This is a genomic window from Aerococcus sp. HMSC10H05 (assembly GCF_001806975.1).
Taxonomy (GTDB): domain Bacteria; phylum Bacillota; class Bacilli; order Lactobacillales; family Aerococcaceae; genus Aerococcus; species Aerococcus viridans_B.
The window spans coordinates 1-57,671 of the sequence record NZ_KV786964.1; the positions used below are offsets into that span (position 1 = coordinate 1).

General features: G+C 38.4%; 50 protein-coding genes and 2 riboswitches (1 of these 52 running past the window's edge). Of the genes, 38 read left to right on the plus strand and 12 right to left on the minus strand.

Annotated elements, in window-relative coordinates:
• Positions 1-48: 48 nt before the first annotated feature.
• The gene (locus HMPREF3116_RS02565; RefSeq protein WP_246819028.1) at positions 49-981 is read right to left on the minus strand and encodes a helix-turn-helix domain-containing protein; all 933 of its coding nucleotides are present in this window, start codon (positions 979-981) and stop codon (positions 49-51) included.
• Between the two features lie 396 nt (positions 982-1,377).
• On the opposite strand from HMPREF3116_RS02565, the gene HMPREF3116_RS02570 reads away from it, so the two are divergent.
• On the plus strand, positions 1,378-2,463 hold the full coding sequence (locus tag HMPREF3116_RS02570; RefSeq protein ID WP_246819029.1) for a tetratricopeptide repeat protein: 1,086 nt from the start codon (positions 1,378-1,380) through the stop codon (positions 2,461-2,463).
• Positions 2,464-2,605: 142 nt separating this feature from the next.
• On the plus strand, positions 2,606-3,907 hold the full coding sequence (gene purB, locus HMPREF3116_RS02575; protein ID WP_070467585.1) for an adenylosuccinate lyase: 1,302 nt from the start codon (positions 2,606-2,608) through the stop codon (positions 3,905-3,907).
• A 39-nt stretch (positions 3,908-3,946) separates the two neighbouring features.
• On the opposite strand, the gene HMPREF3116_RS02580 is transcribed toward purB, so the two are convergent.
• From HMPREF3116_RS02580 to HMPREF3116_RS02595, 4 genes are all read right to left on the minus strand, one after another.
• Complete coding sequence (locus tag HMPREF3116_RS02580; RefSeq protein ID WP_070467586.1) at positions 3,947-4,816, minus strand: AraC family transcriptional regulator; 870 nt, start codon at positions 4,814-4,816, stop codon at positions 3,947-3,949.
• Between the two features lie 126 nt (positions 4,817-4,942).
• Positions 4,943-5,833: a 4-hydroxy-tetrahydrodipicolinate synthase gene (gene dapA / locus HMPREF3116_RS02585; protein ID WP_070467588.1), complete on the minus strand. Its 891-nt coding sequence runs from the start codon at positions 5,831-5,833 to the stop codon at positions 4,943-4,945.
• A gap of 167 nt (positions 5,834-6,000) precedes the next feature.
• Positions 6,001-6,149, minus strand: a riboswitch (Lysine riboswitch).
• Between the two features lie 90 nt (positions 6,150-6,239).
• The gene (gene alr / locus HMPREF3116_RS02590) at positions 6,240-7,403 is read right to left on the minus strand and encodes an alanine racemase (protein WP_070467589.1); all 1,164 of its coding nucleotides are present in this window, start codon (positions 7,401-7,403) and stop codon (positions 6,240-6,242) included.
• A 118-nt stretch (positions 7,404-7,521) separates the two neighbouring features.
• Positions 7,522-8,067, minus strand: coding sequence for an FUSC family protein (locus tag HMPREF3116_RS02595; RefSeq protein ID WP_070467592.1), 546 nt, complete (start codon positions 8,065-8,067; stop codon positions 7,522-7,524).
• A 120-nt stretch (positions 8,068-8,187) separates the two neighbouring features.
• Between HMPREF3116_RS02595 and HMPREF3116_RS02600 the strand changes: the two genes are divergently transcribed.
• Positions 8,188-8,556, plus strand: a complete 369-nt coding sequence (locus tag HMPREF3116_RS02600) for a hypothetical protein (RefSeq protein WP_070467593.1) — start codon at positions 8,188-8,190, stop codon at positions 8,554-8,556.
• Between the two features lie 237 nt (positions 8,557-8,793).
• Here the strand turns inward: HMPREF3116_RS02600 and HMPREF3116_RS02605 are convergent, their stop codons facing one another.
• Entirely contained in the window at positions 8,794-9,906 is a 1,113-nt protein-coding gene (locus tag HMPREF3116_RS02605) for a M24 family metallopeptidase (RefSeq protein ID WP_070467595.1), read from the minus strand.
• A gap of 17 nt (positions 9,907-9,923) precedes the next feature.
• Complete coding sequence (locus HMPREF3116_RS02610) at positions 9,924-10,715, minus strand: beta/alpha barrel domain-containing protein (protein WP_083272734.1); 792 nt, start codon at positions 10,713-10,715, stop codon at positions 9,924-9,926.
• A gap of 331 nt (positions 10,716-11,046) precedes the next feature.
• Here HMPREF3116_RS02610 and HMPREF3116_RS02615 point away from each other — a divergent pair, with 331 nt between their 5' ends.
• The 14 genes from HMPREF3116_RS02615 to HMPREF3116_RS02680 all read left to right on the plus strand — a co-directional run bounded on the left by HMPREF3116_RS02615 (position 11,047) and on the right by HMPREF3116_RS02680 (position 25,327).
• Complete coding sequence (locus HMPREF3116_RS02615) at positions 11,047-11,775, plus strand: amino acid ABC transporter ATP-binding protein (RefSeq protein ID WP_070467597.1); 729 nt, start codon at positions 11,047-11,049, stop codon at positions 11,773-11,775.
• 35 nt (positions 11,776-11,810) lie between these two features.
• Positions 11,811-12,626 carry a transporter substrate-binding domain-containing protein gene (locus tag HMPREF3116_RS02620; RefSeq protein ID WP_070467599.1) on the plus strand — a complete coding sequence of 272 codons (816 nt, stop codon included), beginning with the start codon at positions 11,811-11,813 and terminating at the stop codon, positions 12,624-12,626.
• A gap of 12 nt (positions 12,627-12,638) precedes the next feature.
• A complete protein-coding gene (locus HMPREF3116_RS02625) occupies positions 12,639-13,292 on the plus strand; it encodes an amino acid ABC transporter permease (protein ID WP_070467601.1) in 654 nt (217 codons plus the stop codon).
• A gap of 16 nt (positions 13,293-13,308) precedes the next feature.
• Positions 13,309-14,001 carry an amino acid ABC transporter permease gene (locus HMPREF3116_RS02630; RefSeq protein ID WP_070467603.1) on the plus strand — a complete coding sequence of 231 codons (693 nt, stop codon included), beginning with the start codon at positions 13,309-13,311 and terminating at the stop codon, positions 13,999-14,001.
• A 416-nt stretch (positions 14,002-14,417) separates the two neighbouring features.
• Positions 14,418-15,134, plus strand: a complete 717-nt coding sequence (locus HMPREF3116_RS02635; protein WP_070467605.1) for a TraX family protein — start codon at positions 14,418-14,420, stop codon at positions 15,132-15,134.
• 44 nt (positions 15,135-15,178) lie between these two features.
• Complete coding sequence (locus HMPREF3116_RS02640; RefSeq protein ID WP_070467607.1) at positions 15,179-16,561, plus strand: Sapep family Mn(2+)-dependent dipeptidase; 1,383 nt, start codon at positions 15,179-15,181, stop codon at positions 16,559-16,561.
• 21 nt (positions 16,562-16,582) lie between these two features.
• Entirely contained in the window at positions 16,583-17,257 is a 675-nt protein-coding gene (gene rpiA / locus HMPREF3116_RS02645) for a ribose-5-phosphate isomerase RpiA (RefSeq protein WP_070467609.1), read from the plus strand.
• Positions 17,258-17,802: 545 nt separating this feature from the next.
• Positions 17,803-18,879, plus strand: coding sequence for a mannonate dehydratase (uxuA, locus tag HMPREF3116_RS02650; protein WP_070467611.1), 1,077 nt, complete (start codon positions 17,803-17,805; stop codon positions 18,877-18,879).
• Positions 18,880-18,941: 62 nt separating this feature from the next.
• Positions 18,942-19,796 (plus strand): SDR family oxidoreductase, encoded by an 855-nt coding sequence (locus HMPREF3116_RS02655; protein ID WP_070467613.1) that lies wholly within the window; start codon positions 18,942-18,944, stop codon positions 19,794-19,796.
• 109 nt (positions 19,797-19,905) lie between these two features.
• Positions 19,906-20,757, plus strand: coding sequence for an HAD family hydrolase (locus HMPREF3116_RS02660; RefSeq protein ID WP_070467615.1), 852 nt, complete (start codon positions 19,906-19,908; stop codon positions 20,755-20,757).
• Positions 20,758-20,800: 43 nt separating this feature from the next.
• Positions 20,801-21,451: a bifunctional 2-keto-4-hydroxyglutarate aldolase/2-keto-3-deoxy-6-phosphogluconate aldolase gene (locus HMPREF3116_RS02665; protein WP_070467617.1), complete on the plus strand. Its 651-nt coding sequence runs from the start codon at positions 20,801-20,803 to the stop codon at positions 21,449-21,451.
• Position 21,452: 1 nt separating this feature from the next.
• Positions 21,453-22,484 carry a sugar kinase gene (locus HMPREF3116_RS02670; RefSeq protein WP_070467618.1) on the plus strand — a complete coding sequence of 344 codons (1,032 nt, stop codon included), beginning with the start codon at positions 21,453-21,455 and terminating at the stop codon, positions 22,482-22,484.
• Positions 22,485-22,520: 36 nt separating this feature from the next.
• The gene (gene uxaC / locus HMPREF3116_RS02675; RefSeq protein WP_070467620.1) at positions 22,521-23,945 is read left to right on the plus strand and encodes a glucuronate isomerase; all 1,425 of its coding nucleotides are present in this window, start codon (positions 22,521-22,523) and stop codon (positions 23,943-23,945) included.
• Between the two features lie 227 nt (positions 23,946-24,172).
• Positions 24,173-25,327 (plus strand): hydroxymethylglutaryl-CoA synthase, encoded by a 1,155-nt coding sequence (locus HMPREF3116_RS02680; RefSeq protein ID WP_070467622.1) that lies wholly within the window; start codon positions 24,173-24,175, stop codon positions 25,325-25,327.
• 54 nt (positions 25,328-25,381) lie between these two features.
• Here the strand turns inward: HMPREF3116_RS02680 and HMPREF3116_RS02685 are convergent, their stop codons facing one another.
• Positions 25,382-26,695 (minus strand): hydroxymethylglutaryl-CoA reductase, degradative, encoded by a 1,314-nt coding sequence (locus tag HMPREF3116_RS02685; RefSeq protein ID WP_070467624.1) that lies wholly within the window; start codon positions 26,693-26,695, stop codon positions 25,382-25,384.
• A gap of 67 nt (positions 26,696-26,762) precedes the next feature.
• The gene (locus HMPREF3116_RS02690) at positions 26,763-27,086 is read right to left on the minus strand and encodes an iron-sulfur cluster biosynthesis family protein (protein ID WP_070467625.1); all 324 of its coding nucleotides are present in this window, start codon (positions 27,084-27,086) and stop codon (positions 26,763-26,765) included.
• A gap of 208 nt (positions 27,087-27,294) precedes the next feature.
• Positions 27,295-27,391, plus strand: a riboswitch (TPP riboswitch).
• A 146-nt stretch (positions 27,392-27,537) separates the two neighbouring features.
• On the opposite strand from HMPREF3116_RS02690, the gene thiT reads away from it, so the two are divergent.
• Positions 27,538-28,101 carry an energy-coupled thiamine transporter ThiT gene (gene thiT, locus HMPREF3116_RS02695; protein WP_070467627.1) on the plus strand — a complete coding sequence of 188 codons (564 nt, stop codon included), beginning with the start codon at positions 27,538-27,540 and terminating at the stop codon, positions 28,099-28,101.
• Positions 28,102-28,275: 174 nt separating this feature from the next.
• Here thiT and HMPREF3116_RS02700 read toward each other — a convergent pair whose 3' ends face one another.
• The gene (locus HMPREF3116_RS02700; protein WP_070467629.1) at positions 28,276-28,911 is read right to left on the minus strand and encodes a 50S ribosomal protein L25; all 636 of its coding nucleotides are present in this window, start codon (positions 28,909-28,911) and stop codon (positions 28,276-28,278) included.
• Between the two features lie 266 nt (positions 28,912-29,177).
• On the opposite strand from HMPREF3116_RS02700, the gene thrC reads away from it, so the two are divergent.
• Complete coding sequence (gene thrC, locus HMPREF3116_RS02705) at positions 29,178-30,662, plus strand: threonine synthase (protein WP_070467631.1); 1,485 nt, start codon at positions 29,178-29,180, stop codon at positions 30,660-30,662.
• A 24-nt stretch (positions 30,663-30,686) separates the two neighbouring features.
• Positions 30,687-31,910, plus strand: a complete 1,224-nt coding sequence (gene coaBC / locus HMPREF3116_RS02710; protein ID WP_070467633.1) for a bifunctional phosphopantothenoylcysteine decarboxylase/phosphopantothenate--cysteine ligase CoaBC — start codon at positions 30,687-30,689, stop codon at positions 31,908-31,910.
• A 43-nt stretch (positions 31,911-31,953) separates the two neighbouring features.
• On the opposite strand, the gene def is transcribed toward coaBC, so the two are convergent.
• Positions 31,954-32,526: a peptide deformylase gene (gene def / locus HMPREF3116_RS02715; protein ID WP_070467635.1), complete on the minus strand. Its 573-nt coding sequence runs from the start codon at positions 32,524-32,526 to the stop codon at positions 31,954-31,956.
• Positions 32,527-32,909: 383 nt separating this feature from the next.
• Between def and pdhA the strand changes: the two genes are divergently transcribed.
• The 9 genes from pdhA (at position 32,910) to HMPREF3116_RS02760 (ending at position 43,552) form a co-directional block, all read left to right on the plus strand.
• Complete coding sequence (gene pdhA, locus HMPREF3116_RS02720) at positions 32,910-34,019, plus strand: pyruvate dehydrogenase (acetyl-transferring) E1 component subunit alpha (protein ID WP_102199208.1); 1,110 nt, start codon at positions 32,910-32,912, stop codon at positions 34,017-34,019.
• A gap of 2 nt (positions 34,020-34,021) precedes the next feature.
• The gene (locus HMPREF3116_RS02725) at positions 34,022-34,999 is read left to right on the plus strand and encodes an alpha-ketoacid dehydrogenase subunit beta (protein WP_070467638.1); all 978 of its coding nucleotides are present in this window, start codon (positions 34,022-34,024) and stop codon (positions 34,997-34,999) included.
• A 107-nt stretch (positions 35,000-35,106) separates the two neighbouring features.
• On the plus strand, positions 35,107-36,735 hold the full coding sequence (locus HMPREF3116_RS02730; RefSeq protein ID WP_070467640.1) for a 2-oxo acid dehydrogenase subunit E2: 1,629 nt from the start codon (positions 35,107-35,109) through the stop codon (positions 36,733-36,735).
• Positions 36,736-36,742: 7 nt separating this feature from the next.
• The gene (lpdA, locus tag HMPREF3116_RS02735) at positions 36,743-38,155 is read left to right on the plus strand and encodes a dihydrolipoyl dehydrogenase (RefSeq protein ID WP_070467641.1); all 1,413 of its coding nucleotides are present in this window, start codon (positions 36,743-36,745) and stop codon (positions 38,153-38,155) included.
• Between the two features lie 288 nt (positions 38,156-38,443).
• A complete protein-coding gene (locus HMPREF3116_RS02740; protein ID WP_070467643.1) occupies positions 38,444-39,304 on the plus strand; it encodes an AraC family transcriptional regulator in 861 nt (286 codons plus the stop codon).
• A gap of 57 nt (positions 39,305-39,361) precedes the next feature.
• A complete protein-coding gene (locus HMPREF3116_RS02745; protein WP_070467645.1) occupies positions 39,362-40,534 on the plus strand; it encodes a Gfo/Idh/MocA family protein in 1,173 nt (390 codons plus the stop codon).
• Positions 40,535-40,554: 20 nt separating this feature from the next.
• Positions 40,555-41,565 (plus strand): Gfo/Idh/MocA family protein, encoded by a 1,011-nt coding sequence (locus HMPREF3116_RS02750; protein WP_070467646.1) that lies wholly within the window; start codon positions 40,555-40,557, stop codon positions 41,563-41,565.
• Positions 41,558-42,412: a sugar phosphate isomerase/epimerase family protein gene (locus tag HMPREF3116_RS02755; protein WP_070467648.1), complete on the plus strand. Its 855-nt coding sequence runs from the start codon at positions 41,558-41,560 to the stop codon at positions 42,410-42,412. Before HMPREF3116_RS02750 ends, HMPREF3116_RS02755 begins: the two co-directional genes overlap by 8 nt.
• 57 nt (positions 42,413-42,469) lie before the next feature.
• The gene (locus HMPREF3116_RS02760; protein WP_210382471.1) at positions 42,470-43,552 is read left to right on the plus strand and encodes a Gfo/Idh/MocA family protein; all 1,083 of its coding nucleotides are present in this window, start codon (positions 42,470-42,472) and stop codon (positions 43,550-43,552) included.
• A 126-nt stretch (positions 43,553-43,678) separates the two neighbouring features.
• Here HMPREF3116_RS02760 and HMPREF3116_RS02765 read toward each other — a convergent pair whose 3' ends face one another.
• The gene (locus HMPREF3116_RS02765) at positions 43,679-44,584 is read right to left on the minus strand and encodes a MetQ/NlpA family ABC transporter substrate-binding protein (protein ID WP_168125765.1); all 906 of its coding nucleotides are present in this window, start codon (positions 44,582-44,584) and stop codon (positions 43,679-43,681) included.
• Positions 44,585-44,884: 300 nt separating this feature from the next.
• Here HMPREF3116_RS02765 and HMPREF3116_RS02770 point away from each other — a divergent pair, with 300 nt between their 5' ends.
• From HMPREF3116_RS02770 to HMPREF3116_RS02810, 9 genes are all read left to right on the plus strand, one after another.
• Positions 44,885-45,160: a UPF0223 family protein gene (locus HMPREF3116_RS02770; protein ID WP_070467650.1), complete on the plus strand. Its 276-nt coding sequence runs from the start codon at positions 44,885-44,887 to the stop codon at positions 45,158-45,160.
• A 48-nt stretch (positions 45,161-45,208) separates the two neighbouring features.
• A complete protein-coding gene (locus HMPREF3116_RS02775) occupies positions 45,209-45,988 on the plus strand; it encodes an inositol monophosphatase family protein (RefSeq protein WP_070467652.1) in 780 nt (259 codons plus the stop codon).
• Positions 45,989-46,222: 234 nt separating this feature from the next.
• The gene (gene typA, locus HMPREF3116_RS02780; RefSeq protein WP_070467654.1) at positions 46,223-48,061 is read left to right on the plus strand and encodes a translational GTPase TypA; all 1,839 of its coding nucleotides are present in this window, start codon (positions 46,223-46,225) and stop codon (positions 48,059-48,061) included.
• A 408-nt stretch (positions 48,062-48,469) separates the two neighbouring features.
• The gene (locus HMPREF3116_RS02785; RefSeq protein ID WP_070467656.1) at positions 48,470-49,840 is read left to right on the plus strand and encodes an FtsW/RodA/SpoVE family cell cycle protein; all 1,371 of its coding nucleotides are present in this window, start codon (positions 48,470-48,472) and stop codon (positions 49,838-49,840) included.
• 248 nt (positions 49,841-50,088) lie between these two features.
• Positions 50,089-50,781 (plus strand): N-acetylmannosamine-6-phosphate 2-epimerase, encoded by a 693-nt coding sequence (locus HMPREF3116_RS02790; protein ID WP_070467658.1) that lies wholly within the window; start codon positions 50,089-50,091, stop codon positions 50,779-50,781.
• Between the two features lie 68 nt (positions 50,782-50,849).
• Positions 50,850-52,361: a PTS transporter subunit EIIC gene (locus HMPREF3116_RS02795; RefSeq protein WP_070467661.1), complete on the plus strand. Its 1,512-nt coding sequence runs from the start codon at positions 50,850-50,852 to the stop codon at positions 52,359-52,361.
• 141 nt (positions 52,362-52,502) lie between these two features.
• Positions 52,503-53,405, plus strand: coding sequence for a DUF7916 family protein (locus HMPREF3116_RS02800; protein WP_070467663.1), 903 nt, complete (start codon positions 52,503-52,505; stop codon positions 53,403-53,405).
• A gap of 30 nt (positions 53,406-53,435) precedes the next feature.
• The gene (nagE, locus tag HMPREF3116_RS02805; RefSeq protein ID WP_070467665.1) at positions 53,436-54,923 is read left to right on the plus strand and encodes an N-acetylglucosamine-specific PTS transporter subunit IIBC; all 1,488 of its coding nucleotides are present in this window, start codon (positions 53,436-53,438) and stop codon (positions 54,921-54,923) included.
• 240 nt (positions 54,924-55,163) lie between these two features.
• Positions 55,164-57,671, plus strand: partial view of a pyruvate carboxylase gene (locus tag HMPREF3116_RS02810; protein ID WP_070467667.1) — the 5' portion only. It continues 921 nt past the right edge of the window; only the first 2,508 of its 3,429 coding nucleotides appear in the window; it begins with the start codon at positions 55,164-55,166; its stop codon lies beyond the right edge, outside the window.

The following is a 57,671-nucleotide window of genomic DNA, read 5'->3' on the forward strand; positions in this document are numbered from 1 at the left end:
CCACCAACACTATTTATCATAGAACCCGTTTTATGAACTTAAATTTATTTAAAGTATGGTCTGTGTACTTTGTTGCGCATATTTTTTAGGAGAAGTATGATAAACTTTCTTGAATGAACGGTAGAAAGTTGAATAATCTCCAAATCCCGATGCAGTGGATACATCTTGTAAGGACATCTTATTGCTATTCATATTATTAATTAATTGTGCAGCATAGTTGGCACGTTTTTCAATCAAGTATTCATGGAAATTTTGGTTCATTTCTTTACGGAATAATTTTGATAAATAATATGGCGAAATATCAAATACCTGGGTAATTCGGTCTAATTGTAAATCAGCTTCTCTAAAATGCTGATCTATGTAGTAAATAATGTGACTAAAATGTTTGTCATCTTTATAGTTACCAGATAATGATGGGATTTTCTTAGCATGGTAGACATTCATCAACGCATGGTATAGGTGATAAGCAGTTACAAAGGCAGTTTCGTCTACCTCCTCATCACTATAAGTAAGTATTTTATTTAAATGCGTAATGGTCTTATCTAGATTTTCTTTATCTAAACGGTAATGACCTGGTTCATTATAAAAGCGACTGATATCTTCATAAAGATGATCATTTACCATAGCATATTGATTCATCAACTTCTCAGGCACCATGCAGATATAACGGGTGTTATTAATGCCTTCTTCACTAGACATCAAATGCGGAACGTTAGGTGGAATGATCATAATATCACCATTGTAGAGTGTGTAGCCAGTATCGTTTACTATAAACTGACATTGGTTCCCTAAGTAGATGAGAATTTCAAAATGATCATGATAATGCATACCCGCAGTAATCCTAGAATATTCTTCAAGATCTATATCAACGAGTTCGAGTGATTCAATATTATTATAGGATTTACGCATCATTGTACGTCGCTCATCATGATAGCTGAGGGATAAGTGTGTCTGAAATGTATTAACGGCAATTGCTTCCAAGAGTTCACCTTCTAATTTATTTATATATATATTTTGTACTTTGCAATATTTAACCTGTTATCTTAGTTTACTAAATTTATCCAAATAGTTTCAAGGCTTTTTATAATTTAATTTTAAGACCGCTATAATGGCGTAAAAATACGATAAAATATGTTATAATTTTATTGGTAAATAAGGTCTTTGATAACCATATCCAATTTTAGTTAGATGCAATAACGTACTTTTACAAGAAGTAAGCATAATGCCAATATCGTTATCTGATAACTTTTCAGCTATGGAGCTAAAGAGATGCTAAAGGGTTTTGGTTTCAATAACATAGAAAAAACAGTACAATAAAATTTGGTGTAATGAAGAATTTATTTTATGCTGAAATTTATTGCTTTAGGAGACGAGCTTATGGATAAGGACCAAGAAAAACTTATACAAAGAATTCAAGCTGTGCCAACAGATGATTACAGCTATTGTATTCAAGTTATCTCAAAAATTTTAAGAGATAACCACAAACTCACCGGTGATGAAGCATTTATTGAAGCTTTCAATGAAGTCATGATGGATAAATTCCCAAATGAATTTACAGATTATAATCAAATGATTGCTGAAATTAAAATGCAAGATGATGCAGAGTTCGTTAAGCGAATTCGTGGTATTATGGCAGTTGATCCAGTTCGGGCTAATTTTGAAATGTCTTTATATATTCGCCGGATGGAGGACGACTTTGACCAATTCACACCAAAGAAAAATGTTAAAAATTTAAGTATTTATGATGAACTAGACCTTTTCCAATTTATCTATAATAATGATACAGGTTTAGAATTAGCACCCACCACGCGTGATTATGCGGGGATGTATGTGGAGTATGCTAAAGTGCAAATTAAAGCGAATGAATGGCGGGAAGCTATTGATTCCTACCAACAGGCACTCTTATGGAATCCATATGCTGTAGATACCATTTATGCATTAGCTGAGTTATATCAAGAGATGGAGCAGTATGGGATGTCATATCCAACTGTTTTAAATGGCTTAACCTACTCTTTAAGGGTTGAAGATTTGGCATATGGATTTGCTTTAATTGGTGACTTTTATTATCGAAAAGAAGACTTCGAAAAAGCTTATATGTTATACCACATTTCCTTAATGTGGAATGAAAATAATAATGCCAAAGCAGGGTTAGAAGTCTTAGAAGAGTTAGGGCCTGAGTGGCCAGAAGTGCTAGAAGGGGAGGACCAGGAGGCCTTTCTAGACGGACTAGGATTGAACAATTATCCATCCATGGATATGTTAACGGCTTTAAAAGAATCCGCTTTTCGATTTAATGAACATGATCAATATGAAGCTGCCTATGAATATTTAGCCATTTATGAGGATATTTTAGGCAACGTTGATCCCCAAGTTACCGCAGTCTTAGACCAGTTAGAGGCTGATCATCCGGACTTATTGATGGCAGAACACGATCACGGTTCAGACCATGAGCATGATCAATAAAACACAAAAGTGTATCAGACGAGACCTATGACCTATGCGTTTTAGATCTCGTCTTTTTGTTAAAAATAATCCGTGTTAAAACCCTCCTTATGATATAATTGTTCCGTATAAAAATTGAACGCCTGCCGTAAAGGAGAATGTTATGATACCTAGATATACTCGTCCTGAAATGGGACAAATCTGGTCACAAGAGAATAAATATGCATCTTGGTTGGAAGTTGAGATACTTGCGACTGAAGCGTGGGCTGAGTTAGGCGAGGTGCCACTTGACGATGCTAAAGCGATTCGAGAAAAAGCCACTTTTGATGCCAAACGGGTTGAAGAAATTGAAAAAGAAACCCGCCATGATGTTGTCGCTTTTACCCGTAATGTGTCTGAATCATTGGGTGAAGAACGAAAATGGGTACATTATGGCTTAACTTCTACCGATGTTGTAGATACAGCTCAAGGATACCAATTGAAACAAGCGAACGATCTTATTCGTAAAGATTTAGACCGGTTTTTACAAGTATTAAAAGCTCGTGCTATTGAACATAAATATACAGTGACTATGGGACGTACTCATGGCGTCCACGCTGAACCAACGACATTTGGTTTGAAAGTTGCACGGTGGTATTCAGAATGCAAACGGAATATCCAACGTTTTGAAACGGCAGCTCGGGGTGTTGAAGCAGGAAAAATATCAGGTGCTGTGGGTACCTATGCTAATGTACCGCCTTTTATTGAAAGTTACGTGTGTGAGCATCTAGGTATTCACCCTCAAGAAATTTCTACACAAATTTTACCACGCGACTTACATGCAGAATACATCTCTTCATTAGCCTTGATTGCGACGATGATTGAAAATATTGCGACAGAAGTTCGCGCATTACAAAAGTCGGAAACCCGCGAAGTGGAAGAATTTTTTGCCAAAGGTCAAAAAGGGTCAAGTGCTATGCCACATAAACGAAACCCAATCGGTTCAGAAAATATGGCCGGTTTAGCGCGTGTTGTTCGTGGTCATGTCATGACAGCTTATGAAAACATTACATTATGGCATGAAAGAGACATCTCGCATTCCAGTGCAGAACGCATTATTTTACCTGATACAACCATCTTAGTCGATTACATGTTAAATCGTTTCGCCAATATCATGGAAAACTTAACCGTCTTTCCTGAAAATATGAAACGTAATATGGATGCAACGCATGGCTTAATCTATTCTCAGCGGGTATTACTAAAACTAGTAGATGCAGGCTTGTCACGTGAAGCAGCTTATGACTTAGTACAACCACTAACAGCTATTGCATGGGACGAAGGTAAAAGCTTTAAAGGCCTTATTGAAACCAATGCAGAAATTATAAGGCACTTAGACCCTGAAGCAATAGATGAGGCCTTTGATTATCATTATCATATTCAAAAAGTAGATGACATCTTTGAAAAACTTGGTTTAATTGAAGATTAGATGATACACCTATTCTTAACTATCTAAAAAAGGAGAATCTTACGATTCTCCTTTTTTAGGTACCTCATGTGGTCTAATATGATAATGTTTAATGAAGGCTCTATAGAAGTTACTATAATCATTAAAGCCAGCTTTTTGCCAGGATTCAGTGATAGATAAACCACTTTCAATAAGGGAGTAAGCATAGCCCAATCTTAAATCCAATATAAATTGATAAATAGTTGAATGGAAATAGGGTTGGAATACCCGGTTAACAGTTGAAGTGGAAATATCGAACTTATCTGCAATATCTTGTAGGGTTAAATCTTTTCGATAGGAATCTACAATAAAATGTTTAATTTCATAAGCTAGAATTTCTCTCTCTGACATCTCTAAACGATTCTGTTTAGAGGCAGATGACAGTCTATAAAGTTCAAGGAAAATGGTCGACACAATGCTGAAAACCATTTTCTTTTGAATAGCGTCTTCGGGCCGTTTTAATTCCAATTGCAATTGAATCAAAGTTTGTAGTAGATGTTGCCAAGTGACAAATGAAAAGCTGAAAACATGTGGTTCATCAAATATTTGCTTTACTTCGGGCGTCTCTACAAAGTCATTCGCAATGGCATCTATGTAAGGCTCACTTAGAGATAAAAGGTAAGCGTACACTTTTTCCTCAGAGGGTTTAGTGGTCTCTTCTTGGTGCCCCCCATTTTTATCCGGTAAGATCAACCGTCGCATAATGGGTTCCGGAAGCACAATAATTTGGCGTACAGAGACGTCAATTTTCTTGTCTGCTAACTCAATAGTGAAGGGTTTTAAGGAAATTAAAAGTTCATTTCTATGGAAAGAAGAGCGATTATAAATGTCAACCATTTCTTGATCAACTTTTTTTAGTTTGATTCTAAATGGCAATGTTCCAGTTGGCATAAATCAAAACTCCTATTATATATTCAATCTAGCTATTACTGATAAGCTGAGAAAATAAGAAAGGGTGTGCATTAATACAATACACACCCATTTAATATACCACAGTTTAGCTTTTAAATGGAAAGCCTAAATCAAATTTAACCGTGTCATTTCAGCTTCAAGGCAAGCTACGGTTTCTTCTTGCGCGGGAACTAATGGTAAACGAACTGAACCAGTATCAAAACCAAGCATAGATAACGCTTTTTTGATAGGAATTGGATTTGGTTCGCTGAATAAAATATCAATTAATGGTTTAAATGTCGTCTGCAATTCAGCAGCTTTTTGATAATCACCATTAAGAGCATAGTGGGTCATTTCGTGGACTTGTTTAGGCGCGATGTTGGCCAATACAGAGATCACACCTTGTCCACCTAAACTCATCAAAGGAATTACAGTGTCATCATTTCCAGAATAGACATCAAAATCAGGCCCTACAAGAAAGCGTGTATCCACAGCATTTGCTAAATCACCAGTGGCATCTTTAAGGGCTACAATATTATCAATATTCTTTAATTCAGCCAATGTTTTAGGCGCAATTGACATGCCAGTACGACCAGGTACATCGTATAAAATAATCGGTGTAGTCTTAATGGCATCTGCAATAGCACCATAGTGGGCTAATAAACCAGCTTGACTCGTCTTTAAATAATAGGGTGTTACTGATAAAATGGCATCGGCACCAGCAGCTACACAGTCTTTGGTTAATTGAATGCCGTGAGCAGTATCATTAGACCCAGCACCAGCGATTACAGGTACACGACCATTTACTTGTTCAACACAAAACTTCACTAGTTCAACTTGTTCTGCATCGGTTTGGGTAGAAGCCTCACCAGTTGTTCCAGCAACAACAATTGCGTCGGTACCATTTTCAATTTGAAATTCGATTAAATCGGTAAATACGTCATAATTGATATTTTGTTCTAATGAATTATCGTAAGGGGTAACAATTGCTACCGCAGAACCTTTAAAAATTGACATGAGCATCCTCCTATATTTGTGCATACTATGTAAAAGACTGAATGAATAAACGATTGTATAGTTAAAGCATAAAAAAGGCAGACAAGAGCCACTCTCTTTGTCTACCTAGGAAATCGTGTCAAAAAATACCGATAAAGTCCTACAACCCTAACAGTTTTAATCCCTAGTATTAGACAAGCGCTCCGCACCTTAATGGGCATTAAGGTTTGACAGGAATAACCCTATTCAGTATTATCCCCAACACAGAAAACTGCATTTCGGCACAACCACCTTTCACACTTCGTTACTGATTGGCTGCGCAACCTCTATATCTATACTTTCTATTCGTATAATCATTAGTTTAAAACTAACATGATAATGAGTTAAAGGCAAGTGATAAATGAAAAAACTATTAGATTTAAAAAAATTATTTCATTTTCTTCTTTTTTGTTAAAGTATATTCTCTTGGTAAACGCGGACTTAAATTCGTTAATACCTCGTGAGCAATGGTACCGGCGTGATGCGCAACATCAATCACATCAATCGTTTGACCACCATTTGTACCAATTAAAGTAACTTTTGTGCCAACAGGCATTTCATGTGGTAAACGGATGATCATTTGATCCATGCAAATTCGCCCGACGCTTGGACACAACTCACCATCAACGATTGCGTTCAAACCTAAATAACTTCTTTGCCAGCCATCTGCATAGCCAATTGGTAGCGTAGCGACCCATTCATCTTCACTGGCTGTATATTCGGCACCGTAGGAAATGGTATCACCAGCATGCATTTTTTTAACATAGATGATTTCTGTTTCTAAAGTTAATGCTTGTTGGAAGTCAACTGGCGATGCTACATCTTCCATACTAGGCTTCGATCCATATAAGCCAATGCCAAGTCGAACAGCATCCAGCGCTTTCTCCGGATGCCATACGCTCAAGGCAGAATTTGACTGATGGAAGAGCGGGGTATAGCCTAAAGCTGAGTAATCTAATTGACTAAGGATATCATCGAAAAAGTCTGATTGTGCTGAAACTTTATCCTTACTATGGTCAGTAAAGGAATCCGCCGTCGCATAGTGGGTAAAAATCGAAGCTAATTTAAATTTTTTAGGATGTTTGGCAATATAATTAATGATTTTTTGTGCTTCTTTAACGGTACGAACACCAATTCTGCCCATACCAGAGTCTATTTTTAAATGAACATTTAATTTATGAAGACGTGAGAAATCCTCGTCATGTTTCTTCGCGTATTTAAGATAGTCTAAACTAGATACGGTTACGCCAATTTCTAAGTTGGCTAATAACCAAGCGTCATCCGGGTCAGTTAGACCGAGAACCATGATAGGTGCAATCATACCAGCATCTCGTAACGCGATAGCTTCATCTGCTAAAGCAACAGCAAATCCGTCTACACCACGAGCTTGCAAAGCGTCTGCAATTTCTACAGCGCCTAAACCATAGGCGTTCGCTTTGATAACTGCCATGACAGCTTTATTACCGACATGTTTTTTTACGGCGAAATAATTATGGATAATCGCATCTAGGGACACGATAGCCTTGCTAGGGCGATGATAACCAATGGTCATAGTTAAAACCTCTCTTTAATCATATAGATAAATAGCTATTGAATGGCATATACTACACACATGTCACTCAATAGCTATTATAACACTTATTATCTATTACGCCCATGAAGCATGTTGTTTAAGTATTATCAGTAATTGAAATTTGTAGAAATTCTGGTACATGACGGTTGTAAGCTTTGACCCAGGGTATAACACGATGTCTTGGGAATAAGTACTCAATACTTACAGAGATAATTGCGCCTAGGAATGTATCCAAAATGCGTAATAGGGCATAAATGTATTGATTTTCGGCAGGAATATTAAAGACAATTACCAAAAAAGTGGCACTCCCTCCAATCACACCTTGAGGATTTTTCAATAGCAAATTTGTTTTAATCGTGATCATAATGCCTAAACCGGCTAAAAGTGCTGTAATTAAAAAATGTTTTGGTAACAAATGACTTAAAAAAATAAAAATAATAGAGGCGAAAGCACCACACACGATGGATAGTGTTCTGTGCAGTCCAAAAGATAGTGAAGTATTGATATCTGCTCTTTGAGAAAATACTGCCGATAGTGCAGCAATTTGTGGATCGATTGGAATAAAGGCTGAAATGAGGACAGCAGAAAATACACTGAAGGCCGTTTTTAGTGTCCGCATGCCAATATGGAATTTTTCTTTCACTATTAAGCTCCTTTAACGGGGAATATGGCCACCCCTTAGTCTACAATTTGAATTTTCTTGTAAATAGATTATACTAAGAATACTTGATAAAATGAATAAAATTTAAAGGTGGTGTATTAGGTGAAACGGCAAACATATCGCCAAGCCAAAAAAGCGCTTGAACGCGAGAAAAAGTATAACCAAAAGCATTATGGCAAATCTTTTTCAGATAACTTAAAATCTTCAGTACCTGAAACCACACTCACACAGGATACTACTGAATTTGATATTGAGACGTTTGCAGAAACACCAGTACCAAAAGAGACCTTCCAAGACTTAGATACAAATGAAATCTTCTTTGAGAGACAAAAACAAAAACAGTACTTTTGGTCAGGGGCCGGCAATGATACACGAAAAATTTTAGTATGGATTATTCTAGCATTAGCAATTTTAGCTGTCGCTTTGTTAGGGCCAAGAGTATTTGAATATTTCCAACTGATTTTTAAATAGTCACTGCAAGGCGTATAAATCGTAAAATGATTGTTTAATCAAAGAAGGTGAGACAAAAGTCGTTTAGAATTGACGTACTGAACCAAAAGGCGAACAATAACGAAACGTTATTGGCGTATTTTGGGAAGTATCGGATAATTCTGACTTTTGGAACCCAATGATAAACGTTCTTATATAGTAAAGAGAGGCTGAGACATTTTTGTCCCAGCCTCTTTTGATTAATTATACGCATCTTCCTTATTTTGGTTCAATAATAAGCATTTCTTTGGTGAAATGATTCAGGTTTTCAGTTTGTCCATCATGGGCAATGACTAAGTCTTCAATGCGAACGGCTGTATTTCCTGTTAGGTAGATACCTGGTTCAATAGAGAAAATATTACCATCTCTGATCGTATCTGTATTTGCTTGTGATACATCACCTTTTTCATGGACTTCACGTCCGATGAAATGGCCTAGTCGATGTGTGAATTGAGGACCATAGCCTTCTGCTGTAATGTGGTCACGAGCTGCAGCATCAACATTGGCAAAAGTTTCGCCTACCTTAACAGCATGAATGCCTCGTAGGTTGGCTTCTAACACAATTTCGTATATCTTTTTGGCTTCATCACTAGGTTCACCATAATAGACAGTACGCGTCATATCAGAACAGTAATCATCATGTCTACACCCAATATCAATCACAATTGAATCCCCCTGTTTAGGTAGGGTGTGGTCTGATTCGTGATGTGGATCAGCTCCGTTTGGTCCGTAGGCAATGATTGGTTCAAAAGAGAAGCCAGCATCAGCACCTTCCTCGTCGTAAATTCGTGCTAATTCATCTACAGCAGCGAGTTCATCTAAGCCAAGAGGTAAAACTTCTTCGATTAAGCGCGCCATAGCACGATCATTAATTTCGGAAGCTTTCCGCATTTTTTCTTGCTCTTCTGCTGTTTTAATCGCTCTTTGGTTATCTACCAAGTCAGATGCCACTTCAAATGTCGCTTGTGTATAGCTTTTAGCAATCGCTAATAATTGGTCAGCCCGCCACAATTTATCAACACCAATACGTAAAGGCGCGTCAGTAGCAGGGAAGTCTGTTAGGTTGGCAAAGGCTTCAGTGATGGTGTTGTTGTCATCCACCCAAGTCACGTCAATGCCAGATAATTCATCGAAAACAAATAGTTTGTTCGCTATAATTTGCGGACTTTTTTCTGGTTGGATGATGAGTAACCAAAAACGTTCCATAGGGTCAAAAACAACCCCAGTGTAATAATCAATAGATGCCTTGTCGCTAATGATTAAGGCATCTAAGTGGTAATTTTTAACTTGTTGTTGAATCGTTTTTAAACGATTGTGATGCGCTTGATTCATAAATCCTCCATTAATTGTTATAAGTATCCGTCAGAAGCGTCGTCAGAATACTGTTTCTCAGCTCCTGGGTTTTCTTCAATATATTCCTCAAATTCATGTAAGGTCATACCATCGTGTGTTTCAAGGAAATCTTCACGGCGATTTTTACGGTATTTGACCATTTTCTCTTTAAAGATTTCTCCAGTTGTAGGTGGCGTCCAAGATACTGCGTTAGCACCAGCTTCAATTACTTTACGGATTGACTCTTCATTTGGGCCACCAGTTGCAATAATCGGCACATCTGGGAAATCACGGCGAATACGTTCAACGATAGCAGCTGTTTCCTTTCCTCCAGAAACGTTTAGAATATCAGCACCAGCCGAAATACGTGCTTCAATATCATTATAGGGAGAAACAACGGTCGCGACAATAGGGGAGTCAACAGTATGTTCGATATCTAAAATATTCTCAGCAGTCATCGGTGCGTTCACCACGACCCCTTGAACACCAGTTGCCTCTGCAAAGAGCGCAATATCTACACTCCGCTTACCTTGGGTAGTACCGCCACCAACACCCGCAAATACGGGTTGACTAGCGACAGAAGTCACTGCTGAAATAATAGCAGGATACGGGGAGAAGGGATAAACAGCTAAGACCGCGTCAGCGTTACAATATAAAATTGTCGCAGCGTCAGTAGTAAAGACGAATGATTTTAAAGTCCTACCAAATACACGAATACCGGATGCTTCGTTAATCACTTCTGGCACCATCACCATATCACTTCTGAATTGTGAAGAGATATTTTGAGAGCCGTTTTTTGATTGATTCAATACGATAACCTCCAATTTGATTAAAAGAATTGGGTTTTTATATAATGCTACTCCCATTATAGTACTTATGTAAAACGAATAACAATTTAAAAGTTTGTTCTAGCGTTTGATAGAAGGCCAAAAAACATTGTAAAAGCCTATGTTCACTTGAATCGATTGTGAAATAAAAAATAACATTTAAATCGATACATGTTAAGAAACCTATCAATAAAAGTTGACTAGTACTTAAAAAATGATTAGAATAATTTTACCTTTATGCAAAAAATGCATTTTTGCAAAAATGATTGCAAATATATAATAAAAAGAAAATCAAATAAGAAGAGGTGCTATGATGATTACATTTGAACATGTTGAAAAATATTATGGTAAGTTCCATGCGTTAAAAGACATTAATCTGAAGATCAATGAGGGCGAAGTTGTGACTTTGATTGGACCTTCTGGTTCAGGGAAATCGACTTTGATTCGGACGATTAATGCTTTGGAGAAAGTTGACTCAGGTCGCTTAATTGTAGACGGAAAAGACATTACTGACCGTAATACGGATATTCGTCAAATTCGTCGCGACTGTGGAATGGTTTTCCAACACTTCGAATTATATCCTCACATGACTGTGTTAGAAAATGTGACATTGGCACCTTTAAAAGTATTGAAGAAGACGGATAAAGATGCTCAGGACCGGGCAGAACGTTTATTACAACGCGTAAACATGTGGGATAAACGTGATGCATATCCAGGTCAATTATCTGGTGGACAAAAACAACGTGTAGCCATTGCACGTGGTTTAGCTATGCAGCCAAAAATGATGTTGTTTGATGAGCCTACTTCAGCTCTTGACCCAGAAATGGTTGGAGAAGTTTTAGACCAAATGAAACGCATTGCTACTGAAGATAATATGACCATGGTTGTGGTGACACATGAAATGGGATTTGCCAAAGAAGTATCTAATCGAACAATCTTTATGGCTGATGGTGAAATTTTAGAAGATCGTCCTTCTAAAGAATTCTTTGAAGATCCACATGATGAACGTGCGATCCAATTCTTAAGCAAGATTTTAGTCTAATCACCAAGTCACGCTTAAGGAAAGAGGGAATAAATATGAAAAAAATATGGCGAATGATGACGCTTTTGACCTTCAGCTTTTTCATGACAGCCTGTACAAGCAGTGCTGCTAGCCAACAAAATATTGCTGAGCGAATTGACAGCCAAGCATATCCTGTGATCACTTGGGGGGTAAAAGTGGACACGAACTTATTTGGTAAATATAATATCGCTGAAAATCGTATTGAAGGGTTTGATATCGATATAGCGAAAGAAATTACTAAACGAGTTGGCGGTGAGAATGCTGAACCTGAATTTGTTGAGGTCACTTCAAAAACGCGTATTCCATTACTAAAGAATGGGAATGTTGATGCTTTGATTGCTACAATGACGATTTCAGAAGAGCGTTTAAAACAAGTAGACTTCAGTCAAGTTTATTTTGATGCCGGACAAGCCCTGATGGTACCTGAAGATTCTGATATTGAAGGTGTGGAAAGTTTAACAAGTGAGGACACTGTTTTGGCCGTTAAAGGATCAACTTCTGCCCAACGTATCAAAGAAGCAGCTCCAGAGGCAAATATCTTAGAATTAGAAAACTATGCAGAAGCCTTTACAGCCTTAAAATCTGGTCAAGGGGATGCAATGACAACTGATAATGCGATTTTATTGGGTATTATAGAACAAAACCCCGGATATAAACTTGCGGGATCAACCTTTACAACAGAACCATATGGTATTGCTATAAACAAAGGGCAAGAAGATTTTTTAAATGAAGTCAATCAAGCCATTGATGATATGGTAGCCGATGGTACGTATCAAGAAATTTATGCAAAATGGTTTGGTGACGATACAGAGTCATCCATTGCAGAGTAGGAGGTTGAGTAAATGTTTGAACTATTAACTAGTTATAGTGATTTAATTATTGAAGGCTTCATCAATACTTTAATTGCATCAGTGATCGCCCTAATCTGTTCGTTGATTCTTGGTGGTTTGATGGGTATTCTCCAAACTTTAGAAAACAAAGTATTAGCCAAAATTGGGGACATCTATGTGGAATTTTTCCGTAATATTCCATTATTGATTATTGTAATGTTTTTCTATGTTGTGATTCCTTTGTATGGTGTTGATATTACCGGATTCCAATCAGGGATTATCGGGTTAACCTTGTATACATCGGCCTTCATCGCTGATGTCGTTCGTTCAGGTATCGAAGCAGTACCAAAAGGCCAAACAGAAGCGGCAATTTCACAAGGAATGACTTACATACAACAAATGCGCTTTGTCGTCTTACCACAAGCAATTAAAATTGTCATTCCACCATTAGGGAACCAATTCATTAATTTAGTGAAAAACTCTTCAATTTTAGCGATGGTAGCCGGGTTAGATCTAATGTATTACGGTGATGTGATTGCTAGTGAGACCTTTAATACATTAGGTACTTACACAATGATCGCTTGTATTTACCTAGTAATCACAGTACCTTTAACCCTATTGGTCTCCTTTATTGAAAAACGATTAGCACAACAGGACATACGTTAGAAAGGAGCAGTAATAGATGAATTTTGTAGATGCATTTCAATGGATAAATATCCAATTTTTACTTGATGGTCTATGGGTTACGCTTCAAGTAACGTTTTATGCTATTATATTTTCTTTAATTTTAGGCGCTATTTTTGGCATTATTCGTTTTATGGGGATTCCAATCTTATCAAAAATATTAGGGTTAATTGTAGATATCATTCGTAATTTACCTTTATTATTGATCATCTTCTTTACTTATTTTGCCTTACCGCAATTAGGTATACGCTTGAATATTTTCTGGGCAGCAGTGGGCGCTTTAACGATATTTGAATCAGCTATGATTTCAGAAATTATTCGGGGTGGTTTAAATGCTATTCCAAAAGGACAAACAGAAGCAGGGATTTCTACTGGATTAACTCGTGTACAAACGCTTCTGTATATTTTATTACCACAAGCTGTACGGTCAATGGCACCTTCTATTGTGTCACAATTGATTGCCTTAATTAAAGATACTTCGCTAGCTACGATCATTTCTTTACCAGAATTAACCCACAATGCGAAAATTATATACAATCAAAACACAGCTTATGTCATTCCAATGTTTATCATTATGACCTTTTTATACTGGCTCGTATGTTACACATTATCGAAATTCTCAAAATACCTATCCAAACGACGCTCAAGCAAAGCAATCGCAAAAGACGGCGCACTAAAAACACTAGGATAGGTAGGATGCGATACAGAGCGTTAAGGCAGGAGACGGTGGAAGATGTAGGGGTAGTGATGGGACATCACGTACCCTAAATCTGAAGCGGAACCCTGACTGCTCTGTAGAGCTCGACTAACAAGGTGCGACACAAACCGGTAGAAATGAACCGTTGGAAGATTAGTGTAGTAACTGACGCAGTCAGTTACAAACTAATCTGAAACGCAGTCATTTCTGGTTTGAGGAACCCGATTAAGGTAGGATGCGATACAGGCGCTTAAACAGGTATATTCAATTGAATATAAATGCACATAGAATGAAAGGTCGAGACGTTGTCTTGGCCTTTTTTTACCTTCAATGATAATACCAAAAGAAAAATGAAAAAATTATGATAAAATAATCATATCGTGAAAATGATTCAAAAGGAGGCGGTGGATATGGCGCAATCATCAATCACGAAAAGTAGTCCTAGTGGCTTATCCGGTGCAACATTGAAATGGATCGCTATGGTGACCATGATCATTGATCATCTTGGTGCAGCTATTTTGCTGCCTTTACTAAATAGTGGACAACTTGAAACCTTTCACTATTCGCTAGCTTATACAGCTTATACGTGTTTTCGCTTAATAGGTAGAGTTGCCTTTCCAATATTTTGTTTCTTACTGATTGAAGGCTTTCACCATACTTCAAATAAGCAAAAATACGCGATGCGCTTAGGGACTTTTGCTTTGATTTCAGAAATTCCTTTTAATCTAGCCATTAGTCAACAATACTTTGATTACACGCATCAAAATGTTTTCTTTATCTTATTGTTAGGCTTATTAGCTGTGTGGTTAGCTAGTAAAGTGCATAACAGATGGTTAGCTATCCTACCAATTATCGTGATGGCGGTAGTCGCGGAATTTATACAAGCGGATTATGGTATGTTTGGCGTCCTTTTAATTGGGACCCTTTATTTAAGTCGAAGCAACCGCCTCATTCAGTCTCTAGCGGGTGCCTTTCTAGTCTTATGGGAAGTGACGGCACCAATAGCCTTTGTAATGACCTACGCTTATAATGGCTTAAGAGGACGATACAATGCTTCATGGTTATATTGGATTTATCCTATTCACCTATTGATCTTTGGCTTAATTGCTCGATATATCATTCTATGAGCCATTCATATATATAAGAAATAATAAAACTTGAGGAGAATAATATGTTAGACAAAATTGATTTTGCAAAGTATTTACCACAAATGATTGAAGACATCCAAGGATTGGTACGCATTCCATCTATTCGTGATGACCAAGCGGCTACTTCAGAAGCCCCATATGGACCGGAAGTTCGTAAAGCCTTGGCATTCATGCATGGATTAGGGGAGCGCGACGGTATGAGAGTTGGTGATGTTTATCCTTATACGGTCCATATTGAACCTCAAAATAGCGGTTCCAAGCAACGTGTAGATATCGTGAGCCACATTGATGTGGTACCTGTTGGGGCCTCATCAAATTGGACGAAAGAACCATTTGGTGCCGAAATAATCGATGACCGTATGTATGGTCGTGGTACATCAGATATGAAACGTAATGCGATTTTAACCTACTATGCAGCGAAAATTTTACAGGATTATCAAGTTCCCTTGAAAAACAATATTCGTATCGTCATTGGCTCTGATGAAGAATCAGATATGACAGATATTCCACAATATGTAATCAAAGAAGGCGCACCTGACTTTGCGATTACCCCAGATGGCCAATTTCCATTACAAATAGGGGAAAAAGGGGCTACAACTTGGAACTATGCTGGTGAGTTAAACTTGAATACCATCATTAAAAGCATTGTTGGTGGTGCTGGTGCTAACGTAGTAGCATCTGAAGCAACTTTTATTATTGAAGGGACGACAAACCCAGGATTAGAAGCCTATGCCAAAGATAAGGGTTGGTCAATCGCTATTCAAGAGGATAATGGGGATACCAAAATGACAGTGTACGGTATTTCTGCCCATGCATCTACACCTGAAGTAGGGGATTCAGCGATTACCCGTGGTTTTGAAATCATCGCGAATAATTATCATGACGCTTTTGCAGATAAATGGACACGTTTATTCCGCCTATATGATGGATCTGGATTTGGCATTGCACGTGATCACCAAATTATGGGCCCTTTAACGATCAATCAAGGTGTCATTGAGAAAACAGAAGAAGGTCACATTAGTTTCACCATCGATGTGCGTTATCCAGCGAATATCACTGAACCAGAATTGACAGCAGCGTTCACTAAAGAATTTCCTGATATTCCATTTGTAAAATCATTTGATACACCTCCGATTCTTTCCGATGTTAATCTACCAGCCAATCAACTATTGCTAAATACTTTCCATCAACATTTCCCAGATCATCCTATTGAACCTATTATCTCTGGTGGGGTATCATATAGTAAAGTAATGCCAAATTGCGTATCATTTGGAATGAACTTCCAGCATGATGCACATGTAGCACATCAAGCGGATGAGTATATCGAAATGGATACATTAGAAGCGTTATTAAAACTATATACAGATGCTTTCATCCAACTTGGTCAAGCAGATCAATTAAGATAGGAAGATAAATAAAGGAGTCATATGGTGAACGAAAAAGAATTAGTTGGGGTAGCAGCGGCACAGTACGTTGAAGACGGCATGGTTGTTGGGTTAGGAACAGGCTCTACAGCTTATTATTTGATTACGGCATTAGGTAAACGAATGAAAGAAGAAGGCTTAAGGTTCACTGGTATACCAACATCTATTCAGTCTGCTGAATTAGCTGCTAGTTTAGATATTCCCATTGCTTCATTAAATGATGTGACCAAAATCGACTTAACAATAGATGGGACCGATGAATTTGATCCACAATTAAATGGCATTAAAGGTGGCGGTGGCGCGCACTTGATTGAGAAAATTATCGCAGTGAACAGTGAACGCGTCATTTGGATTTGTGACCATACAAAACAAGTAGATCAATTAGGCGCTTTTCCCTTACCAATAGAAGTGATTCCAGCAGCTAGTCAACACTTATTCTATGCATTTGAGGATAAAGGTTATGCACCAACATTTCGTTTATCCCCAGATGACAATAAATTTGTGACTGATTCAGGTAACTTTATTATTGATCTTCATTTAGAGAAAATTGTAGACGCAACCAAATTGGCGGCCGAGTTAACGCAAATGGTTGGTGTTGTTGAACATGGCTTATTCTTAGGCATAGCGGACAAAGTGTTAATGGCCAAAGATGGGCAAGTCGTAGAATTTAATAAGTAGTATTTGATAATAAAAGCGAGCTAAGGAAAAATGTCTTAGCTCGCTTTTTCTATATTTATTTAGTCGATTTTGCTTCAAACTCATCATATCATTGCAAATGTTGCTCCAAACTGCTATTTATAAAAAATGTCAATAAAACAAGAAAAAATTGTTTTTTGACATTTTAAAAGATAAATGTATTAGATCACTATGCCTTATCGTCATCAGAATTTAGAAAACTTTGTACAATAGTGAAAATGATTAAGACTAGATACCATAGGATTTTACGGTTTCTTTTCTTTTGTGCCTTACTCGTTGGCATGTGGCCACCCCCTATAAATAAATAACTTTTTTGATATGTTTTATTATACCATGAACAAGATAAAAAATTAAAGCAATAGCCTTTAGAATTGTATCCCCTTACATTTTTTGTTAAAAAATTGCATTAATTGCCATTTGCCCCTTGAAAAAGCGCTTCCCATTATGTAGAATGTAATTGAATGAGCGTAAGCGATTGCTCATAAATATATAATGCGAATTTATATCACGCGAAAAGGAGTATTATTATGGAAATGAGTTTTAGATGGTATGGACAGGATGATCCTGTTACATTACAACAAATCCGTGAAATCCCTGGTATGCAAGGTATCGTTACAGCAATTTACGATATTCCTGTAGGGGAAGTTTGGCCAATGGAGCGTATCGAACAACTTAAGAAAGATGTTGAAGATGCAGGTCTACATATTTCAGTAATCGAATCAGTACCAGTTCACGAGGATATCAAACAAGGTAAACCTAATCGTGACCAATTAATCGAAAACTACAAAACAACTTTAACGAACTTAGGTAAAGCAGGAATTCCTGTGGTTTGCTATAACTTTATGCCAGTATTTGACTGGACTCGTTCTGACTTAAACCATGACTTACCGGATGGTTCTAAATCGTTAGCATTCATTAATGAAGATGTTGAGCGTATGGATCCAGTTGAAGGTGAACTGTCATTACCAGGTTGGGATTCTTCTTACACCAAAGAAGAAATGAAAACTATTTTAGATTACTACCGTGATAACGTAGATGAAGCTAAACTTTGGGAAAACTTAGAATACTTCATTAAAGCAATCATGCCTACTGCTGAAGCTGCTGGCGTAAAAATGGCTATTCACCCAGATGACCCTCCATACTCAATCTTTGGTTTACCACGTATCATTACTGACCAAGAAGCAGTTACGCGTTTCTTAGACATCTATGATTCAGAATATAATGGTATTACTATGTGTGTTGGTTCTTACGCTTCTGATCCTAAGAATGATGTTTTAGCGATGACTAAATCAGCATTAGAACGTAACCGTATCAACTTCATGCATACGCGTAACGTTAAACGTGGAGACTGGGGCTTCCAAGAAACAGCTCACTTATCTGAAGCTGGTGACATCGACATGTACGAAGTAATCAAAATGTTAGTCGACCATGACTGGCAAGGTGCATTACGTCCAGACCACGGTCGTCGAATTTGGGGTGACCAAACAGTAACACCAGGTTACGGTTTATATGACCGTGCATTAGGTGCTACTTACTTCAACGGTTTATATGAAGCAGCAATGAAAGCTGCTGGTAAAACACCTAACTTTGGTACTACTAAATAATTAACCGTAGCAAAGACAATGAATTACTGGACTTCCAGTAGATAAGAAAGAGGTAATGAATAATGGCAAACCAATTTACTCATGACTTTACAGGTAAAACAGTCGTATTAACAGGTGCTGGTGGTGTATTAGTTTCTAAATTTGCAGAAGCTTTTGCTCAAGCAGGTGCTAACGTTGCTTTATTAGACTTAAACGCTGACGCAGCGCAAGCACGTGCTGACGAAATTAACGCTTTAGACATCCCTGGTAAAGCAATCGCTGTAGCATGTAACGTATTAGAAATCGATTCAATCAAAGCAGCTAAAGAGGCTGTAGATGCTGAATTCGGTGGTACTGACGTATTAGTAAACGGTGCTGGTGGTAACAACCCTCGCGCAACTACTGACAACGAATACCATGAATTAGACTTACCGGAAGAAACAAAAACTTTCTTCGACCTAGACCAATCAGGTGTTGAATTTGTATTTAACTTAAACTTCTTAGGTACTTTATTACCAACTCAAATTTTCGCTAAAGACATGATTGGACGTGAAGGTGCGAACATTATCAACATTTCTTCAATGAATGCATTCACACCATTAACAAAAATTCCTGCATACTCAGGTGCTAAGTCAGCAATCTCTAACTTCACTCAATGGTTAGCGGTTCACTTTGCGCATGTTGGGGTTCGTGCTAATGCAATCGCTCCAGGTTTCTTAGTATCTAACCAAAACATTGACATGATGTTTGAAGCAGACCACAAAACATTGAAACCACGTGGTGAGAAAATCATTAATGGTACACCAATGGGTCGCTTTGGTGAACCAGAAGAGTTATTAGGTGGTTTATTATTCTTAGCTGACGAAAAAGCCGCAAGCTTCGTAAACGGTGTTGTATTACCGATTGATGGTGGTTTCGCTGCTTACGCTGGTGTTTAATTCTTCAATAAAATTAAATCATACACATACAAAATAACTGGAGGGCTTTGGCAGGGGTATCATATCAATGCTCAAAGCCCTTTTTCTGTTAAACATAGGAGGAATATGAATGGCAGTTTTACCAAATGAATTTACAAAACAAAACCAATTCTTAGTTTGTGTTGACTCAGATGGTTGTGCAATGGATACCATGAACGTTAAACATTTTGAATTTTTCGGACCAATTGCTGCAGATGTTTTTGGGATCGAAAATAAAGAAGCCTTCCAAGAAGACTGGAATCGTGTAAACTTATTTTCATCTACTCGTGGTGTAAATCGTTTTACAGCTTTGGTCATGTGTTTAGATGACGCTGCTGCCGCTGGCGAATCCATCATGAATATTGATGCATTACGTGACTGGGCTAACTCAGCAACTTCATTATCAAATGCATCATTAAAAGAAGCTATCGAAGCAAATGAGGAACCTTCACTAGTGACAGCTTTAGACTGGTCTAACAAAGTAAATGAAGGTATTCATACCGAACTTACTGGACGCGATGAACCATTCCCTGGTGCTAAAGCAGGTTTAGAAAAATTGGCAGAAGCAGGAGACGTAGCCATCGTTTCTTCAGCTAACTCTGAAGCATTACAATCTGAATGGACTCGTCATGACTTGATGCCTTCAGTTGACGTTATCTACGGTCAAGAAGCTGGTTCAAAAGCAGATGCAATTGCTGACTTATTGAAACATGGTTATGCAAAAGATGAAATCTTAATGGTTGGAGACGCACCTGGTGACTTAAAAGCAGCGCAAACAAATGGCGTTCTTTACTACCCAATCTTATTTGGAAATGAAGAATTCTCGTGGGACCGTCTACGTAATGAAGCGTTAGCTAAATTCAACAACAAAGAATATGCTGGTGAATACCAAGATAAAGTGATTGGTGAATTCCAAGACTTATTAGCAAAATACGACGCATAATTTCATCAATTAAATCAATGTATGCAATTTAGGAGGAATAAAAATGGCAAATAAAGCAGAAACAGTTGTACAAATGCAAAAAAACTTCTTATTCGCAGTAGTACGTGGCGAATCTGAACAAGCAGGTTACGAAATCTCTAAAGCAGTTTACGAAGGTGGGGTTAAAAACATCGAAGTTACTTTCTCAACACCTGGAGCTGAGAAAGTAATGGCTCGTTTATCAGAAGAATTTGCGGGTACTGACATGGTTGTAGGTGCAGGTACTGTTTTAGATGCAATTACTGCACGTATCTCAATCTTAAATGGGGCACGTTTCATCGTTTCACCAACATGGGTGCCTGAAATTGCTGAAATCTGTAACTTATACACAGTGCCATACTTACCAGGTTGCGGTACTGTAAGTGAAATCCAACAAGCATTAACTGCAGGATGCGAAATCGTTAAAGTGTTCCCAGGTGGTGTATTAGGTTCTGGATTTATTAAAGATGTCCATGGTCCATTGCCACAAGTTGAAATGATGCCATCAGGTGGCGTTAACATCGACAACATGGAAACTTGGATTAACAATGGTGCATGGGCAGTTGGTGTTGGTTCAGCTTTAACTAAACGTTACAAAGCTGATGGGGCGGACTCTTGTCGTGAAGAAGCACAAAAATTTGCTGATAAATTAGCAGAAATCCAAGGCGGAAAATAATATGCGCAAAAAGGTTGTGACGCTTGGAGAAATCTTGATTCGCTTAACAACAAATGACAGCGAACGCTTTTCTCAAGCGCAAAAATTAGAAGTCACATATGGTGGGTCTGAAGCGAATATAGCATCTACTATAGCGCATTTAGGTATGTGGGCTAGTTTTATCACAGCTGTACCTGATAACGAATTAGGGAACAGCGCCATTGAATTTATGCGTAAAAATGGGGTACACACTGGCTACATGTTACGTCAGGGTGACCGTTTAGGTATATATTTTGCTGAAAAAGGGTACTCTATTAGACCGTCTAAGATTGTTTATGATAGAAAGAATTCCGCTTTTACAGAATCTAAGATCGATGATTATGATATGGATCTGATTTTTGAAGATGCAAACTGGTTCCATACTTCTGGTATCACGGCAGCCTTATCAAATAACTTATTTGATTTAACCAAGGCTACTATGCAAGAAGCTAAAAAACGTGGTTTAAAAGTCTCTCTAGACTTAAATTACCGTGCAAGTCTATGGGATTTTGAAGTTGCCCGTGAAAAAATGGCAGAATTATTACCGTATGCAGACATTTGCTTTGGTATTGAACCTTTATTCGTTCCGGATGAAGACGGCAATGACTATAAGGATACGAATAATATTAAGCGACCATATGATTTCGATAACATAGATGATACGCTTGAATATATTTGTAATTATTATGACCTAGAAGCGATTGCATTGACAAAACGTCGTGTGATTAACGCAAATCGTAATATCTTACAATCTTATATGTATGCGAATAAAACACTCTATGCTTCTAAAGTGTTTGATGTAGATATTGTTGACCGTATTGGTGGAGGCGATGCCTTCGCTGCTGGTTTAATATACGCGATTAATTCAGAAAACTATACGCCTAAGGAATGCGTTGAATTTGCCAATGCAACATTTGCACTGAAACATACCATTCCAGGGGATATGGGCATTGTGACGCTAAGCGATGTTCACCAATTAATGAATAGTGATGAAGGCTTCGATGTAAGTCGTTAGGCAACTATTTTTCAATCGAAAGGAGAACTTTACAAGATGGCTTTTATTAATGAAGACTTTATGTTACAAAGTGAAACTGCAAAACATTTGTATCATACTTATTCTGAAAACCAACCAATTTTTGACTACCACTGTCACCTATCACCACAACAAATCGCTGAAGACTATACATTCAAAAATATTACTGAATTATGGTTAGGTGGCGACCATTATAAATGGCGTGGACTACGGGCAATGGGGATTCCAGAAGAGAAAATTACTGGGAATGCTTCAGATGAAGAGAAGTTCCAAGCATGGGCTGAAACTGTTCCAAATACAGTAGGGAACCCTTTATTCCACTGGACTGCATTAGAGTTAAAACGTTACTTTGACGTTGACGAAATGTTATCTGCTGATAACTGGAAAGAGATTTATGATGCAGCTAATCAAAAATTAAAAGACGAAAACTTAACTGCTCGTCAATTAATTAAAAATTCTAATGTCACATTTATCTGTACAACGGATAACCCTTATGACACATTAGAATTCCACAAACAAATTGCGGAAGACGAAACATTTGATGTTACTGTTGTGCCAGGTTTCCGTCCTGATGAAGCTTTTGCAGTTGGCGAACAAAAATTCATTGACTTCTTACCAAAAATGGAAAAGGCAAACGGCATTAAAATTGATTCATTTGCTAAATTAGTGGCATCTCTAGAAGACCGTATTCAATACTTTGCTGACCACGGTTCAAACATTTCTGACCACGGTTTAGCGAAATTAGTATTCCGTCCAGCAACGAATGAAGATGCAGAAGCCGTTTTTACAAAAGCTGTGAACGGTGAAGCCATTTCAGAAGATGAATATGGTCAATTCCAAACCGCATTAGTACGTGAATTAGGTAAAATTTACAATGCTAAAGGTTTTGTGATGCAATTCCACTTTGGGGCAATCCGTAATAACTCTGAGCGCTTATTTAAACAATTAGGTCCAGACGCTGGTCTAGACTCAATCAACGACCAAACGCATGTTGCTGAAGCTTTAAACGGCTTATTAAACGAAATGGATAAAACAAACGAATTGCCTAAAGTTATTCTTTACCCATTAAACCCAGCATACTTTGACTTAGCAGCAACCACTGCAGCGAACTTCCAATCTAATGACAAAGGCATCAAGAGTCGCGTGCAATTAGGTTCAGGTTGGTGGTTCAACGATACGAAATACGGTATGTTGAAACAATTCAAAGCCCTAGCTGAAGGTGGCTTACTCATGAATTTTGTTGGTATGTTGACGGATTCTCGTTCATTCATCTCTTACACACGTCACGAATACTTCCGTCGTTTATTCTGCGACTACATCGGTGACTTGGTTGAACGTGGTGAAATTCCTAATGATGAAGCATTATTAGAAAAATTAATTACGAACGTTTCTTATAACAACGCAGTAGAATATTTTGACGCTGCTGACGTCGTGTCAAAATAAAACATTTTGACAAATAATGACCTGTAACTAAAGTATTCGCCAAATTGACCAGACAGTTTCCATCTAGGAGAGGCATGACAACTCTGTTGTGTCTCTCTTTTTTCATGAAAAAATGTTCAGAATTTCTTAAGAATGCTACAAATGCGGATAGAGAGAGGAAACTATGATAGAATGAACAGTGATAAATTACGTTATCCGTAAAAAATGATGTTGGGAGAGTAACAAATATGAATATTGGTATAGATAAACTACATTTCTTCACACCACATATCTATGTGGATATGGAAGACCTGGCTGAAGCTAGAGATGTCGAGCCAGCGAAGTTTACAATTGGTTTAGGTCAAACCCAGCAAGCGGTAGCCCCCTTAACCCAAGATCCAGTTTCAATGGCCGCTAACGCGGCTTGGCCAATATTAACAGCAGAAGATAAAGAGTCTATTGATTTTATTATAGTTGGATCAGAATCAGGTGTGGACCAATCAAAAGCAATGGCAGTTCATGTACACCAGCTTTTAGGGATTAACCCATTTGCCCGTGCGATTGAAATGAAAGAGGCATGTTATGCAGCAACTGTAGGTCTTCAAACTGCAGTATCCCATGTCGCTCGTCATCCTGAGTCAAAAGTGTTGGTGATTGCAACTGATATTGCTAGATATGGCTTGAATACTTCAGGAGAATCAACGCAAGGTGCAGGTGCAGTGGCGATGCTAATCAGTAAAGATCCTCGTGTGGCAGTCATCAATGATGATGCGGTTTCTTACACTGGTGATATTTACGACTTTTGGCGACCAAACTATTCCGCTTATGCACAAGTAGACGGGCAGTTTTCTAATGAGCAGTATCTTGCTTATCTTGAAACTGTTTGGACGGAGTATAAAAAGCGTAGCAACAAAACCTTAGATGATTTTAAAGCTTTGGCATTCCATTTACCATATTCAAAAATGGGGCTAAAAGGCTTGCGCCAATTATTGCCAGAAGTGGATGAAGCTAAACAAGCTAGTCTAATAGACCAATTTGAAGCAAGCCGTGTTTATAATAAACGCGTTGGGAATATCTACACGGGTTCCCTATATTTAAGCTTAATTTCCTTGTTAGACCAAAGTCAAAATCTTAAAGCCGGAGACGCCATTGGATTGTATTCTTATGGTTCAGGAGCAGTTGGTGAATTCTTCTCCATTACTTTAGTAGAAGGTTATAAAGATATGCTAGCAGTAGATAGCCACGAAGCAATGTTAGATAACCGGGTACAATTATCTGTTGCTGATTATGAATTGATTTTCCAAGAAGAACTGCCGACTGACGGTAGTCAATTAGTGCTAGCTGATGATGAAGAACGATTCCAATTGGCTGGTGTTGAAGATCATAAACGACTATATAAATAAAGAAAATCGTTACCTACAAGAAGTGTGCTTAACTTCAAGTGGGTAACGATTTTTTTATATATTTCGTAATTTTTCTAATAATGCACTAGCAGTCGCCAAGTTTTTATGGTTAGCTTTTTCTAAGGCAGATACTAATTGATTAATTTCTTGGTCACCCTGTGCACCGGCTTGGATGGCTAGAGATTTAGCCTGTAATTGCATATGACCAGCTTGGATCCCTTCAGAAACCAGGGCTTTGATTGCTGCAAAATTTTGGGCTAACCCAAGTGATACAGCAATTTCCATCAATGATTTAGCATCTGTTTGGCCAAGGATTGATTTCGTTACTTGAACCGTTGGATGGATACCGATAGACCCGCCTACAGCACCTAAAGCTAAAGGTAGGGTGAGTGTGCCAGTGAGCAATTCACGATCAGCATTGTATGACCACATAGCCAATCCACGATAGTGTCCGTCTCTGGTCGCATAGGCATGTATACCCGCCTCAACGGCCCGCCAGTCATTACCAGTAGCTAATACAAAAGCATCTAAACCATTCATAATACCTTTGTTGTGGGTTGTTGCCCGGTATACATCCACTTGTGCCAGTTGACTTGCTAAGGCTATTTTTCTAGCCACTTCAGTTCCTTGAACATCTCCCTTATTTAGTAGATGAGCCGGAATCTCACAAGTTGCCGTAGCGGTTGCCTCCAGCGCATAATTTGATAGAATAGCCATCAAACCTTCAAGGCCAGGAATAAAATCCACATGATTTAAGATATAGGTCTTTAAAGCCTCCAACATAGTATTCATCATATTTGCCCCCATGGCTTCTTTTGTATCGATTGTTAGGTATATAACGAAAAAAGAGGCATTATCGGCTGTTGTAGGGTAGTAGTGAGAGCGAATCGATTTTGCACCACCACCACGCTCAACAATAGAAGGGTAGGCATCGTTAGCGACAGCTAGTAGGTTATTAGAAACTTCAGCTACCCATTTTTCAAAATCTAAGGCTTGGCTTTCATGTTCTACACCCGTAAAAGCGATTTGTCCAGTCATCAGACGTTGGTTCACTTGCGCTTTAAAACCACCAGCTTGTTGGACGATTTTCCCACCATTTGATGCAGCCGCAATGACAGATGGCTCCTCAGTAACCATAGGAATTTGGACTTCTCGATTATTAATTAGGAAGTTGAGTCCTAGACCATAAGGAAGTCGGTAGGTAGAGAGGGCGTTTTCAATCATATTATCGGCAATTTCATTCGTTAACCCCTCACCATTCTTTAAAAATGCGCCTTGGTCCTCGGTAATTTGTTGCTGATTGACTAAAATATCGATACGTTCTTGCCGAGACTTTTTATAGTATGCTTGGAATTGGTTTTGAGACATATTTACTCCTTTTTTTAATAAAGAAACGGACCAGTAGTCCTAGCCCGTTTCGCTTGAGAATCATCTATTATGACGCTTTTTGTAGGTAAATGTCATCGTTCATCACATGACCATCAACAATTAACACAAAGGCTTGTCTGAAATCATCAAAATCAATGCGGTTGTCGTGGCCTAAAAATTTTAATGCATTCTCTCTCACGTGAACTTGGCCAATATGGGTCTCCAAGATATCATCATAAGCAGAAAAATCTGTCTCATTCGTCCGTAAAACCAAGTCGATTTCTTGTCCATCAGAAATATGTAAATACTGTGTATCATTTAAACAAATATGTTCAAATTGTGATAATGATTGTAATTGATTGATCGCTTTATCCGAAAAAAATAGCTTCAAATTTCATCCCCCCATAGACCTCTAAATAATAGAATGCATAAATAATTTCCTAAAAATATATCATATTGATGATATATATACAATAGTGTGGTTTTGATGAACCAGCGCTCAATCTCATTATACAATAAGTCTGAATGATTATGAAATGTTTGCGGTTACCACTTGCTAAAAATACAATATTAGCATATACTATAAGAAATGATATACTTGTATGCACTAGGGGAGCTTTTGCTGAGATGTTTAAAGACAGACCCTCATAACTTGATCCGGTTTATACTGGCGTAAGGAAGTGTTCAATAGCCATTTGTTGGTGAATGATTTAATGCGTTAAATCGTTGAATACATTGAGCGGTCGTGTTTGTCACAATTGTGATAGATGCGATTTTTTTATTTACTCTGATACCATTTCAAATCAGTTTTCACTGTGCCTACAAAAGAATGGAGAAGAAGAATGAGATCAGTTAAGTTGAATGAAAATATCGAGGCCGCTATTGCAGCTGTTATTGCTTTTATAGTATCGCTGATACCAATTGAAATTGGGCCAAGTTTTGGGGTCCAAATTTCATTAGCTATTATTTATATTCTAGCATTTAGAAGAGGGCTTCGTGCAGGTTTATTGTCAGGATTCTTGTTAGGCCTGATTAAATTTATTTCTGGATTTGCCAGTATTTTAACGCCAATACAAGGTATTATTGAATATATTTTTGCTTTTGTGTTAGCTGGATTAGCAGGTATTTTTGCCCTAAAAATTCAAGAAGCAGCAAAAAACAACCAAGAAAAAAATCTTTTACTATATGTTGGTTTAGCGACTTTTATAGCCATTTTTTGTGAATATTTTGTTCATTTTCTAGCTGGGGTAGCCTTTTGGGGGCAATTTGCACCAGAGGGCATGAGTCCTTGGGTATATTCAGGTGTGATGAATACGATGTCAGGACTCGCAACCTGGATCGCGTGCTATGTTATTTCTTACCTACTAATCAAAACAAATAAGAAAATTATCCTAGTTGACAAATAAATATAATAAAGTAAAACAGGCTGGTGACATATACAAGCACCAACCTGTTTTTTAATGGATTTGCTAGAAGATTTACTAAAGCCTTCTGGACAAAAAGAAAAGATGAATCAGACAAAAAAACCGGTGAGAAATCAACCACACCGGTTTTGGCTAGTATAAGACATTGAAAAAATCTTAGTTTTCAGTATCTTCTACAATTTTGCCTTCTTTTTCATCGATTACTTCTGGTTCAGCAACTTCAGCATCTGGATCTACTTCTTCTGGTTCTTCAACTGGCGCAGAAATCGCTACAATAACTTCTTCAGCATCAGTTACTAACTCAATATCGCTTGCAAGGTTTAACTCACCAGCAGTTACTGAATCACCGATAGCTAAACCTGTAACGTCAACTTCAACTGAATCTGGTGCAGTTGCTGGGTCAGCAATAACGTCAATTTCAAGTGTTGTAGTAGATGCTACACCTTCTTTATCTGCTAAAGCATCTTCGTTGACAACAACGATAGATAATGGCATTTCAAGTTTTTGACCTTTTTTGATTGCTTGTAAAGAAATGTTGTAGATAGTTGGTTTCAACGCAGATTGTGAAATTTCACGTACGTATACTGTACGAGTTTCGCCATCTAACTCTAAATCAAATACTGAGTTAAGACCTAATTCACGACGAATTTGTTCTACATCAGAAACTGACATTGAGATGTTAATCGGATCTAAGTCACTTGCGTATACAACGCCTGGAACTAAATTTTCTTTACGTAATTGTTTAGCTGCTGAAGTACCAGAGCCATCACGTTTTTGAGCTGTAAATTTCATTCAAATACCTCCTGAGTATATACGTTTGTATTGACGTTTCTTACAATTTAAAAAATTAGAAACACATTTTATATTAACATATATGAGTAATAAAATCTATTTCAACCTAAAAACACGCCATTATTTGGATGGATTTTCTAATAGCGTATGATGAGAAAAGGTAGCCTACACTGCCATAAATGGACCTTCTATGGTAAAATGAAGCAAATATAAAGAGTGACTGGTATGGATCAAAAGGGTAAAACGAGTCGCTTAGGAGGAATATGATGCAATTTAAAAGTACACGAAACCAGGAAAATATTGCCACTGCTTCACAAGCTATTGTTCAAGGTTTAGCAACTGATGGTGGGCTTTATGTCCCGACGGAATGGCCAAATATTGACATAAACTGGTCTGAACTAAAGGAAATGACTTATCAGGAATTAGCTTATTTTGTGATGTCTATCTTTTTTGATGATTTCTCAGAAGTTGATTTAAAAGCCTGTATTGATGCTGCGTATGACGAAAAGTTTGATACAGATGTTATCGCACCACTGGCTAAAGTGGGTGAAGATTATTATTTAGAATTATTCCACGGGCCAACAATTGCCTTTAAAGACTTGGCTTTACAAATCTTACCGCATTTAATGAAGAAGTCGGCTGAAATGAATAATAACGATAAAGAAATTGCGATATTGACAGCTACATCAGGAGATACTGGTAAGGCTGCTATGGCCGGTTTCGCAGATGTTCCTGGTACCAAAATCATTGTCTTCTATCCTCAAGGAGGCGTATCAACTATTCAAGAAAAACAAATGATTACTCAAAAAGGAGATAATACATTTGTTGTAGCGATTGAAGGGAACTTTGATGATGCCCAAACTGAAGTGAAACGTCTATTTAATGATGAAACTTTACGCGCTGATTTAGCAGCAAAAAATATCCAATTCTCTTCAGCAAACTCAATGAATATCGGGCGTTTGATTCCTCAAGTTGTTTATTATTTCTATGCCTATGCCCAATTAGTGAAATATGAAGAAATTGAAGCGGGTAGTCCCGTTAATTTTGTGGTACCAACAGGAAACTTTGGAGATATTCTAGCCGGTTACTATGCGAAAAAATTAGGTTTACCAGTGGGTAAATTGGTTTGTGCTTCAAATGATAACACTGTCTTATACGACTTCTTTAATACAGGTGTTTATGATAAAAACCGTGAATTTAAATTGACGATTTCGCCATCAATGGACATCTTAGTTTCAAGTAACTTCGAGCGAATGTTATTCCATGCGCTAGGTGATGATGTGGCACAATTATCTGCCTTAATGAATGACCTAGATGAAAAAGGGCGCTACGAATTTCCAGCTGATGTAAGCGAAAAATTTGCTGATTTCCTTGGTGAATTCGCTGATGAAGCAGAGACTAAAGCAGAAATTGACCGAGTTTACCAAGCATACGACTACTTAATGGACCCACATACCGGGGTAGCTTCAGCAAGTTTACAAAAATTGAAAGCGAAAGATACCTTAAGTGGCCCAAGTGTTGTTGTATCAACCGCTAGCCCATACAAATTCCCGCAAGCTGTTTTAACAGCCATTGGACAAGATGTAGAAAATGCTTCTGATGATGAATTAGTGGCCAACATTAAAACTGCAGGTAATCGCGATTATCCAAAGGCTATCAAGGAAATTCAAACAGCAGAAGTACGTCACAACCGTGTATCTACAGTTGCAGATATGAAAGCGACTGTCGTAGGCATTTTAACGGGAGAGTAGTTCAATAAGAAAGTGGAGGAGATCATGCTTAAAGGATTAAATTTAACAGTCGTTGTCACAGGAGGCATTGCTGCGTATAAAGTACCCGATTTTGTCCGCACCCTCATTAAAGCGGGGGCCAATGTGCGCGTGGCTTTGACACCGTCTGCGAAACAATTTGTTACGCCATTTACCTTTGAAGTGCTCACCAAATATCCACCATTAGTAGAAGACGTTCAAAGTCCAGACACAGTTGCCCATATCACTTTAGCCGATTGGACTGACTACGCCATCGTTGTGCCAGCAACCGCGAATACAATGGCGAAATTTGTCAACGGTATCGCGGATAATGAAGCACTTTCTATGATGCTGGCGCTTGATTCGCCACTTTTATTTGTGCCAGCAATGAATGAGAAAATGTGGGCCAACCCAGCGACAAAACGTAATGTTGACCAACTTCGTTTAGACGGTCACACGGTAGTTGAACCAGATACCGGTTTCTTAGCAGAGGGCTATGAAGGTAAGGGCCGGATGCCGGCTCCTGAAGCAATATTCCAATCCCTATTGGCCTTTATTACGATCAATAAACAAGCGAAGACACTTGATCTAACGGGATACCGATTACTTGTATCTGCTGGCGGAACAACAGAGAAATTGGATCCCGTCCGCTTCTTGACCAACCGTTCCTCCGGGAAAATGGGATTAGCGATTGCCAATGTCGCTTTGCTTGCTGGCGGCCAAGTAACGTTAGTGCGCACAGAAAATGCTAAAAACTTACCCGTTTTACCTGGCATTGAAGTGGTGACTGTCAAATTGGCTCAAGAATTATATGATAAGATGCATGCCCATGTTACAGACAAGGATATCGTTATCATGTCTGCTGCTGTTTCTGACTACCGGTCAGCTAACCCAGTTAATCAAAAGATGAAGAAGGACCAACTCTCTAACCAAGATGGACTGTCAATTCAATTAACGGAGAATCCTGATATTTTAGCAAGCTTGCCTAAAGCAGGGCATTATATGGTGGGATTTGCTGCGGAAACGCAAAATGTCATTGAGTATGGCCGCAATAAGTTGGTTAAAAAAGGGGTCGATATGATTGTAGCCAATGATGTTTCAGACCAAACAATCGGTTTCAATGCAGATGACAATCAAGTGACTTTAATCACCAAAGATAGTGAGCGCACGCTAGAAAAGCAAAGTAAAATTGGTGTAGCAGTTGAGATGCTAGCACATATTCAAGATAATATTTCAAAAAGTAAAAAATGATGTCAGCATAAAGTGCAGACATCATTTTTTTAATAAAGGTAAATTATTCATCACCTAGTAGGTGTGTGTGCTCATCAAGAGTGGAGGGCGTTTCTTCATTAATATGATCATAGAACATGATACCATTTAAGTGGTCAATCTCATGTTGCAATACGATGGCTGGGTAGCCAGAGAAACGTTTTTTGTAAGCATTACCATCGATATCATTGTAAGTCACAGTGATACGGGCATGGCGAGGGACATAACCTGGTACATCGCGGTCGACAGACAGACAGCCTTCACCTTCGCGCAGACAAACACCTTCAACTGAGTGGCTGACAATGCGCGGATTTAGAAATACACCGCTTAATAACGGTTCTGCATTTTCTGGATCCACCAAATCTGGCACTAGTAATGCTGTCATTTGAATAGATACATCTAATTGAGGGGCAGCCAGGCCAACGCCACCACGTAAACCATATTTTTCGGCTAACACTTCATCTTGGCTATTGCGTAAAAATGTCATCATATCATCAGCTAACTGACGAATGTCATCAGAAACTGGGAAAGTGACTTTCTCAGCTTTCTTACGTAAGGTAGGATGCCCTTCGCGAATAATGTCATCCATAGTAATCATCTGAACAACTCCTTTTCTTCTATCATAACTGATATATTTTCTCATATAAAGACTCTGAATGCAAAAATACGACCCTATGTAAAATCATCCACAAAATAAAACAGAAGTCGAACAGCAACTAGTACAGTTAAAAAACACCACTAAAACAATCGATTTTAAAAAACGTTGAAAATAGCTTAGTGATGGAAAAAGATAAGGAATACTATAAAAATCAAAATGGAAGGGTTTTCTAAAAACGGTTTCTGTATTATAATAGATTTTGCTGCAAAAATTGCAAAAGGATTGAAAAGGCTCGCATGTTTTGATAAGGTTAATCAGTAAGGTAAATAAAATAACACAGATTGACAATAGTTTGTGGCATTTTTATAAAAGAGAGGAATGTGATACAAATGGCTAAATTACCAGTGGATTATGAAGCACAGCTAGATGCTATCAGTGCTCAATTTCAAATGGTTCAAATTTTAGATGAAGATGGAAATGTTGTTAATCCTGACATTATGCCTGATTTATCAGATGAAGAATTAGTTGAGTTAATGAAACGTATGGTTTTCTCACGTACACTTCATGAACGCTCAATGGCGTTGGCAAAACAGGGTCGATTAGGTTTCTACGCACCTACTTTAGGTCAAGAAGCTTCTCAAATGGCAAGTTCTTTTGCATTTACGAAAGATGACTGGTTGTTCCCAGGCTATCGTGATATCCCTCAATTAATCGCTCATGGTTTAAAAATCTCTCAAGGATTCTTATGGTCTCGTGGACATGTTGAAGGTAACAACTATCCAGCTGATCTAAATGCCATGCCACCACAAATCATCATCGGTGCACAATACATTCAAGCGATGGGGTCTGCACGTGCACAAAAATTAAATGGTGACAAAGCTGTAACATTTACATATACAGGTGACGGTGGTTCATCACAAGGTGACGTATATGAAGGTATGAACTATGCCTCACGTTATAAAGTCCCATTAGTATTCTTTATCCAAAACAATGGCTTTGCGATTTCAACTCCTCGTTATAAACAAACTGGTGCTGAAACATTAGCGCAAAAAGCAGTATCTGTAGGTATCCCTGGTGTTCAGGTAGATGGTAACGATGCTTTAGCAGTTTACGCAGTTTCTAAACAAGCACGTGAATGGGCATTAGCTGGTAATGGACCTGTTTTAATTGAAACAGTTACAAACCGTTTAGGTGCTCACTCTACTTCAGGTGATGATCCTAAGATTTACCGTACGCAAGAAGACATCGATAGCTGGACTAAACGTGAACCGTTAATCCGTATGCGTGCATTCTTAGAAGGTAAGGGTCTATGGTCTGAAGAAATCGAAAATGAATACGTAGAACAAGTTCGTGAAGAAATCAAAGAAGCTGCTAAAGAAGCTGACAAGGCACCTAAACAAACGATTACGCAATTCTTAGAAAACATGTTTGAAGTGCCTGGACAAAATATTCAAGAACAAATTGAAGAATATTCAGCAAAGGAGGCTAAATAATTATGGCTAACTTAACAATGATCGAAGCGATCACTGAAGCACTAGACCAAGAAATGGCTCGTGATGAAAAAATATATATCTTTGGTGAAGATGTTGGTAAAAATGGTGGGGTTTTCCGTGCGACTAAAGGTTTATTTGACAAATATGGCGAAGAACGGTTAAGCGATACACCATTATCTGAATCAGCTATCGGTGGTATGGCGATTGGTATGGCATTACATGGCTTCCGTCCAGTAATGGAAATTCAATTCTTTGGTTTCGTCTTCGAAGTATTTGACTCATTAGCTGGTCAAATGAACCGTACGCGTTTCCGTATGGGACAAACGCGTAACCTACCAATTACAATTCGTTCACCATTTGGTGGTGGTGTACATACACCAGAAATGCATGCAGACTCCCTAGAAGGTTTAATGGCACAAACACCTGGATTGAAAGTAGTTATCCCATCAAGCCCATACGATGCAAAAGGTTTATTAACTGCTGCTATCCGTGACAATGACCCTGTACTATTCTTAGAACATATGAAACTTTACCGTTCATTCCGTGAAGAAGTTCCTGAAGAACAATATGAGTTGGAGCTTGGTAAAGCTAATGTAGTTCAAGAAGGTTCTGATGTGACAATCATCGCTTATGGATACATGGTTCGTGAAGCAATTAAAGCTGCTGAAGAATTAGGTAAGAATGGCGTATCTGCTGAAATCGTTGACTTACGTACAGTTTCTCCACTCGATATGGAAACTATTACAAAATCAGTTGAAAAAACTGGTCGCGTAGTGATTGTACAAGAAGCACAACGTCAAGCAGGTGTAGCGGATAAAGTGGCTTCAGAAATTTCTCAACGAAGCATTTTATCTCTAGAAGAACCTATTAGAGTTGTAGCTGCGCCTGATACAGTTTACCCATTCGGTATGGCTGAAAATGCTTGGTTACCAAATGCGACTGATATTGTAGCGGCGACTAACGAAATTACAGGTAAATAATCGATTAAAATAAGCTGGTAAAGAGTAAGGAGTATCTTACTCTTTGCCCCTTTATAACTTGTTTAAATAAAACTTTAAGCGCAAATTAGAAGGGATGAATAACAAATATGGCCTTTGTATTTAATTTACCAGATGTCGGCGAAGGGATGGCGGAAGGCGAAATCGTTTCATGGCTAGTAGCTGTAGGCGACCAAGTAAATGAAGAAGATCCAATCGTTGAAATCCAAAATGATAAATCAGTTGAAGAAATTTACTCACCAGTTTCAGGTAAAGTAACTGAATTACATTACAGTGAAGGTGATGTTGCCACTGTAGGTAAACCATTAATCACTTTTGAAGGTGAAGGATTAGAAGACAATGCGGCATCAGCAGCACCAGCAGCAGAAGCTGCAGCACCTCAAGAGGAAGCATCAGCTGCACCTGCAACAGGTGGTGGCGTATACCAATTCACATTACCAGACGTAGGTGAAGGTATGGCTGAAGGTGAAATCGTTTCTTGGTTAGTTGCTGAAGGCGACGAAGTCAATGAAGAAGATTCATTAGTAGAAATTCAAAATGATAAATCTGTTGAAGAAGTTGCATCTCCTGTAACTGGTAAGATTGTACGTATCTTAGTTGAAGCTGGAACGGTTGCCAATGTTGGTGACGTATTAGCTGAAATTGATGCACCAGGTCACAACCAAGAAGCATCTGCACCAACTTCTACACCAGCATCACCAGCACAAGAAGCAAAAGCATCAGACCCTGCAGCAGATGTAAATACAAACTCATCAGCAGGCAATGTACCAGTAGCATCAGACCCTAATAAACGTGTCTTAGCAATGCCATCTGTACGCCAATTTGCTCGCGAGCAAGGTGTTGATATTACAGCAGTTACAGGTACTGGTAAAAACGGTCGTGTGTTACGCGAAGACGTTGCGAACTTTGATAGTTCACAAGCAGCATCACCAGCTACTGAAACAGCACAAGAAACAGCACAAACTGCTGATAAACCAGCTAAGAAAGCACCAGCAGCAGTTGCTGATAATTCAGACCGCGTAGAACGTATCAAGATGACACCAATGCGTAAAGCAATCGCTAAAGCAATGGATACTGCTAACCATACAGCGCCATCTGTTACATTATTCAAAGATGTTGAAGTTTCTAAATTATGGGATCACCGTAAGAAGTTCAAGGACGTTGCAGCTGAACGCGGTACTAAATTAACCTTCTTACCATATGCAGTGAAAGCATTAATTGCAGCAGTTAAGAAATATCCACAATTAAACGCGTCAATTGACGATGAAAACCAAGAGTTTGTACATAAATATTACTACAACATTGGTATTGCAACAGATACAGATGCAGGTCTTTACGTACCAAACATCAAGAACGCAGATACTCGTTCAATGTTCGATATCGCTGATATCATTAACGAAAATGCTGCAAAAGCACATGCTGGCGAACTTAAAGGACCAGATATGGCTGACGGAACAGTTTCCATCTCTAACATCGGTTCTGTTGGTGGGGAATTCTTTACACCAATCTTAAACTACCCAGAAACAGCAATCTTAGGTTTCGGTGCAATTAAACCTGAACCAGTAGTCAATGCTGACGGTGAAGTTGTTGCCGGTCGTGTATTGAAGTTATCATTAACATTTGACCACCGTATCGTTGATGGTGCAACTGGTCAACAAGCGCTTAATGAAATCGCTCGTTTAATGGCTGACCCTGAATTATTATTAATGGAAGGATGATTTTAGAATGGTAGTAGGCGCATTCGCAATTGAATTAGATACAGTTGTAATTGGTTCTGGACCTGGTGGCTATGTAGCTGCCATCCGTGCCGCACAAATGGGTCAAAAAGTAGCTATCATTGAACGTGAGTTCATTGGTGGTGTTTGCTTAAACGTTGGATGTATTCCATCTAAAGCCTTGATCCAAGCAGGTCATGCTTACCATAATGCTAAAGGTGGCGATGCTGTCTTTGGTGTAACTTCTAGTGACGTTAAGTTAGACTTCAAAAAAACACAAGACTGGAAGAACAATACTGTGGTGAATACTTTAACTTCTGGTGTTGAAATGTTACTTAAGAAGAATAAAGTTGAAATCATCCGTGGTGAAGCGTACTTCAACAACGAAAATGAATTGACTGTAATGGGTGCAGATGACTCTCATCAATTATACTCATTCAACAATGCTATCGTTGCAACTGGATCTACACCAATTGAAATCCCAGGATTCAAATTTGGTGGCCGCGTAGTAGATTCAACTGGTGCTTTAAACTTTGAAGAAGTACCTGAAAGCTTAGTTGTTATCGGTGGAGGAGTTATCGGATCTGAATTAGGTATGGCATACGCTAACCTAGGTTCTAAGGTAACTATCTTAGAAGGCTCTCCACAATTATTACCAACATTTGAAAAAGATATGGTAAAAGTTGTAGAGAAAGAAATGAAAAACATCGGTATCGAAACAGCAGTTAACGCTATGGCTAAAGAAGCTGTAGACAATGGTGATTCAGTAACGGTTAAATACGAAGTGAAAGGTGAAGCAAAAGAAATCACTGCTGACTACGTATTAGTATCTGTAGGTCGCCGTGCCAATACAGAAGACTTAGGTTTAGAAGCTGTAGGTGTTGAATTAACAGATCGTGGTTTAGTAAAAGTTGACAACCAAGGTCGCACTTCAGTGAAAAACTTCTTTGCAATTGGTGATATTACGCCAGGCGCTGCATTAGCACATAAAGCATCTTATGAAGGTAAGATTGCAGCAGAAGCAATCTCTGGTAAACCAGCAGCTATTGACTACAAAGTAATGCCATCTGTAGCTTACACTACGCCTGAATTAGCATCTTACGGTTTAACTGAAAAAGAAGCAAAAGAGCAAGGTTTAGATGTAAAAACTGTGAAATTCCCATTAGCTGGTAATGGTCGTGCATTATCATTAAATGCTGGTCAAGGTTTCATTCGTTTAGTAGCTACTAAAGAAGATGATGTATTAGTCGGTGCACAAATGGTTGGTGTTTCAGCATCAGACGTGATGGCTGAAGTTGGATTAGCCATCGAAGCTGGCATGAACGCAGAAGATATCGCTTTAACAATTCATGGTCACCCTACATTATCAGAAGCTGTAATGGATGCAGCTGAAGGATTATTGGGTCTGCCAATTCACATGTAATCCCTGTCAATATGTTACAAATTGAATATTCAGACGAGAAAACCCCGTGTAAGGTTTAACTTACGCGGGGTTATTTTTATATTCAATAACATTGCAGCATATCAAGATACTCTTGATGTCGCATGAGGAAATAAATTAGGAGCCTTACATTGTGATCTTGCAAAATTTGTGTTTTAATAGACTCGAAAGCAGTTTCAGTCAATTGATTGGTCAATTCAAGCATATCCATGCAATGAATAAAAGCGCTTTCTTATATATAATAGGATTATGAAGTGAAGGAGTGCACAAATGACAGTAGGAATCGGTTATGAAATTCAGGAAGGGAGAAACCAACTTGCCTTTCACACACATGCTACATTTGAATTGTATATGCTGTTGGAAGGAGAATGTACCTTCCAAATCGGTGATCAATTTTTAGAGTTGCAGCCAGATGACATTGTACTGATAGATGGGATGACGCTTCATAAAGCCTTTGTTAGTGATGAGAGTGGGCCATATAAGCGGACAGTTGTTCATTTCGATAGAGCGGATATTGAACCTGTTTTAACTAGTCTAAATCAAGAAGCAATCCTAGATATGTTTTCTAAAGAGCAAGGTTATATGTATCGATTGGAAAGTGTGGCAGATAGACAACGGGTTAAAAGCTATTTAGCTGACCTAGACCGTATTTCAAAACGAGATGACAAAACTTTTGTGCAAAGCCAATCACTTTTGCTTTTGACTCAAATACTGATGGAAATTGACTCTAGCAATCTTGAAACAGCTAAAATTGAAAGTCAAAGGGACATTAAAATTACCCATGCTGAATCGATTGCTCGGTATATGACCTTGCATTTTAAAGACAAGATCGATATTGCGACGATTGCTAAGGAAACAAATCTTAGTCCGTCTTATCTATCGCATGTTTTTAAAGAAGTTACAGGTATGACGGTTATGACATTTTTAATGTCTTATCGTTTATCGCAAGCCATGTTTTCATTACGTTTGCGTAGGGATCTACAGATTAATGAAATTGCGAAAGATGCTGGTTTTGAATCAAATGCCCATTTTTCACGCTTTTTCAAGAAACATGTAGGAAAGACACCTGCTCAATATCGGAAGTCATTTCATACGTCAGATGCATCAAGTCAGTTGGATCAATACCTATAAATTTGAATATAAATGTAAACGCTACCTTTTTAAAGGGGCAAAGGAGGATAATTTTTTATGGCAACAGAAAACAAAATTCGTTTTGGTATCATCGGATTTGGTAATCAAGGATCTATGTATGCAAAATTTATTACTGATGGCATGGTGCCAAGTATGGCATTTGTCGCGTTAGCAGATATTGACCCTGCAAAACGTGAAAAAGTGGCCGAATTATATCCAAATGTACAAGTGTTTGATGACTATCAAGCGATGATTGATTCTGGACAAGTAGACGCAGTTGTGACAACTGTGCCTCATTACTTACACCCTGAAATGGCAACATATGCCTTATCTAAAGGTATTCATGTATTAAATGAAAAACCTGCCGGTGTTTACACAAAGCATGTAAAAGAGTTGAATGAATATGCTAAAACAGTGGATGCTACTTATGCAATTATGTTTAACCAACGTAACAATCCCCTATATCAAAAATTGAAAACAATTTTAGATAATCAAGAAATTGGAGATATTCGTCGTGTTAACTGGATTATTACGACTTGGTGGCGTCCACAAGCCTACTATGACCAATCTGAATGGCGTGCTACATGGGGTGGTGAAGGCGGTGGTGTCCTAGTTAATCAAGCGCCACACCAACTTGACTTAATCCAATGGTTAACAGGTGTACCAGAAGCGGTGACTTCTCGTGTGCAATACGGTTACCAACGTGATATTGCCGTTGAAGATCAAGTACATGCCATTTTTGAATATGAAAATGGGGCTACTGGCGTATTCGTCACATCTACAAATGAAATCATCGGTTCAGACAGGTTAGAAATTGTTGGTGACAAAGGGATGATTGTGGTTGATAAATCAGCTACTGCAACAGTTTACCGGTTGAAAGAGTCTGAAACGGCGATTAATCAAAATATGGATGTTGATGGTGTCGTCAAATTAATGACTGGTCAATTACCATTTGAAACATTATATGATGTTGAAGTCATTGAAGAAGAAAACGTTTGGGGTCAACAACACTCAGGTGTTCTTGAAAACTTCGCGCAACATATCTTAAACGGCACACCCTTAATTGCAGATGGTCAAGAAGGAATCAATGGGGTACGCTTAGCTAATGCTATCCATTTATCAAGCTGGACTGGTGAAAAAGTATCCATACCAGAATTTGATGATGACCAATACTTAGCATTGCTAAATGAACGAATTGCTGAAGAAGGCAAATTCGAAACCCGCTCATAAGATAGAAGGGACTGTATTTCATGTTAAGAGTAGCTGTAATAGGGTTGGGGACGGTATCTATCGTCCATTTACGCGGGATTATCCAATCAGACATGGCTGAATTAGTAGCGGTTTGTGATATTGATCCTAGTAAGTCAACCATCGCGGGAGATACCCCTTTTTATACGGATTATCAAGAGATGTTGGACCATGAAGAACTGGATGTCGTACATGTCTGCTTACCGCATTACTTACACGATACAGTGACCCTAGAAGTAGCCAAAAGAGGCATCCATGTCCTATGTGAGAAACCCGTGACAGTGAATTATCAACGGTCACAGGCCTTAGTAGATGACTTAAAAGCATTAAATAATGGTGCTAAGGTAGCTATTTGCTTTCAAAATCGATTAAATGCCTCAGTCATTGAGTTGAAACGTATCCTTCAAGAGGAGGATACGACAGATATTGTAGCGGTTAAAGGGTTGGTTGCCTGGTACCGAGGAGAAGAATACTATGAGGAGAAACCTTGGCGAGGAACGATTGAAGAGGCTGGCTCTGGGACAATCATCAACCAGTCAATTCATACACTCGACCTGCTCCACTATGTCATTGATGATCAGTGGGTTGATGTACGGGCTTCAGTCCATAATATTTTAGATTATGATATTGAAGTTGAAGATTCAGCCAATGCCAATTTTACCTTCGAAAAAGGGGCACACGGCCTTTTCTATGCGACCAATGCTTACTATGGTAACGATTCAGTTGAGTTGCAGGTTGTGACCAAACAGTCTCGTTATACCATAAAGGACAATAAGTTGTTTAACGATGAATGGAAATGTCTAGCAGAAGATGCTAAACTGCCTGATTCAAAAATCTACTATGGTCCCGGCCATCAAGATTGTATGGAACAGTTCTATAAAGCAGTTAACGAAGATACAAACGATTATTGTTCAGTAGCGGATGCACTGCCAACAATGGAAATGATTGACGCTATGAAACGTTCAAGTAAAGAAAATAAACGAATTTATAAGGAGGCCTTCTTAAATGGTTAAATTAGGTGTACAAGGGATGACAGTAAAAGATGCATTCAACGAAAATGCATATGACACAATGAAACGTCTAGCAGGAATTGGCTATAAATCAGTAGAGATTTCACAAATTGAAACCAGTCCAGAAAATATTCAAGCATTGGTGCAAGCTTGCCAAGACTTTGACATGGAAATTGCCTCAATGTCAGCTTCATTAGAACCACAAACAGAGGGTGGAGAAAGTTTAACAACCGACTACGATAAGATTGTTGCTGACTGTAAGGCAGTTGATACCGACTTATTACGTATTGGTATGTTGCCATTAAACTACATGTCATCTCTAGAAAAGGTGAAAGAATTCAGTGCCAAAGCGAATGAATATGCAAAACGTTTAAAAGCAGATGGCATCAAATTGTACTACCATAACCACCATATTGAATTCGTGAAATATGATGGCAAATATTTACTAGACATCATTGCTGAAGAAGCACCAGAACTAGGTTTCGAACTAGATATTCATTGGGTACAACGTGGTGGTGGTAACCCAGTCGACATTTTAAACCAATACAAAGGTCGTGTAGACTTAGTACACTTAAAAGACTACCGCGTAAACCCAATCCCAGAATCCGCCATCGAAGGATTATTCAAAGGCGAAATGGATGAATTCAGTAAATACTTCTACAACAACGTAGAATTTGCAGAACTAGGCCAAGGTTCATTAGATTTACCAACGATCATTCAAGCAGCTATTGATGCCGGCGCTCGTTACTTATTAGTTGAGCAAGACGATACTTACGGCCGTGACCCATTTGATTCATTAACTGATTCCTATAAGTGGTTGGTAGACAATAACTATAATGATTTATTCTAATCATTAGAAAAAGCCTTGCAAACTTCAAGCAAACAAACATTTTAAGGAGTGAGTAACTTGGTAAATCAAGACGGTATGAATTACGCGCCGAAAGGTAAAGTGAATTTAGTAGTTGAACCCGGTGAATTTAATGTGGGGGTAACTGCTTTAGATCACGGCCACATTAATGGTATGTCAAATGGTTTAATCGAAGCTGGTGCCACAATTAAATATGTATATGACGCTGATCCAGAAAAAGTAGCGGCTTATGTTGAACAATTCCCTGAGGTTGAGGTTGCTGAATCCCTGGACGAAATTCTAGCTGATGAATCCATTCATATGGTTGCAGCAGCAGCAGTACCCAACTTACGGTCAGCATTAGGCAATAAAGTCATGAAATCTGGTAAAGATTACTTTACAGATAAAACAGGTTTTACTTCCTTAGCACAATTAGAAGAAACGAAAAAAGTTGTCGCTGAAACAGGTCGTCGCTATTTCGTGTACTTCTCAGAACGTATTCACGTTGAAGCAGCTATTTTAGCTGGCCAATTAATTGAAGAAGGTAAAATTGGTCGTGTTATTCAAGTAACAGGTTTTGGTCCACACCGCTTAGATAAGGATGCTCGTCCAGATTGGTTCTTTAATAAAGAGCAATACGGTGGGATTTTAACAGATATTGGGTCGCACCAAATCGAACAATTCCTATACTATACGGGGAATACGGATGCTAGAGTTGTTGCTTCAAAAGTAGCAAATTACAATAACCCAGACAAACCTGAGTTAGAGGATTATGGTGATGCCACTTTAATTGGTGAGAATGGGGCGACTTTCTTCTTTAAAGTCGATTGGTTTACACCAGATGGTTTAGGTACATGGGGTGATGGTCGTACCTTTATTACGGGTACTGAAGGCACAATTGAACTACGCAAATATATTGATGTTGCTGAATCAGACGAAAAAGACCATGTTTTCTTAGTCAATAAAGATGGCGAAGCGCATTACCAAGTCACTGGCCAAGTAGGCTTCCCATTCTTTGGCCAAATCATCTTAGACTCACTAAATGGGACAGAAACGGCGATGACACAAGAGCATATCTTTAAAGCGCAAGAACTATGCTTATTAGCCCAAGAACAAGCAGAAGTCATTGAATTAGAAAAATAAAACGCCATTTAAAAGGGAGCTGTGAAGTCAATTTCATAGCTCCTTTTATATGTGTCATATTTTTTAGAACAAAAAGAGGCTGGGATATTTTTGTCCTAGCCTCTTTTTCTGTGTATATGTTTAAAATTAGTTTTCAGCTAATTCTTTTTCATAGTCTGCTTTTGGATCATCTTCAGTTGTCCAAATAGGAATTGATGAACCGCCAGAAATTTCTTCAATTTTAGCTTTGGTTTCATCTGATTGATAAGTATCTACAATCGCTTGAATATCTGGATTATCTTCCTTGTCTTTTGTGGTTGCAATGATATTCTTCTTCACCGGATCAATATTTGAAGCATCATCTGTATCAACATAAATAGCATCTTTTGGATCTAGGCCAGCATCCATCAACATATCGCCACCTATCGTAATCAAATCAGCATCGCCTAATGAGCGGGCGATTTGAGATGGATCCATTTCGACAATTTCGATGTTTTTAGTATTTTCGATAACATCCGCTTTAGTTGGCGCAAAACCAGCTTCTTCATCTAGCTTGATTAAACCAATATCCTGTAAGCCTAAGAAAGCACGTTCTGCATTCGTAGCAGAGTTAGATACCGCAACAGTTACACCATCAGGAATGGATTCGACATCCGTGATTTCAGGAACTGCAAAAATATACATAGGTGATACAATAGTATAAGCAATTGGCGTAATTTGTGAATCACCAATGTCCTTAGTATAAGCACTTAAAAATGAAATATGTTGGAAGGCATTTAAGTCTAATTCTCCATCTTCTAAAGCACGATTTGGTTGTGAGTATTCAGAAAAGGTCACCACTTCTAAATCGATGCCTTGATCTTCCAATCTTGTAGCAACGTCTTCCCAAATTTCAGCAGATACATCTCCCACAACCCCAACAGAATATGACCGAGTTTCCTCAGTATCAACTTGGTCTGTTGATGCTTGATCACTACTATTATTACCGCAAGCAGCAAGTAATAATGCACTACAGAAAGCCAGACCTACTTTTAAACTTTTTCTAATATCCAATTTTCTTCTCCCCATTCATAACATCATAATGATATTTTAAATGATGTTAAAAATATAAGCAATAGTAATCCAAATGTTATCTATTTTGCGATATAGGATAGGAAACGACGCTATAAAAAGAAATAGACATTAGCGCTCGCTATCTGGCTGACTTAAACTGGACGCAATTGGCGTAAGTTGTCTAAATAATAGAATACCAATATGAAAAGGGAATGGAAGCTTGAAAAAATTGCTGGCTAAGTTATCTCTTTTACTTATTTTCCGCTATAATGAATATGAAAACGAAAGCGGAGGAATACGATGTCTAATAATTATCAATACCCTATCGACTTAGATTGGACAAATGAAGAAATCGCGATTGTGATAAAAATGTGGAATGGCTTGGAACAAGCTTATGAATCAAGCATCAACCGCGAAGAATTATTGAATAGATATAAGGCCTTTAAGCAAGTAGTGCCAAGTAAAATGGCAGAAAAGCAATTAGGCAATCAATTTGAGAAGGTTTCTGGCTATCAACTTTATGGCACAATCAAAAAAGCGAGAAATTCAGAAAGAAAAACTATTTCGATGCCGTAAGGGCAAAGTGGTTAGTTGGTTCAGGTAAACTAGGAGGCATATAAATAGATGTTAGAAGCGCGTGCAGCATTGGTGAGAGAGTGGATTGAAGAAGCAACAACTTATATTCACGAACAATTAGATAGTGCAATCGAAATCCAGCATAAATCAAACCGAAAAGATTTGGTCACCAATGTAGATAAGGCAGTAGAATTATTATTTAGACAAAAGATTAAAGAAAACTTTCCAAAAGACCGTTATATCGGTGAGGAGAAAATGGGTGAAACGCCCAATAATCTAGATGGCGGTGTCTGGATAGTAGACCCTATAGATGGGACAGCCAACTTTGTCTTACAGCAAAATCACTTTGCTATCATGGTTGCATACTATGAAGATGGACTGGGTAAGCTAGGTGTTGTTTATGATGTGATGCAAGATGATTACTTTGAAGCCATCGCTGGCCAAGGGATTAAACGGAACGGTCGGGTTTTTAAGCCCAAATATACAGATAAAACCTTGCATGAATCTTTGATTGCTGTCAATGGCGGTATGGCAATGACCAATGCGCATAAAGTGCAAGACTTGATTCAAGAATCTATGGGCCTTCGGATTTATGGGTCAGCAGGGATTGAAATCATCGCCTTATTGAAGGGTGAAATTGCCGCTTACGTATCCCCAAGGCTGCAACCCTGGGATATTGCTGCTGGCCAAGTATTGGCAGATGAAGTGGGGATTAAGGTGACACAATTTACTGGAGCGCCACTTGATTTAATGCATCGAAATAAAGTGGTAGCAGCTTACCCGTCAGCATATAGTCGAATGATTGGAAATTTGAAGGCTGAAAATTAACCAAGAATTCTTTTTTTGTATGGAGAGGTACTTAAACTTCGTGATTTCTTGGGTCCATATAAACGAAAATAATAGTATTTTCAATCAATAAGTGATATAATATTATGGCGGTTTTATTACAAGAAACTTTGTTAAGGTTTATAACTAGGGGTTTTAGGGTAAAACGGTTTCATAAACTTGACAAATAATTAATACAAAATTTGTATTCATTATATAAATGGAGGAATTTAAAAAATGGCAAAACGTGAAGATATTCGTAATGTTGCAATCATTGCCCACGTTGACCACGGTAAAACGACTTTGGTTAACCAATTGTTGGAACAATCAGATACTTTAGATGAACGTACAAAAATTGATGAGCGTGCAATGGACTCTAACGATATCGAGAAAGAACGTGGGATCACCATTCTAGCTAAGAATACGGCTGTTAACTACAAAGGTCATCACATTAACATCATGGATACCCCAGGACATGCGGATTTCGGTGGTGAAGTGGAACGTATCATGACGATGGTTGACGGTGTAGTTTTAGTCGTAGATGCTTATGAAGGTACAATGCCGCAAACGCGTTTTGTATTGAAAAAAGCTTTCGAAGCGAACTTAACACCAATCGTTGTTGTAAACAAGATTGATAAATCATCTGCTCGTCCAGCTGAAGTTGTGGATGAAGTGTTAGATTTATTTATCGAATTGGGTGCTGATGATGAAATGTTAGACTTCCCAGTAGTATACGCTTCTGCTTTAAGTGGTACTTCAAGTCTATCTGATGATCCTGCTGACCAATCTGAAACAATGGACCCAATCTTTGATACGATCCTAAACGAGATTCCAGCACCGGTTGATAATTCTGAAGAAGGCTTACAATTCCAAGTATCATTACTAGACTATAACGACTATGTTGGTCGTATTGGTATTGGGCGTGTATTCCGCGGTACAATCCGTGTGGGTGACCAAGTAACCTTGATGAAACTTGATGGTACTGAGAAAAACTTCCGTGTAACAAAATTATTCGGTTTCTTAGGTTTAGACCGAGTTGAAATCAATGAGGCGAAAGCTGGGGAATTGATTGCCGTTTCTGGTATGGAAGATATCTTTGTTGGAGAAACAGTCGTAGATTCAACTATTAAAGAGGCTTTAGAGCCATTACGTATTGATGAGCCAACACTACAAATAACTTTCCTAACCAATGATTCACCATTCGCTGGACAAGAAGGTAAACACGTGACTTCTCGTAAATTGGAGGAACGTTTACGTTATGAGTTACATACGGATGTTTCATTACGTGTAGATAACACTGATTCTCCGGATGCATGGGTTGTTTCAGGTCGTGGTGAGCTTCACTTATCTATCTTGATTGAAAATATGCGTCGTGAAGGTTATGAGTTACAAGTTTCTCGTCCAGAAGTAATCATTCGTGAGATTGATGGCGTGAAATCTGAACCATTTGAATTAGTGCAAATTGATACACCTGAAGAGTACCAAGGTTCTATTATTGATGCCCTAAACCAACGTCGGGGTACTATGGTAGATATGGTTTCTACTGGTTTAGGTACCACTCGTTTAACTTACCATGTACCAGCTCGTGGTATGATTGGTTTCACTACCTACTTTATGTCGTTAACGCATGGTTACGGTATCTTAAACCATACATTTGACCACTATGCACCTTACATTAATGAAACGATTGGTGGCCGTCGTAACGGTGCTTTAGTATCCACTGATACTGGTAAAGCAACTACATACGGTATTATGCAAGTTGAAGATCGAGGTACAATCTTTGTGAACCCAGGTACTGCTGTTTATGGTGGTATGATTGTTGGTGAAAGTACCCGTGAAAAAGATATTGTTGTAAATATTATCCGTTCTAAGAACTTAACCAACGTTCGTTCATCTAACAAAGACCAAACAGCTACAATTAAAACACCTAAACTAATGACCCTTGAAGAATCATTAGAGTTCATGGGGGACGATGAGTACTGTGAAGTAACACCAGAAAACATTCGTTTACGTAAATCAATTTTAAACGAATCTGAACGTGCAAAAGCAGCTAAGAAAAAGAATTTAGGTAAATAAATACACATGCTATGAACTATAGCAATACATTTAAGAAGGTGAGACAAAAGTCGTTTAGCATTGACGTACTGGACAAAAAGGCGAACAATAATGAAATATTATTGGAGACATTTGGGAAGTATCGGACAATACTGACTTTTGGAACCCAATGATAAACGTTCTTATATAGTAAAGAGAGGCTGAGACTTGTTTTGTTCCAGCCTCTTTTTTGGGATTTTTAGAGGAAGACTAATCGTAAGTCGACCAATAAAGCTTGTTTTATTTTTCTATAAAATGCAATAGCTTTCCCTAATGTATGGGGCGATTATGCTATAATGGATACTTGAGTAATGGCTATCCATACCATTTCTCATTTCTAGTATCAACGGATGTATAACATTATATAAAAGTCCATAAAGGAGGACTATTGTGTCAACAGAATCCAAAGAAAAAAAAGCTCAAGCAAATAAGCATAAACAAAAACAATCCAATGCATTAGAAAAAGCGAAAACAAAAAAACAGGCCAAAAAAAATCGTAAACAAGCGAAACAAACTAAAGGCAGGCCGCCCCTGTCTAAACAAATTGCTGCCCGGTTTGAAGATTTAAACGGGAAGATTTTGTTATTATATGGCTTGTTACTGACGATTGGTTTATTGATGGTAACAACTGCTTCATCTTACCTAGCAACTTCATCCGGTCAACCGACATACCATTATCTGCTTAGACAGATACTTTTTGCGATTTTAGGTTTGATCGCTATTTTCATCATTTATAACATAAAACCAGAAAGATGGCGGCATCACAATTTTCAAAAACTCATGTATATAGGGGTCACGGTCCTTTTAGTCATCACCTTCATATTTGGGGAGACCATTAATGGGGCGCAAGGTTGGATTGGTGTTGGTGCCTTTTCCATTCAGCCAGTAGAGTTTGCAAAACCAGCATTGGTTATATTAGTCGCTAACTTCCTAGCTAAGGATGATGTCCAAAAGACGATTGCTGAAATCAATAGTCCAATTAAATTAATCACCAAATACTGGAAACAAGTAGCAGCTATTGGTATTTGGTTAGGGCTCGTATTCTTCTTCCCGGATGTAGGTGGAGTATTAATCTTAGGGTCTTTATTCGTCATTCTCTTACTGAATTCCGGTTTATCCATGAAATGGCTGACAAAAACAATCCTCTTCGTCATTATGGTATATGTCTGCATTATCCTTATATTGCATTTATTTGACCTATCCCATATCGATAATTATCAAATTGCACGGTTTACGTCCTTCATCAATCCCTTTGCGGACGCAAAAGATACAGGACTGCAATTGGTTTATGGCTACTATGCGTTATCCAATGGCGGTATTCTTGGTCGAGGAGCAGGCAACTCGATTCAAAAATTGGGCTACTTGCCTGAAGCGCATAACGACTTTATTATGGCCATCATCGGAGAAGAATTTGGTTTGTGGGGCGTAATGCTTGTGCTCGTCTTATACTTTGCACTGGTGATTTACATCTTCCACAAGGCACTTAAGATGCGCCGTATATTTGACCAATCAATACTTGTTGGTGTCGGGTCATACTTCTTGATCCAAGCCTTTGTAAACTTGGGCGGGGTTTTAGGTTTAATTCCTTTAACCGGAGTTACCTTCCCATTCATGTCTTATGGGGGTTCTAGTCTTTTAGTCTCTAGTATGATGGTTGGTATCGCCTTATCTGTCATCGCTTCTGATCAATCGTGGCGCCGTAGACTTCGGGCAAAAAAGAAGCAATCTCATCAAGCTAATTTAGCTGAACATGAAAAATAACAACCTCTCTAAGAACAGAACTTTTAAAAGGTCTGTTCTTTTTGAGTAATTGCGAAAAAATTTGAAATTACTTTCATTTTAAGCCCCAAATAAGCTTGCAAAAAAGCAAAATGTGAAAGTAAATTCTAAAATAGATATTTTGTTGTAAATAATTTCAAAACCATATACAATAATGATGTAAACGTTTTTCAAACATGTTTTCGTCATAGCAATTTTTAATATTGTAGATAATCGAAAGGAAAGTGACTATGAATAAAAAACAATTTATGCAACAAATTAAAGATGGTATTATCGTATCTTGCCAAGCTTTGCCAGGAGAACCGCTATATACAGAAGCGGGCGGGGTAATGCCATTATTAGCTAAGGCGGCGGAAGAAGCAGGTGCTGTAGGTATTCGTGCCAATTCGGTACGTGATATCAAAGAAATCCAAGCAGCGGTTGATTTACCGATTATTGGCATTATTAAGCGCGACTATTTGCCACAAGAACCATTTATTACGGCAACTATGAAAGAAATTGATGAATTAGTAGCCACAAATTGTGAAGTAATTGCCTTGGATTTAACCAAACGTGAACGCTTTGATGGTCTTGAAGTGAATACTTTTATCCAACAAATTAAAGAAAAATATCCTGACCAATTGTTTATGGCGGATATTTCAACATTTGAAGAAGGGATAAATGCCTTTGAACAAGGAATTGATTTTGTTGGGACAACTTTAGCTGGCTATACTGCTTATAGTGAACAAACTGACGGGCCAAATATTCCTCTAGTTAAACAACTTGTTGAAGCAGGGATTGACGTCATTGCAGAAGGGAAAATTCATACGCCAGAACAAGCGAAAGAAATCCATGATTTAGGGGTTGCAGGTATTGTTGTTGGCGGGGCGATTACCCGTCCAAAAGAAATTGCGAGTCGCTTTATCAATGCTTTAAATAATTAAATTTTTAGAGTGGTCGACCTTTTTTAATAGTAGTTAGAAAAATATATCCATATAGGGGAGTGAAAGAGATGTTTAAGAAGTTTTCAAAATTGGGCCAGGCTTTCATGTTACCAATTGCCATTCTACCGGTAGCGGGATTGCTTTTAGGTTTAGGGTCAGCCCTTTCTAATGATGCAGCGGTTGCCCAGTTTGCCTTTTTAGGTGCAGATTGGATCCAGGCTGTTTTCGCCATTATGACGGCAGCTGGGAATGCTGTTTTCGCCAATTTACCATTAATCTTTACCATTGGTATTGCGGTAGGTTTAGCTGAATCAGATAAGGGGACTGCTGGTTTATCTGGTGGTGTAGCTTATCTTGTATATACTGCAACAATTGCAGCTCTGCTACAGTTATTTTCAGCTGAAGGTGCAACAATCGATACTGGTGTCTTAGGGTCAATTGTTGTTGGGCTGTCCGTTACTTATCTGCATAATCGTTATCGTAAAATTGAATTACCGCAATTCCTAGGGTTCTTTGGGGGTTCACGCTTTATTCCAATCGTATCATCGTTAGCAGCTATTGCTTTAGGTTTATTATTTTATCTAATTTGGCCTCCTATCCAAAGTGGACTTGAAGTAACAGGTGAAGCGATTGCGAATATGGGGTCAATTGGAACCTTCTTCTATGGGTTCTTACTGCGTTTGACTGGTGCTGTTGGACTACACCATACGATCTATCCATTATTCTGGTATACGTCATTAGGTGGGATTGAAACAGTAGCAGGTGAAACCATTTCTGGTGCACAGAATATCTACTTTGCTCAATTAGCAGATCCAAACTATACTGGTTTATTTACATATGGTACCCGTTTCTTTGCTGGGCGTTTTGCAACAATGATGTTTGGTTTACCAGCGGCAGCATTAGGTATGTACCATGCGATTCCAAAAGAAAATCGTGCTAAGAATGCTGGTTTCTATTTTTCAGGAGCCTTAACTTCTTTTCTAACCGGTATTACTGAACCATTAGAATTTTCATTCTTATTTGCTGCGCCATGGTTATATGTGGTACATGCTTTTTTAGACGGGTTATCTTTTTATGTGGCTGATATCCTTCAGATTAGAATAGGGAATACTTTTTCAGGTGGCTTAATCGACTTTACCTTATTTGGCCCACTACAAGGAAATGTACAAACCAATTGGATTTTTGTTATTCCAGTAGGCATAGTTTGGGCACTCATTTACTATTTCGTATTCCGTACTTTAGTCAAGAAATTTAAAGTTGCTGTACCAGGTATGGAAGTTAATGTAGGAGAAATGGCAAAAAGTACCACCGCATCATCATCTAAAACGTCGAATCTACATGACCAAGCCCTTACCATTATTGAGGCTTTGGGGAATGAAGAAAATATTGAATATGTAACTGCATGTGCCACAAGACTTCGGGTTTCAGTTAAAAATAATCAGATTGTTGATAAAGAGGTCCTAAAAGACTTAGGTGCAACAGCTGTACTTGAAGTACAAAACGGAGTTCAAGCTATATATGGCGGAAAATCTGACCTATACAGTCAAGAAATTAATCAAATTCTAGGGAAAGAAGAATAAAACAAAAAAAGTTGGGTAAATATATCCAACTTTTTTCGTGATAGCTTTCATAATGGCTATCAATATTGATATAATATTTAGATAGAAATGTAATCGGTTAGTTGATGATGAACTAGCGGTTACGATGGGAGGAGTGAGAACATGAAACGTTTAATTTCGGCTAGTGCCAGTGAAATCAATCAGATGAATGCTAGCCAATTAAAACAAGCAATTTTTGCGAGTGAAGGGCGGACAATTATTGCTGAAACAGTGGTGACGTCACCACCATTGATTCAAGAATTATCGAATCCAGAAGTCATGGCCACTTTTGGTGCAGATATCATTGTGTTAAATGAGTTGGATGTATTGAATCCAGAAATACCTGGATTAGAAACATTTGCCGGATCAAAAACGATTATTCAGGAATTGAAGCGCCTGATTGGTCGACCAATTGCTATCAACCTAGAGCCTGTTGACGAAAATCAAGAATTGCTTGAAACACGAGTAACATTGAACCCAGGACGTTTAGTTTCTAAAGAAAGTCTAGAAGCAGCAGATGAATTAGGCGTTGATATGATTCTATTAACAGGAAACCCAGCAACTGGTGTAACCATGTCGGCAATCCGTGAAGCGGTTAAGCTGGCAAAAGCACATTTTTCAGGGTTAGTTCTTGCAGGTAAAATGCATGGGGCTGGGCTAACAGAAAGTATTGTAGATGAGGAAGCTTTACTTGGCTTTATGGATGAGGGCGCTGATGGGGTATTGGTCCCAGCTGTTAATACAGTTCCTGGTGTGAATGAACGAGAAAATCACGGGGTAACTAAAAGTATCCACGCACGTGGTGGGTTAGTGATGGCAACAATTGGGACAAGTCAGGAATCAGCGCAAGCTTCTGTGATTGAAGCGATTGGTTTATCCAATAAACGGGTTGGTGTGGACTTGCACCATATTGGAGATGGGGCTTATGGTCGGATGCCGGATCCAGAAAATATTACCGCTTTGAGTTTGGCAGTTAGAGGTAAGCGGCATACTTATTTCCGCATGGCACAGTCTATTAATCGTTAGTGGATGATTTCAATGATAAAGGAGGATAAAATGAAAAATTATTTACAAAATCTAGGGAAATCTATTATGTTACCGGTATCCATATTACCAGTTGCATCATTATTAATGGGGATTGGTTACTGGATTGATCCAGCAGGTCTATCAGGGGCCGGATCTAATCAGGTGGCGATATTCCTAATTCAAGCTGGGAACGCCATTTTCAATAATTTGCCTATTCTATTTTCAGTGGGTATTGCTACTGGTTTATCAAAAGATGCTAATGGGGCTGCTGGGCTATCTGGCTTAGTTGGCTATCTGATTGTAACCAATCTATTATCTATAGACGGATTGAGTGTTTTATTAAATATGCCAGCTGACCAAGTACCAATGGCTTTTGGTGCAACCCAAAACGTTTTTATGGCGATTATCGCAGGGACAGTAGCGGCAACTTTATACAATCGGTATTCAGGCACAAAATTACCAACTGCACTTGCTTTCTTTTCAGGAAGACGGTTAATCCCCATCCTATCTGCAGCAGCAATGCTGGTGATCTCTTTAGTCCTATTCTTTGTATGGCCATTTGCCTATGATGCCTTAGTGGCCTTTGGTACGTTCATTTCAGGTTTAGGTGCATTTGGTGCTGGGCTTTATGGTTTCTTCAATAAATTACTCATTCCAACTGGTTTACACCATGCGTTAAACTCAGTATTCTGGTTTGACTTGATCGGTATTAATGATATTGGAAACTTCTGGGCATCAGAAGGGGTAAAAGGGGTAACAGGTATGTATCAAGCTGGCTTCTTCCCAATCATGATGTTTGGTTTACCTGGCGCAGCTTTAGCCATGTATAAAAACGCAGAATCTAAAGCTAAGAAGATTGCAGCTGGTACAATGATTGCCGGTGCATTCGCTTCATTCTTCACAGGTATTACTGAACCACTAGAATTTTCATTCATGTTTGCTGCACCTGGATTATACTTAGTACATGCCTTCCTAACAGGTGTATCAATGTTTGTTGCAGCAACTTTCCACTGGACTGCAGGATTTGGCTTTTCAGCTGGATTAGTAGACTTTGCTTTGAGTCTAAATGTGCCAATTGCGAACCAACCATTCATGCTATTCGTTTTAGGATTAGTGATGTTCGTTGTGTATTACTTTGTATTTGACTTTGCTATTCAAAAATTCGACTTTGCCACACCAGGTCGTGGGGATAATGCTGTAACTGAAGCCGCAATCACAGAATCTGAAGCTGAAACTTCAGCTGATAAAAAGACGGTTTCTTCAACTAACAACAGTAAATATGCTCAAATGGCCCATGTTATTTATGATGCCGTAGGTGGGCAAGAAAATATCCGTAGTTACTATAATTGTGCAACACGACTACGTTTTGAATTAGAGGACGTGGACCAAGTCGATCAAGCTAAGATAAAAGGACTTGGTGTACCTGGTGTCAATGTTTTAGACAAAAACCACTTGCATGTGATTGTTGGAACAGATGTGCAATTTGTTGCAGATGAAATGAGAAAAATTGAAGCGTAATTATTTTTGGAAAAGAAGTTGGCTATACAAACCCAGCTTCTTTTTTTACTGTCAAAATAATATAGGAAAAATTATATTTAAATAAATGATCATTTATATCTTTACCAATTATGATAAGAAAATGAGATTTCTTTCATTTTTCTATGTCAAAATGATTCAAAATATGGCAAACTATGATACAATTGGCAAGTATAAACAAGCGTCAACTTGTTAGAGGCGTAAGAGAGGGAGTTACTATAAATGATCAATAAAGTATTAGTTGCGAACCGTGGGGAAATCGCAATCCGTATTTTCCGGGCGTGTTATGAACTAGGCATTCATACTGTCGCAGTTTATTCACAAGAGGACGAAGGTTCAGTTCACCGTTTCAAAGCAGACGAATCTTATCTATTATCTCGTGATAAGAAGGCTGTTGAAGCTTATTTAGATATCGAAACCATTATTCAAATTGCTAAAGATGTAGATGCTGATGCCATTCACCCTGGCTACGGTTTCCTTTCAGAAAACACTGAATTTGCGCGCCGTTGTGAGGAAGAAGGTATTAAATTTATAGGCCCTTCATACGAAATTTTAGACATGTTCGGAGATAAGGTAAAAGCGCGTGAAGCAGCTAAAAAAGCCAATATTCCGTTGATTCCAGGATCAGATGGACCAGTTGAAAGTCTTGAAGAAGTAGTTGAATTTGGTAAAACAGCTGGCTACCCAATCATTATTAAAGCTGCTTTAGGTGGTGGTGGCCGTGGTATGCGTGTTGTTCGTTCAGAAGATGAAGTAGCAGAACAATACCGTCTAGCTGTCTCTGAAGCAACCAAAGCTTTTGGTTCAGGAGAAGCTTACGTTGAAAAATATGTTGAAGGACCAAAACATATTGAAGTTCAAGTGATTGCTGATGAACAAGGAAACACCATGCATTTATGGGAACGTGATTGTTCAGTACAACGTCGCCACCAAAAAGTAGTTGAAGTGGCACCTACTGTCAATATGTCAATGGCACTACGTCATCGTATCTGTAATGCTGCCCGTGATTTCTTAGATTCAGTAGATTACGCGAATGCCGGAACAGTTGAGTTCTTATTAGATGGCGAAGATTTCTACTTTATTGAAGTAAACCCACGAATCCAAGTAGAACATGCGATTTCAGAACAAATCACTGGTGTAGACATTGTACAGACACAAATTCGTATAGCTGCAGGTGAGAGTTTAAGTGAAATTGGTTTACCATCTCAAGAAGCATTACCATTAAATGGTTTCGCTATCCAATGTCGTGTTACCACTGAGGATCCAAATAACAACTTCTTCCCAGATACTGGTAAAATTAATACTTACCGTTCTCCAGGTGGATTTGGTGTCCGTTTAGATGCCGGTAATGGTTTCCAAAATACAGTAGTTAGTCCGTACTTTGACTCAATGATTGCGAAATTAATTACTTACGGTACCACATTTGAAGATACAGTAGCGAAGATGGACCGTTCTTTAAGAGAATATCGTGTACGTGGTGTTAAAAATAATATTCCTTTCTTACGTAATGTTGTTAACCACCCTGTTTTCCTAGAGGGTACTGCCAATACAATATTCATTGATCAAACACCAGAATTGTTCGATTTCCCTAAAGAACGTAACCGTGACCGTGGGAACAAAATCTTACAATATATTGGGGACATTTCTGTAAATGGCTTTCCGGGTATTGAAAATGAGAAAGGGCAATTCCAAACAATTCCAACACCTAAAATTGAACGCGTAGAACGTAATGGCCTATCCGCAAAACAAATTTTAGACCGTGATGGTGTCAAAGGTGTCCAAGCATTTATTAAAAATTCAAACGACCTATTATTAACAGATACAACCATGCGTGATGCCCATCAATCATTAATCGCTACGCGAATGCGTACTCGAGATATGGTGAAACCGGCTAAAGTAATGGAAGATGCACTACCAAACTTATTCTCTATGGAAGTTTGGGGTGGCGCGACTTTTGATGCTGCTTTCCGTTTCTTAACTGAAGACCCTTGGCGTCGACTAGAAAAATTACGTGAAGCAATGCCAAATACCTTACTACAAATGTTATTCCGTGGTTCCAATGCAGTAGGCTATACTTCATACCCAGATAACACACTAAAAGCCTTCATAGACCAGGCTGCAGCGTCAGGTATCGATGTCTTCCGTGTCTTTGACTCACTAAACTGGACGAAACAAATTGAAAAACCCATTCAATATGTGAAAGATGCTGGTAAGATTGCCGAAGCAACAATGTGCTATACAGGTGATATCTTAAATCCAGAGCGTACCAAGTATTCACTAGACTACTATGTGAACTTAGCTAAAGAGTTGCAGGCTATGGGGGCAGATATTATTGCCGTTAAAGATATGGCAGGGTTATTAAAACCACAAGCAGCTTATGCTTTAATTTCAGAATTGAAAGACCATATTGATGTGCCAATTCATTTACACACGCACGATACAGCAGGTAACGGTATTCTAACTTATACTGAAGCATCACGTGCAGGTGTGGATATTGTGGATGTGGCAAGCTCTGCATTTGCTTCAACCACATCACAACCATCTATGCAATCACTATACTATGCGATGGAGTATAACGACCGTAAACCAAATATCCATGTTCAAAATGCAGAGAAAATCAACCAATATTGGTTAGGTGTGCGTTCGTACTATAATGAATTTACCTCAGGACTAGAAGGGCCAGAAACTGAAATCTACAATACAGAGATGCCTGGTGGTCAATATACAAAC

Bases quoted from the DNA above. Each gene is read 5' to 3' on its own strand.
- HMPREF3116_RS02570 (WP_246819029.1), top strand. From the start codon at position 1,378: ATGGATAAGGACCAAGAAAAACTTATACAAAGAATTCAAGCTGTGCCA.
- purB (WP_070467585.1), top strand. From the start codon at position 2,606: ATGATACCTAGATATACTCGTCCTGAAATGGGACAAATCTGGTCACAA.
- HMPREF3116_RS02580 (WP_070467586.1), bottom strand. From the start codon at position 4,816: ATGCCAACTGGAACATTGCCATTTAGAATCAAACTAAAAAAAGTTGAT.
- dapA (WP_070467588.1), bottom strand. From the start codon at position 5,833: ATGTCAATTTTTAAAGGTTCTGCGGTAGCAATTGTTACCCCTTACGAT.
- alr (WP_070467589.1), bottom strand. From the start codon at position 7,403: ATGACCATTGGTTATCATCGCCCTAGCAAGGCTATCGTGTCCCTAGAT.
- HMPREF3116_RS02605 (WP_070467595.1), bottom strand. From the start codon at position 9,906: ATGAATCAAGCGCATCACAATCGTTTAAAAACGATTCAACAACAAGTT.
- HMPREF3116_RS02615 (WP_070467597.1), top strand. From the start codon at position 11,047: ATGATTACATTTGAACATGTTGAAAAATATTATGGTAAGTTCCATGCG.
- HMPREF3116_RS02620 (WP_070467599.1), top strand. From the start codon at position 11,811: ATGAAAAAAATATGGCGAATGATGACGCTTTTGACCTTCAGCTTTTTC.
- HMPREF3116_RS02625 (WP_070467601.1), top strand. From the start codon at position 12,639: ATGTTTGAACTATTAACTAGTTATAGTGATTTAATTATTGAAGGCTTC.
- HMPREF3116_RS02630 (WP_070467603.1), top strand. From the start codon at position 13,309: ATGAATTTTGTAGATGCATTTCAATGGATAAATATCCAATTTTTACTT.
- HMPREF3116_RS02635 (WP_070467605.1), top strand. From the start codon at position 14,418: ATGGCGCAATCATCAATCACGAAAAGTAGTCCTAGTGGCTTATCCGGT.
- HMPREF3116_RS02640 (WP_070467607.1), top strand. From the start codon at position 15,179: ATGTTAGACAAAATTGATTTTGCAAAGTATTTACCACAAATGATTGAA.
- rpiA (WP_070467609.1), top strand. From the start codon at position 16,583: ATGGTGAACGAAAAAGAATTAGTTGGGGTAGCAGCGGCACAGTACGTT.
- uxuA (WP_070467611.1), top strand. From the start codon at position 17,803: ATGGAAATGAGTTTTAGATGGTATGGACAGGATGATCCTGTTACATTA.
- HMPREF3116_RS02655 (WP_070467613.1), top strand. From the start codon at position 18,942: ATGGCAAACCAATTTACTCATGACTTTACAGGTAAAACAGTCGTATTA.
- HMPREF3116_RS02660 (WP_070467615.1), top strand. From the start codon at position 19,906: ATGGCAGTTTTACCAAATGAATTTACAAAACAAAACCAATTCTTAGTT.
- HMPREF3116_RS02665 (WP_070467617.1), top strand. From the start codon at position 20,801: ATGGCAAATAAAGCAGAAACAGTTGTACAAATGCAAAAAAACTTCTTA.
- HMPREF3116_RS02670 (WP_070467618.1), top strand. From the start codon at position 21,453: ATGCGCAAAAAGGTTGTGACGCTTGGAGAAATCTTGATTCGCTTAACA.
- uxaC (WP_070467620.1), top strand. From the start codon at position 22,521: ATGGCTTTTATTAATGAAGACTTTATGTTACAAAGTGAAACTGCAAAA.
- HMPREF3116_RS02680 (WP_070467622.1), top strand. From the start codon at position 24,173: ATGAATATTGGTATAGATAAACTACATTTCTTCACACCACATATCTAT.
- HMPREF3116_RS02685 (WP_070467624.1), bottom strand. From the start codon at position 26,695: ATGTCTCAAAACCAATTCCAAGCATACTATAAAAAGTCTCGGCAAGAA.
- thiT (WP_070467627.1), top strand. From the start codon at position 27,538: ATGAGATCAGTTAAGTTGAATGAAAATATCGAGGCCGCTATTGCAGCT.
- HMPREF3116_RS02700 (WP_070467629.1), bottom strand. From the start codon at position 28,911: ATGAAATTTACAGCTCAAAAACGTGATGGCTCTGGTACTTCAGCAGCT.
- thrC (WP_070467631.1), top strand. From the start codon at position 29,178: ATGCAATTTAAAAGTACACGAAACCAGGAAAATATTGCCACTGCTTCA.
- coaBC (WP_070467633.1), top strand. From the start codon at position 30,687: ATGCTTAAAGGATTAAATTTAACAGTCGTTGTCACAGGAGGCATTGCT.
- def (WP_070467635.1), bottom strand. From the start codon at position 32,526: ATGATTACTATGGATGACATTATTCGCGAAGGGCATCCTACCTTACGT.
- HMPREF3116_RS02725 (WP_070467638.1), top strand. From the start codon at position 34,022: ATGGCTAACTTAACAATGATCGAAGCGATCACTGAAGCACTAGACCAA.
- HMPREF3116_RS02730 (WP_070467640.1), top strand. From the start codon at position 35,107: ATGGCCTTTGTATTTAATTTACCAGATGTCGGCGAAGGGATGGCGGAA.
- lpdA (WP_070467641.1), top strand. From the start codon at position 36,743: ATGGTAGTAGGCGCATTCGCAATTGAATTAGATACAGTTGTAATTGGT.
- HMPREF3116_RS02740 (WP_070467643.1), top strand. From the start codon at position 38,444: ATGACAGTAGGAATCGGTTATGAAATTCAGGAAGGGAGAAACCAACTT.
- HMPREF3116_RS02745 (WP_070467645.1), top strand. From the start codon at position 39,362: ATGGCAACAGAAAACAAAATTCGTTTTGGTATCATCGGATTTGGTAAT.
- HMPREF3116_RS02750 (WP_070467646.1), top strand. From the start codon at position 40,555: ATGTTAAGAGTAGCTGTAATAGGGTTGGGGACGGTATCTATCGTCCAT.
- HMPREF3116_RS02755 (WP_070467648.1), top strand. From the start codon at position 41,558: ATGGTTAAATTAGGTGTACAAGGGATGACAGTAAAAGATGCATTCAAC.
- HMPREF3116_RS02770 (WP_070467650.1), top strand. From the start codon at position 44,885: ATGTCTAATAATTATCAATACCCTATCGACTTAGATTGGACAAATGAA.
- HMPREF3116_RS02775 (WP_070467652.1), top strand. From the start codon at position 45,209: ATGTTAGAAGCGCGTGCAGCATTGGTGAGAGAGTGGATTGAAGAAGCA.
- typA (WP_070467654.1), top strand. From the start codon at position 46,223: ATGGCAAAACGTGAAGATATTCGTAATGTTGCAATCATTGCCCACGTT.
- HMPREF3116_RS02790 (WP_070467658.1), top strand. From the start codon at position 50,089: ATGAATAAAAAACAATTTATGCAACAAATTAAAGATGGTATTATCGTA.
- HMPREF3116_RS02795 (WP_070467661.1), top strand. From the start codon at position 50,850: ATGTTTAAGAAGTTTTCAAAATTGGGCCAGGCTTTCATGTTACCAATT.
- HMPREF3116_RS02800 (WP_070467663.1), top strand. From the start codon at position 52,503: ATGAAACGTTTAATTTCGGCTAGTGCCAGTGAAATCAATCAGATGAAT.
- nagE (WP_070467665.1), top strand. From the start codon at position 53,436: ATGAAAAATTATTTACAAAATCTAGGGAAATCTATTATGTTACCGGTA.